At 62.4% G+C, this 54,037-nt stretch carries 58 protein-coding genes, 2 tRNA genes, 1 pseudogene and 2 riboswitches (2 of these 63 only partly in view); of the genes and pseudogenes, 37 read left to right on the top strand and 24 right to left on the bottom strand.

From position 1 onward, the window contains the following. Nucleotides 1-266 carry the final stretch of an asparaginase gene (locus tag N5D53_RS06535; protein ID WP_010953400.1) on the top strand. Its footprint begins 823 nt before the window's first position, so the window shows 266 of its 1,089 coding nt (coding positions 824-1,089); the start codon falls outside the window, past its left edge; its stop codon occupies nt 264-266. A 124-nt stretch (nt 267-390) separates the two neighbouring features. Here the strand turns inward: N5D53_RS06535 and N5D53_RS06530 are convergent, their stop codons facing one another. Continuing rightward, nucleotides 391-2,265, bottom strand: a complete 1,875-nt coding sequence (locus tag N5D53_RS06530) for a sigma 54-interacting transcriptional regulator (RefSeq protein WP_190869120.1) — start codon at nt 2,263-2,265, stop codon at nt 391-393. Nucleotides 2,266-2,466: 201 nt separating this feature from the next. Here N5D53_RS06530 and cynS point away from each other — a divergent pair, with 201 nt between their 5' ends. From cynS to N5D53_RS06510, 4 genes are all read left to right on the top strand, one after another. Then, entirely contained in the window at nt 2,467-2,907 is a 441-nt protein-coding gene (cynS, locus tag N5D53_RS06525) for a cyanase (RefSeq protein WP_104962069.1), read from the top strand. Between the two features lie 64 nt (nt 2,908-2,971). Continuing rightward, nucleotides 2,972-3,796 (top strand): formate/nitrite transporter family protein, encoded by an 825-nt coding sequence (locus N5D53_RS06520; RefSeq protein WP_104962070.1) that lies wholly within the window; start codon nt 2,972-2,974, stop codon nt 3,794-3,796. A gap of 219 nt (nt 3,797-4,015) precedes the next feature. After that, entirely contained in the window at nt 4,016-4,258 is a 243-nt protein-coding gene (locus N5D53_RS06515) for a DUF1654 domain-containing protein (protein ID WP_004574330.1), read from the top strand. A gap of 6 nt (nt 4,259-4,264) precedes the next feature. Continuing rightward, nucleotides 4,265-4,957 carry an endonuclease I family protein gene (locus N5D53_RS06510; RefSeq protein WP_104962071.1) on the top strand — a complete coding sequence of 231 codons (693 nt, stop codon included), beginning with the start codon at nt 4,265-4,267 and terminating at the stop codon, nt 4,955-4,957. Between the two features lie 3 nt (nt 4,958-4,960). On the opposite strand, the gene N5D53_RS06505 is transcribed toward N5D53_RS06510, so the two are convergent. From N5D53_RS06505 to N5D53_RS06490, 4 genes are all read right to left on the bottom strand, one after another. Continuing rightward, nucleotides 4,961-5,386, bottom strand: a complete 426-nt coding sequence (locus N5D53_RS06505) for a hypothetical protein (protein ID WP_010953397.1) — start codon at nt 5,384-5,386, stop codon at nt 4,961-4,963. A 98-nt stretch (nt 5,387-5,484) separates the two neighbouring features. Further along, nucleotides 5,485-6,054 (bottom strand): SPOR domain-containing protein, encoded by a 570-nt coding sequence (locus N5D53_RS06500; RefSeq protein ID WP_014591568.1) that lies wholly within the window; start codon nt 6,052-6,054, stop codon nt 5,485-5,487. 131 nt (nt 6,055-6,185) lie between these two features. After that, a tRNA-Val gene (locus N5D53_RS06495) sits at nt 6,186-6,262 on the bottom strand. A 171-nt stretch (nt 6,263-6,433) separates the two neighbouring features. Beyond that, a tRNA-Val gene (locus N5D53_RS06490) sits at nt 6,434-6,510 on the bottom strand. A gap of 203 nt (nt 6,511-6,713) precedes the next feature. On the opposite strand from N5D53_RS06490, the gene N5D53_RS06485 reads away from it, so the two are divergent. Next, entirely contained in the window at nt 6,714-7,997 is a 1,284-nt protein-coding gene (locus tag N5D53_RS06485) for an FAD-binding oxidoreductase (protein WP_003250557.1), read from the top strand. Between the two features lie 88 nt (nt 7,998-8,085). On the opposite strand, the gene N5D53_RS06480 is transcribed toward N5D53_RS06485, so the two are convergent. Then, nucleotides 8,086-8,820 carry a peptidase C39 family protein gene (locus N5D53_RS06480; RefSeq protein ID WP_104962072.1) on the bottom strand — a complete coding sequence of 245 codons (735 nt, stop codon included), beginning with the start codon at nt 8,818-8,820 and terminating at the stop codon, nt 8,086-8,088. A gap of 166 nt (nt 8,821-8,986) precedes the next feature. Here N5D53_RS06480 and N5D53_RS06475 point away from each other — a divergent pair, with 166 nt between their 5' ends. Then, nucleotides 8,987-9,166 (top strand): hypothetical protein, encoded by a 180-nt coding sequence (locus N5D53_RS06475; protein ID WP_104887384.1) that lies wholly within the window; start codon nt 8,987-8,989, stop codon nt 9,164-9,166. Nucleotides 9,167-9,295: 129 nt separating this feature from the next. Here the strand turns inward: N5D53_RS06475 and N5D53_RS06470 are convergent, their stop codons facing one another. Both N5D53_RS06470 and N5D53_RS06465 read right to left on the bottom strand, forming a co-directional pair. Beyond that, complete coding sequence (locus tag N5D53_RS06470; protein WP_003250551.1) at nt 9,296-10,048, bottom strand: TerC family protein; 753 nt, start codon at nt 10,046-10,048, stop codon at nt 9,296-9,298. Nucleotides 10,049-10,076: 28 nt separating this feature from the next. Then, the gene (locus tag N5D53_RS06465) at nt 10,077-10,316 is read right to left on the bottom strand and encodes a hypothetical protein (RefSeq protein ID WP_020191237.1); all 240 of its coding nucleotides are present in this window, start codon (nt 10,314-10,316) and stop codon (nt 10,077-10,079) included. 132 nt (nt 10,317-10,448) lie between these two features. Between N5D53_RS06465 and nhaR the strand changes: the two genes are divergently transcribed. From nhaR to N5D53_RS06450, 3 genes are all read left to right on the top strand, one after another. Next, nucleotides 10,449-11,342, top strand: a complete 894-nt coding sequence (gene nhaR / locus N5D53_RS06460; RefSeq protein WP_004573709.1) for a transcriptional activator NhaR — start codon at nt 10,449-10,451, stop codon at nt 11,340-11,342. A gap of 97 nt (nt 11,343-11,439) precedes the next feature. Then, nucleotides 11,440-12,651, top strand: coding sequence for a serine/threonine transporter SstT (gene sstT, locus N5D53_RS06455; RefSeq protein ID WP_190869119.1), 1,212 nt, complete (start codon nt 11,440-11,442; stop codon nt 12,649-12,651). Nucleotides 12,652-12,739: 88 nt separating this feature from the next. Beyond that, nucleotides 12,740-13,387, top strand: coding sequence for a DUF480 domain-containing protein (locus N5D53_RS06450; protein ID WP_104887383.1), 648 nt, complete (start codon nt 12,740-12,742; stop codon nt 13,385-13,387). A 4-nt stretch (nt 13,388-13,391) separates the two neighbouring features. On the opposite strand, the gene N5D53_RS06445 is transcribed toward N5D53_RS06450, so the two are convergent. The 3 genes from N5D53_RS06445 to ahpC all read right to left on the bottom strand — a co-directional run bounded on the left by N5D53_RS06445 (nt 13,392) and on the right by ahpC (nt 16,450). After that, a complete protein-coding gene (locus N5D53_RS06445; protein ID WP_003250541.1) occupies nt 13,392-13,580 on the bottom strand; it encodes a hypothetical protein in 189 nt (62 codons plus the stop codon). Between the two features lie 619 nt (nt 13,581-14,199). Continuing rightward, nucleotides 14,200-15,762 (bottom strand): alkyl hydroperoxide reductase subunit F, encoded by a 1,563-nt coding sequence (ahpF, locus tag N5D53_RS06440; protein ID WP_014591572.1) that lies wholly within the window; start codon nt 15,760-15,762, stop codon nt 14,200-14,202. A gap of 124 nt (nt 15,763-15,886) precedes the next feature. Further along, nucleotides 15,887-16,450 (bottom strand): alkyl hydroperoxide reductase subunit C, encoded by a 564-nt coding sequence (ahpC, locus tag N5D53_RS06435; protein ID WP_003250537.1) that lies wholly within the window; start codon nt 16,448-16,450, stop codon nt 15,887-15,889. A gap of 321 nt (nt 16,451-16,771) precedes the next feature. Between ahpC and N5D53_RS06430 the strand changes: the two genes are divergently transcribed. Further along, nucleotides 16,772-17,836, top strand: a complete 1,065-nt coding sequence (locus N5D53_RS06430) for a TerC family protein (protein WP_064492460.1) — start codon at nt 16,772-16,774, stop codon at nt 17,834-17,836. Between the two features lie 7 nt (nt 17,837-17,843). On the opposite strand, the gene N5D53_RS06425 is transcribed toward N5D53_RS06430, so the two are convergent. The 3 genes from N5D53_RS06425 to N5D53_RS06415 form a co-directional block, all read right to left on the bottom strand. Further along, on the bottom strand, nt 17,844-18,233 hold the full coding sequence (locus N5D53_RS06425) for a hypothetical protein (RefSeq protein WP_054888684.1): 390 nt from the start codon (nt 18,231-18,233) through the stop codon (nt 17,844-17,846). After that, entirely contained in the window at nt 18,226-19,623 is a 1,398-nt protein-coding gene (locus tag N5D53_RS06420; protein WP_190869118.1) for a PAAR domain-containing protein, read from the bottom strand. The genes N5D53_RS06425 and N5D53_RS06420 overlap by 8 nt, the downstream gene beginning before the upstream one ends. A gap of 163 nt (nt 19,624-19,786) precedes the next feature. Beyond that, nucleotides 19,787-21,016 (bottom strand): acyl-CoA dehydrogenase, encoded by a 1,230-nt coding sequence (locus N5D53_RS06415; protein WP_020192828.1) that lies wholly within the window; start codon nt 21,014-21,016, stop codon nt 19,787-19,789. Between the two features lie 140 nt (nt 21,017-21,156). On the opposite strand from N5D53_RS06415, the gene N5D53_RS06410 reads away from it, so the two are divergent. Both N5D53_RS06410 and N5D53_RS06405 read left to right on the top strand, forming a co-directional pair. Beyond that, nucleotides 21,157-22,083, top strand: a complete 927-nt coding sequence (locus tag N5D53_RS06410) for a LysR family transcriptional regulator (protein ID WP_104962078.1) — start codon at nt 21,157-21,159, stop codon at nt 22,081-22,083. A gap of 194 nt (nt 22,084-22,277) precedes the next feature. Then, complete coding sequence (locus tag N5D53_RS06405) at nt 22,278-23,432, top strand: aminotransferase class V-fold PLP-dependent enzyme (protein ID WP_129934025.1); 1,155 nt, start codon at nt 22,278-22,280, stop codon at nt 23,430-23,432. A 57-nt stretch (nt 23,433-23,489) separates the two neighbouring features. On the opposite strand, the gene N5D53_RS06400 is transcribed toward N5D53_RS06405, so the two are convergent. The 3 genes from N5D53_RS06400 to N5D53_RS06390 form a co-directional block, all read right to left on the bottom strand. Next, a complete protein-coding gene (locus N5D53_RS06400) occupies nt 23,490-23,927 on the bottom strand; it encodes an RES family NAD+ phosphorylase (RefSeq protein WP_003250527.1) in 438 nt (145 codons plus the stop codon). Continuing rightward, nucleotides 23,924-24,373: an antitoxin Xre/MbcA/ParS toxin-binding domain-containing protein gene (locus N5D53_RS06395; RefSeq protein WP_003250525.1), complete on the bottom strand. Its 450-nt coding sequence runs from the start codon at nt 24,371-24,373 to the stop codon at nt 23,924-23,926. Before N5D53_RS06395 ends, N5D53_RS06400 begins: the two co-directional genes overlap by 4 nt. 142 nt (nt 24,374-24,515) lie before the next feature. Next, the gene (locus tag N5D53_RS06390; protein WP_014591578.1) at nt 24,516-25,169 is read right to left on the bottom strand and encodes an oxygen-insensitive NAD(P)H-dependent nitroreductase NfsB; all 654 of its coding nucleotides are present in this window, start codon (nt 25,167-25,169) and stop codon (nt 24,516-24,518) included. 103 nt (nt 25,170-25,272) lie between these two features. On the opposite strand from N5D53_RS06390, the gene N5D53_RS06385 reads away from it, so the two are divergent. From N5D53_RS06385 to N5D53_RS06375, 3 genes are read left to right on the top strand one after another with little or no spacing between them, the layout of a single operon-like run. Then, nucleotides 25,273-26,196: a LysR family transcriptional regulator gene (locus tag N5D53_RS06385; protein WP_104962079.1), complete on the top strand. Its 924-nt coding sequence runs from the start codon at nt 25,273-25,275 to the stop codon at nt 26,194-26,196. Nucleotides 26,197-26,244: 48 nt separating this feature from the next. Further along, nucleotides 26,245-27,075 carry an AraC family transcriptional regulator gene (locus N5D53_RS06380; RefSeq protein WP_003250518.1) on the top strand — a complete coding sequence of 277 codons (831 nt, stop codon included), beginning with the start codon at nt 26,245-26,247 and terminating at the stop codon, nt 27,073-27,075. A 51-nt stretch (nt 27,076-27,126) separates the two neighbouring features. Beyond that, nucleotides 27,127-27,711 (top strand): LysE family transporter, encoded by a 585-nt coding sequence (locus N5D53_RS06375; protein WP_104962080.1) that lies wholly within the window; start codon nt 27,127-27,129, stop codon nt 27,709-27,711. Nucleotides 27,712-27,750: 39 nt separating this feature from the next. On the opposite strand, the gene N5D53_RS06370 is transcribed toward N5D53_RS06375, so the two are convergent. Next, nucleotides 27,751-28,950 (bottom strand): sugar transporter, encoded by a 1,200-nt coding sequence (locus N5D53_RS06370; RefSeq protein WP_104962081.1) that lies wholly within the window; start codon nt 28,948-28,950, stop codon nt 27,751-27,753. A gap of 205 nt (nt 28,951-29,155) precedes the next feature. On the opposite strand from N5D53_RS06370, the gene N5D53_RS06365 reads away from it, so the two are divergent. Further along, on the top strand, nt 29,156-30,472 hold the full coding sequence (locus N5D53_RS06365) for a hypothetical protein (RefSeq protein ID WP_266022915.1): 1,317 nt from the start codon (nt 29,156-29,158) through the stop codon (nt 30,470-30,472). Nucleotides 30,473-30,582: 110 nt separating this feature from the next. Here the strand turns inward: N5D53_RS06365 and calA are convergent, their stop codons facing one another. Next, the gene (calA, locus tag N5D53_RS06360; protein ID WP_010953379.1) at nt 30,583-31,635 is read right to left on the bottom strand and encodes a vanillin reductase; all 1,053 of its coding nucleotides are present in this window, start codon (nt 31,633-31,635) and stop codon (nt 30,583-30,585) included. A 181-nt stretch (nt 31,636-31,816) separates the two neighbouring features. Here calA and N5D53_RS06355 point away from each other — a divergent pair, with 181 nt between their 5' ends. Beyond that, nucleotides 31,817-32,722, top strand: coding sequence for an AraC family transcriptional regulator (locus tag N5D53_RS06355; RefSeq protein WP_020193187.1), 906 nt, complete (start codon nt 31,817-31,819; stop codon nt 32,720-32,722). A 44-nt stretch (nt 32,723-32,766) separates the two neighbouring features. Here N5D53_RS06355 and N5D53_RS06350 read toward each other — a convergent pair whose 3' ends face one another. After that, complete coding sequence (locus N5D53_RS06350) at nt 32,767-33,366, bottom strand: TetR/AcrR family transcriptional regulator (protein WP_076403271.1); 600 nt, start codon at nt 33,364-33,366, stop codon at nt 32,767-32,769. 91 nt (nt 33,367-33,457) lie between these two features. Here N5D53_RS06350 and N5D53_RS06345 point away from each other — a divergent pair, with 91 nt between their 5' ends. Together N5D53_RS06345 and N5D53_RS06340 are read left to right on the top strand one after the other, a co-directional pair. After that, entirely contained in the window at nt 33,458-34,054 is a 597-nt protein-coding gene (locus tag N5D53_RS06345) for an NAD(P)H-dependent oxidoreductase (protein WP_064492450.1), read from the top strand. Between the two features lie 7 nt (nt 34,055-34,061). Next, nucleotides 34,062-34,757, top strand: a pseudogene (locus N5D53_RS06340) (TonB-dependent receptor); the annotation flags it as partial. Between the two features lie 7 nt (nt 34,758-34,764). On the opposite strand, the gene thpR reads toward N5D53_RS06340, so the two are convergent. After that, nucleotides 34,765-35,310 carry an RNA 2',3'-cyclic phosphodiesterase gene (gene thpR / locus N5D53_RS06335; RefSeq protein ID WP_104962084.1) on the bottom strand — a complete coding sequence of 182 codons (546 nt, stop codon included), beginning with the start codon at nt 35,308-35,310 and terminating at the stop codon, nt 34,765-34,767. A gap of 158 nt (nt 35,311-35,468) precedes the next feature. Here thpR and lpxO point away from each other — a divergent pair, with 158 nt between their 5' ends. From lpxO to N5D53_RS06290, 9 genes are all read left to right on the top strand, one after another. Next, nucleotides 35,469-36,368 carry a lipid A hydroxylase LpxO gene (gene lpxO, locus N5D53_RS06330; protein ID WP_020193192.1) on the top strand — a complete coding sequence of 300 codons (900 nt, stop codon included), beginning with the start codon at nt 35,469-35,471 and terminating at the stop codon, nt 36,366-36,368. 119 nt (nt 36,369-36,487) lie between these two features. Beyond that, nucleotides 36,488-36,832 (top strand): carboxymuconolactone decarboxylase family protein, encoded by a 345-nt coding sequence (locus N5D53_RS06325; RefSeq protein WP_014591592.1) that lies wholly within the window; start codon nt 36,488-36,490, stop codon nt 36,830-36,832. 78 nt (nt 36,833-36,910) lie between these two features. Beyond that, nucleotides 36,911-37,480, top strand: a complete 570-nt coding sequence (locus tag N5D53_RS06320) for a GNAT family N-acetyltransferase (protein ID WP_049587612.1) — start codon at nt 36,911-36,913, stop codon at nt 37,478-37,480. Nucleotides 37,481-37,635: 155 nt separating this feature from the next. Then, a riboswitch (cobalamin riboswitch) is annotated at nt 37,636-37,844 on the top strand. 108 nt (nt 37,845-37,952) lie between these two features. Continuing rightward, nucleotides 37,953-40,079 (top strand): TonB-dependent receptor, encoded by a 2,127-nt coding sequence (locus N5D53_RS06315; RefSeq protein WP_064492464.1) that lies wholly within the window; start codon nt 37,953-37,955, stop codon nt 40,077-40,079. A 108-nt stretch (nt 40,080-40,187) separates the two neighbouring features. Then, nucleotides 40,188-41,354: a DUF1624 domain-containing protein gene (locus tag N5D53_RS06310; protein WP_064492445.1), complete on the top strand. Its 1,167-nt coding sequence runs from the start codon at nt 40,188-40,190 to the stop codon at nt 41,352-41,354. A gap of 28 nt (nt 41,355-41,382) precedes the next feature. After that, a riboswitch (cobalamin riboswitch) is annotated at nt 41,383-41,581 on the top strand. A 110-nt stretch (nt 41,582-41,691) separates the two neighbouring features. After that, nucleotides 41,692-42,702, top strand: a complete 1,011-nt coding sequence (locus N5D53_RS06305; RefSeq protein WP_064492444.1) for an ABC transporter substrate-binding protein — start codon at nt 41,692-41,694, stop codon at nt 42,700-42,702. Then, entirely contained in the window at nt 42,702-43,718 is a 1,017-nt protein-coding gene (locus N5D53_RS06300; protein WP_279840178.1) for an iron ABC transporter permease, read from the top strand. The genes N5D53_RS06305 and N5D53_RS06300 overlap by 1 nt, the downstream gene beginning before the upstream one ends. After that, nucleotides 43,715-44,503 carry an ABC transporter ATP-binding protein gene (locus N5D53_RS06295; protein WP_279840177.1) on the top strand — a complete coding sequence of 263 codons (789 nt, stop codon included), beginning with the start codon at nt 43,715-43,717 and terminating at the stop codon, nt 44,501-44,503. Before N5D53_RS06300 ends, N5D53_RS06295 begins: the two co-directional genes overlap by 4 nt. 17 nt (nt 44,504-44,520) lie before the next feature. After that, a complete protein-coding gene (locus N5D53_RS06290) occupies nt 44,521-44,955 on the top strand; it encodes a pseudoazurin (RefSeq protein ID WP_129932521.1) in 435 nt (144 codons plus the stop codon). A 156-nt stretch (nt 44,956-45,111) separates the two neighbouring features. Here the strand turns inward: N5D53_RS06290 and N5D53_RS06285 are convergent, their stop codons facing one another. Further along, nucleotides 45,112-45,609, bottom strand: a complete 498-nt coding sequence (locus tag N5D53_RS06285) for a GNAT family N-acetyltransferase (RefSeq protein WP_029615363.1) — start codon at nt 45,607-45,609, stop codon at nt 45,112-45,114. Nucleotides 45,610-45,742: 133 nt separating this feature from the next. On the opposite strand from N5D53_RS06285, the gene N5D53_RS06280 reads away from it, so the two are divergent. The 6 genes from N5D53_RS06280 to N5D53_RS06255 all read left to right on the top strand — a co-directional run bounded on the left by N5D53_RS06280 (nt 45,743) and on the right by N5D53_RS06255 (nt 51,785). Next, on the top strand, nt 45,743-46,222 hold the full coding sequence (locus N5D53_RS06280; protein WP_064492440.1) for a hypothetical protein: 480 nt from the start codon (nt 45,743-45,745) through the stop codon (nt 46,220-46,222). A gap of 59 nt (nt 46,223-46,281) precedes the next feature. After that, on the top strand, nt 46,282-47,853 hold the full coding sequence (locus tag N5D53_RS06275; RefSeq protein WP_064492439.1) for a sensor domain-containing diguanylate cyclase: 1,572 nt from the start codon (nt 46,282-46,284) through the stop codon (nt 47,851-47,853). A gap of 159 nt (nt 47,854-48,012) precedes the next feature. Then, a complete protein-coding gene (locus N5D53_RS06270; protein WP_104962090.1) occupies nt 48,013-48,789 on the top strand; it encodes a ParA family protein in 777 nt (258 codons plus the stop codon). A 180-nt stretch (nt 48,790-48,969) separates the two neighbouring features. Beyond that, entirely contained in the window at nt 48,970-50,307 is a 1,338-nt protein-coding gene (locus N5D53_RS06265) for an MFS transporter (RefSeq protein WP_064492437.1), read from the top strand. Between the two features lie 183 nt (nt 50,308-50,490). Continuing rightward, the gene (gene aroQ, locus N5D53_RS06260) at nt 50,491-50,940 is read left to right on the top strand and encodes a type II 3-dehydroquinate dehydratase (RefSeq protein WP_014591603.1); all 450 of its coding nucleotides are present in this window, start codon (nt 50,491-50,493) and stop codon (nt 50,938-50,940) included. After that, nucleotides 50,937-51,785 (top strand): shikimate dehydrogenase, encoded by an 849-nt coding sequence (locus N5D53_RS06255; protein ID WP_010953360.1) that lies wholly within the window; start codon nt 50,937-50,939, stop codon nt 51,783-51,785. Before aroQ ends, N5D53_RS06255 begins: the two co-directional genes overlap by 4 nt. Nucleotides 51,786-51,898: 113 nt before the next feature. On the opposite strand, the gene N5D53_RS06250 is transcribed toward N5D53_RS06255, so the two are convergent. Continuing rightward, nucleotides 51,899-52,414 (bottom strand): thioredoxin family protein, encoded by a 516-nt coding sequence (locus tag N5D53_RS06250; RefSeq protein WP_064492436.1) that lies wholly within the window; start codon nt 52,412-52,414, stop codon nt 51,899-51,901. Between the two features lie 10 nt (nt 52,415-52,424). Beyond that, entirely contained in the window at nt 52,425-52,700 is a 276-nt protein-coding gene (locus tag N5D53_RS06245) for a DUF2790 domain-containing protein (RefSeq protein ID WP_064492435.1), read from the bottom strand. A 220-nt stretch (nt 52,701-52,920) separates the two neighbouring features. Here N5D53_RS06245 and N5D53_RS06240 point away from each other — a divergent pair, with 220 nt between their 5' ends. Then, a complete protein-coding gene (locus tag N5D53_RS06240) occupies nt 52,921-53,661 on the top strand; it encodes a response regulator (protein WP_014591607.1) in 741 nt (246 codons plus the stop codon). Next, nucleotides 53,658-54,037 carry the 5' end (the start) of a HAMP domain-containing sensor histidine kinase gene (locus N5D53_RS06235; protein ID WP_010953357.1) on the top strand. Its footprint extends 907 nt past the window's final position, so 380 of the gene's 1,287 nt are visible here — the first part of the coding sequence; its start codon is at nt 53,658-53,660; its stop codon lies off the right edge, out of view. The genes N5D53_RS06240 and N5D53_RS06235 overlap by 4 nt, the downstream gene beginning before the upstream one ends.

Below are 54,037 nucleotides of genomic sequence, written 5' to 3'. Positions count from 1 at the left end.
TCCATGCCGGTACCGGCAACGGTTCGGTATCGTCGCGGGTAGTCCCGGCGCTGCAAGAACTGCGCAAGAACGGCGTGCAGATCATCCGCTCGTCGCATGTCAACCAGGGTGGTTTCGTACTGCGTAATGCCGAACAGCCGGATGACAAGAACGACTGGGTCGTGGCTCACGACCTGAATCCGCAAAAAGCGCGGATCCTGGCGATGGTGGCAATGACCAAGACCCAGGACAGCAAAGAGCTGCAGCGGATCTTCTGGGAGTACTGATTAACCACCCATGGCCGGTGCCCCACATCACCGGCCATTCTTCCTTTCCAGATCAACCCCGCCCCGCCGCCACTCAACTGGGGCTCGCATCAGTGGGTTTCTTCTCAGGCTTGCGCGAGCGGCTCTATTTGTAATCTCTCGGATCAACGCCCCACTTTTTGAGTCGAGACGCCAGGGTTGTGGGCTTCAACCCCAGCAATTGCGCAGCACCACCCTCGCCGGAGACTTTCCCTGCTGTTCGCTTGAGCACAGAGATCGCATTCAGTTTCATCTGCCGCTCCCAGTCTTTGTCGGCAGTCGGCTCGGGCTGGCATTGTGAAATTGAAGATACAGGGCCACTGGACGGGGCGCTTGGCACCAGAACCTCATGAAAGCTCACGCGACCATCTCGGGAGACTATGGTCTGTCGCTCAATCACATTTTGAAGCTCGCGAATGTTGCCTGGCCAGGCGTACTGCTGAAGCACCGCGACTTGGGTCAGCGACATGCGAATGCCCGGCTTGTTAAACGCCAGGCTAGCCCTTTCAAGAAAATGGCTGGCGAGCAACGGAATGTCCTCAAGTCGCTCCCGCAAGGGCACCGAGCGTATAGGGAACACATTCAAGCGGAAGTATAAATCTTCCCGGAACGCCCCTCGGGCGACCATATCGCGCAGGTCCCGATTCGTTGCGGCGATAACTCGAACATCAACGGCCCTGGTGCGATTGTCGCCTACAGGCTCAAACTGGCGGTCCTGTAGAACACGGAGCAACTTGCTTTGTAGCTCCAGCGGAATCTCTCCCACCTCATCGAGAAACAAGGTACCTCCGTCCGCCAACTCAAAGCGACCCACTCGGTTGCTGACCGCTCCGGTGAAGGCCCCTTTGAGGTGGCCGAAGAACTCGCTCTCGAACAATTCACGGGGCACCGCGGCGCAATTGACCCGAATCAGAGGGCGGTCGCGCCGGGGGCTGCTGGCATGAATAGCGCGAGCCACAAGCTCTTTACCCGTGCCTGACTCGCCGGTGACCAACACGTTGGCGTCGGTAGCTGCGACCAGGTCGATCTGCTGTAACAAATGCTTGACCGCTGGGCTTTCGCCGACGATCTCGTGGTGATTGCCGTGGGCGTTGATTTCCTCCTGCAGGTACTGGTTTTCCATCTCCAGCCGAGTCTTCAACTGCTCTACTTCACTTAGCGCATCGCGCAGGCGCGCTTCAGTGCGTTGTCGTTCGCGGATGTCCCGAAACAACACCACCGCCCCCACCAGCCTTCCCATCTCGAAGATTGGAGTGCTGGTGTACTCGACGGCGATTGGTTCGCCGCTCTTGTGCCAGAACACCTCGTGGTCCACGCGATGAACTTGTCCATCGCTGAACGAAGCATGAATGGGGCACTGATTGACCTCGAACGCACGTCCATCGCTATGGCTGTGGTGGAACAAGTGGTGGGCATCCTGGCCAATCATGTCGACGGCACTCCACCCCAAAATACGCTCGGCGGCGGGGTTGATGAACGTGGTCTGGCCCCGGGTATCGAGCCCATAGATGCCCTCGCCAACTGCGCCAAGAATCAGCCGGTTTTGCTGCTGGATGCGCTCGAACACCTGGCTGATCCGCTCCCACCCCACGTGGCCCAAACGGTGTTGCCGGCGCGCCTCAGCACGGTTACGGCGCTGCTCCAGAAGGTCGCGGCGCTGCACCGCCAGTACAATTTTCCCGCCCTCAACCGCGCTAGCCGAAACCTCCACCGCTATTTGCCGCAGTTGCAGATCCACCAGCAGCAGGTCGTCCGACCACGCTTCGCCTTGAGTCAGCACCTCATCCGTAAAGCTCACCCACAGTGCGATTCCCCCTCGCAGAAAATGGCTAAAGGCATGACCGGGCAGCTCATTCGCGGCGCAGCCCAGTAAATCAAGCGCGGCGTTGTTGGCTTGCAGTACCCGATCATCTACCGGGTGGATTAACAGCATGGCAACGGCGGAGTCGGCAGCGACTCCGAGGGCGACGGCGTCTGTCACTGATGGATATCCTCGAACTGATTTTCACGACATTTCGTGAACAATATTACGACCGTTCGTAATTTACGAAATTTCGTAAATAAACCTCGCCATCAAACAAAAAATAACTCAATAAAATCATGCAGTTACAAAAAGCAGGAGATTGGCACATCTCTCGCTATGGGTGTGTTCACCTTTAACCAGACTGCGGGAGCAGAAATAATGGACAAACTTGAAATGCATCACCTGATCATGGCCGCGAAAGCACGCAAGGGCCTGAGCTGGGATGATATTGCCAACGCAGTGGGCAAGGCCCCGGTATGGCTTGCATCAGTCTGCTACGGCATGAACAGCGCACCGCTGGAAGTGGCAACGCATCTTTGCGAGGTATTGGAGCTGGATGATCAAGTCGCCGCTACCTTAACCGCTTTCCCAGTCAAGGGTTGGGACAAGTCCATCCCTCAAGACCCGCTGATCTATCGACTGTACGAAGTCGTGGGCGTCTATGGCCCGACCCTGAAAGACGTTATCCAGGAAAAATTTGGCGACGGCATCATGAGTGCCATCGACTTTTCCATGCATGTCGAGCGAATCGAAGACCCCAAAGGCGACCGGGTTCTGTTGACCCTCAATGGCAAGTTCTTGCCATACCGTTCCTGGTAAATCCATCCAACCCTCGGCATCCCTCCGGGGGTGCCGCCTATTACCCGCAGTTGAGGGAGCCGCCATGTCTTATCTGCTACCCACCGATTTTGTCACCAAGATGCTCGATGCCGGCGCATCAAAGGTCCACATGTCCACTCGCGACACGCTGATCCGCAGCTATATGGCCGGGGCAATTCTGGCCCTGGCGGCCGTATTCGCAGTGACCATCGCAGTACAGACAGGCTCAGCCCTGCTAGGCGCAGTACTGTTTCCGGTTGGTTTTTCAATGCTCTACCTTATGGGCTTCGACCTGCTCACCGGGGTCTTCATGCTCACCCCACTGGCATTACTGGACAAACGTCCCGGGGTCACCGTTATGGGAATTCTGCGCAACTGGGGCCTGGTGTTCGCCGGCAACTTCGCCGGCGCCCTTACGGTCGCCTGCATGATGGCCTTCGTCTTTACCTATGGTTTCCATGCTTCCCCCGGTGCCGTGGGAGAGAAAATTGCCAGCATCGGTGAGGCCCGCACCCTGGGTTACGAGCAATACGGGCTGGCAGGCTGGTTGACGATCTTCCTGCGTGGCGTGCTGTGCAACTGGATGGTGTCGATGGGCGTGGTCGGCGCGATGATCTCCACCTCTGTGAGCGGCAAGGTGATCGCCATGTGGATGCCGATCATGCTGTTTTTCTTCATGGGCTTCGAGCACTCGGTCGTGAACATGTTCTTGTTCCCTTCCGCAATGATCATGGGCGGCGATTTCTCGCTCATGGACTACCTGGTGTGGAACGAAATCCCTACTGTACTGGGCAACTTGGTGGGCGGCCTGGCCTTCACAGGCCTGACGCTGTACGGCACCCACATCCGTACGGCCGCGAAGAAAGCCACCAGCGCAACAACCTGCTGAAGCGATAAAGAAGGCAGGCAGCCTCAGTCGCCGCCTGTCTCCTTCATATCCAGGACAAAAAAGAGGTTTTGCTTTGCACTGCTACTAACCCGAACATCGTTTACATTTCAGAACGGTGTCATGGCTTACAGACCAACGCTGGATTTCCCCTGACAAGCTGTTGCGAATTTACTTACAGTGAAATACTGTATGCACATACAGCAAAACAAGGAAACTCCTGTGTCCAGCACCGCCTCCGCCACCCCGAGCAGCTATGAACAGCTGGGTGTACGCATCCAGAAGATCATCAACAGCCCCACCGCCCAGCGCAGCCGTGCGGCGCTGATCTTCCGCCTGGAACAGGAAAGCCCGGATGACTGGGAGACCCTGCTTCAGGAGATCGCAGAAAACGACAACGTCACCCTCGCCCATCGCGACGATGGCGGTGTGCAGATTTTCTGGACCGTACCGAAGGAAGATTGACTGCGCATGAGAGTTTCGCTTTTCGCAGCAGCTTGCCTGTTACTGACCGCTCCGCTTGTTCAAGCCGACGCCCCGCGCACCTTCCAGGAGGCCAAGAAGGTCGCCTGGAAGCTCTATGCGCCGCAATCAACCGAGTTTTATTGCGGCTGTAAATACAAAGGCAACAAGGTCGACCTGGCATCTTGCGGCTATACCCCACGCAAGAATGCCCAGCGCGCGTCGCGCATCGAGTGGGAGCACATCGTACCCGCCTGGCAGATCGGCCATCAGCGCCAGTGCTGGCAGAGTGGCGGGCGCAAGCAGTGCTCGCAGCATGACGAAGTGTACCAACGCGCCGAAGCCGACCTGCACAACCTGGTGCCAAGCATCGGCGAGGTCAACGGCGACCGCAGCAACTTCAGCTTCGGCTGGCTACCAGAACAACGCGGCCAGTATGGCCGCTGCCTGACCCAGGTCGACTTCAAGGCCAAGAAGGTGATGCCGCGCCCGTCGATCCGCGGCATGATCGCCCGCACCTACTTCTACATGAGCAAGCAGTACAACCTCCGCCTGTCCAAACAGGACCGCCAGCTGTTCGAAGCCTGGAACAAGACCTACCCGCCGCAAGCCTGGGAGCGGCAACGCAACCAACAGGTCGCCTGCGTGATGGGGCGGGGAAACGCGTTCGTGGGGCCGGTCAACCTCAAGGCGTGCGGTTGATCCTCAGGCCAGCGTTTGTAAGTAGGCGCTGGCTTCCCGGTAACGGGCCAGCCGCGCCAGGTCGGCGGGGCCCGGACAGGGGATGCGCGAGAGATCACTGTTGTCGGCCAGATCGGCCAGCTTGACGGTGCGCGCCAGCGGGTCGTCGCCCAGGCGCATCACGAAATCCTGGTAAGGCTCGCCCTCGCGGCGGCTAAGCGCCAGCAACGCAGCCAGGATTTTCAGCGCGAAACCCTCACGCGCCAGGTCGGACAGGGTCAGCGGGGTGTCTTCGATCACATCGTGAAGCACCGCCACAATCCGCTGTTCAGGTGTGGAAACCCGCATCATCACGCGTAACGGGTGGAGGATATAAGCCGCCCCACCCTTATCGTATTGCCCTTCATGCGCCCTGGCGGCCACGGCAATGGCCCGCTCCAGTGTAGACATGAGGCCCTCCCCGTTTGGCAGCTACCACCCCAAGCATAGCCAAACTTGTGTGAACGGCGCCTGACACAAGCCTTGACTGCGGCGCCACTTTTACTGGCTTAGCGTGCTGCGCCGTGCTGGATGACCACCGAATCGGTACCCAGCTTGGCCATCACTTCGTCCCTGCGCGCCTGCGCTTCTTCACGGGTGGGGAACGGCCCCAGCAGCACCACCGGCTTGCCGTCGCGGTACTCCACCGAAGAGGGGATGCCCTTCTCGATCAGGCGCGCCGTCATGTCGCTGAGCGCACCCATATTGGCGCCCTGCACCACTTCCACGTCCCAACCCTGTGGCGCCGGCTGGTCTGCCAGCGCCTCGGCACGGCGCTGCAGGTCGGCTCCACCGCAGAGCTCACGGATACGCAGGTTGTTGCCGGTATCGTCGACGATGATGTCGTATTGGCCATCGCGCTTGATCGCCACGTAGCTGCGGTAGGCTTCGTACTGCCCGGCATCGTCCTTGCCGCGGACCTGACCGCAGATGGTGCCCTGGGTGTCGATCCGCACGTTGCCGAACTTGGCGGTCTTGGGGTTGTGCAGGTGTTCGGCCACCTGCTTGTGCACGCCTTCGACCTCGTTCTCACAGCCCGCCAGGGCGAGCACTGCCATTACCACAGCCAGTTTGCGCACGCGTGTACCTCCAGATTCGAAGGGGCGGATTCTAGCACGCCGGGGTATGCCCGGACCGCGACCAAACGTTACACGCTGCTTCGGGCGCAAATGCAAAAAGGGCGATCATTTCTGATCGCCCTTTTTCGATTTGGTAGGCACAATTGGACTCGAACCAACGACCCCCACCATGTCAAGGTGGTGCTCTAACCAACTGAGCTATGTGCCTGTCGTGTGGTGCGCATATTAGTGGCCCGATGCGTACCTGTAAAGCTTTTTTTTGAGAAAAATCAAAAACTTTCGAATGCAGGCGCTTCGCGTCCAGACCGCGGTTTTCCGGCACACGCGCAATGGACAATGAAAAAAGGGGTGACCCTTTCGGATCACCCCTTTTTCGATTTGGTAGGCACAATTGGACTCGAACCAACGACCCCCACCATGTCAAGGTGGTGCTCTAACCAACTGAGCTATGTGCCTGTCGTGTGGTGCGCATTCTACGCATTACAAAAACCCTGTCAACACTTTTTTTCGCGCTAACCTACTGAATCTTAAACTCTTTATAGAGAGGCTGGCTAAGGGGGGACCCGTAAAGGATTTTCACCAGACGACTAGCGGGTGTTTATTATTATTGATAGCATCGGTACATTCGTTAAAAATATAAAACACGAGGTTCCTGCAGCATGGCTAACACCCCCTACCCCCAGTCCTACTACGCCGCCTCGGCCAACCCGGTGCCGCCACGTCCGGCGCTGCAGGGTGAGGTGGAAACCGATGTGTGCATCATCGGTGCCGGCTACACCGGCCTGTCCAGCGCCCTGTTCCTTCTGGAGAACGGCTTCAAGGTGAGCATCGTCGAAGCGGCCAAGGTCGGCTTCGGCGCATCGGGCCGCAACGGCGGACAGATCGTCAACAGCTACAGCCGCGACATTGATGTCATCGAACGCACCGTCGGCCCCAAGCAGGCGCAACTGCTGGGCCACATGGCCTTCGAGGGCGGGCGCATCATTCGTGAACGCGTGGCCAAGTACAACATTCAGTGCGACCTGAAAGATGGTGGCGTATTCGCCGCCCTTACCAGCAAGCAGATGGGCCACCTGGAATCGCAAAAGCGCCTGTGGGAACGCTTTGGCCATAATCAGCTGGAGCTGATGGACCAGAAGCGCATCCGCGAAGTGGTTGCCTGTGACAGCTACATCGGCGGCATGCTCGACATGAGCGGCGGCCACATCCACCCGCTGAACCTGGCCTTGGGCGAAGCTGCCGCGGTCGAGTCGCTGGGTGGCATCATCTATGAGCAAACCCCGGCCGTGCGCATCGAACGCGGTGCCAACCCGGTCGTGCATACCCCGCAGGGCAAGGTCCGCGCCAAGTTCATCATCGTCGCCGGCAACGCCTACCTGGGCAACCTGGTACCCGAGCTGGCCGCCAAGTCCATGCCATGCGGCACGCAGGTGATCACCACCGAGCCACTGGGCGAAGAACTGGCACGCACTCTGCTGCCGCAGGACTACTGCGTCGAGGACTGCAACTACCTGCTCGACTACTACCGCCTGACCAGCGACAAGCGCCTGATTTTCGGTGGCGGCGTGGTGTACGGCGCACGTGACCCGGCCAACATCGAGGCGATCATCCGCCCGAAAATGCTCAAGGCCTTCCCGCAGCTGAAGAACGTGAAGATCGACTACGCCTGGACCGGTAACTTCCTGCTGACCCTGTCGCGACTGCCACAGGTTGGCCGGATCGGCGACAACATCTACTACTCGCAGGGTTGCTCGGGCCACGGCGTGACCTATACCCACCTGGCGGGCAAGGTGCTGGCCGAGGCCCTGCGTGGCCAGGCAGAGCGTTTCGACGCCTTTGCCGGCCTGCCGCACTACCCGTTCCCGGGTGGCCAGATGCTGCGCGTACCCTTCAGCGCCATCGGTGCCTGGTACTACAGCCTGCGCGATCGCCTGGGCTTCTGATTCAGGCGGCCCGCGCCCACAGGATTTGTGCTGCTTGCACAGTCCGTGTGGGCGCGGGCTTACCTGCGAAGGGCCGGCACTGGCAACGCTATTTGTTCAGGCTATTGACCGCCTGCTTCGCCGCACTCTCTTGCCCCGCCTTGGCCAGTTCATCCGCAGCGTGCAACCACCGCTGGCGATCAACCTGGGCCGGCAGTTGCCGAGGTGGCTGCACCAGCACCGCCCAACTCCCCTGCTTCTCCCACGCCGATGCAAAGTCATCGAATGCCATCACCTGCCGCCGGTGCATGCCCGAACGCAGCAGCACCCGCTGCTTGTACCGGTCATACCCCATCAACACCGCATAGCGCGGCTCGCTCCACCAGGCCGAACCTTCCTCGTAACGCAGCAGCACCGGGTTGCCCGCCGCCACCTGGGCCAGCAGCGCGTCCAGTTGCTTGTCCAGCGGGTACACCACCCTGCCGTAGTCCCGCGCCACACGGGGAATAGCGGTATCCAGCGTTTCGGCACCCTGAGGCAGGTTCAGCGGCTTATCCAGCAAGCCTGGCGTAATAGGTGCCCCCTGCTGCGACAGCACTGCCGCCAGCGCCATGGCCCCGCTGTGGTTGGCGTTGCCACGGTAGAACGGCACGCTGCTGATCTCGACCCGCTGCGGCAGGCCCTTGAGGTTGCCGGGCGGTGCGCTGGCGCAGCCGGCCAGGGTGGCAGCCAGCAGGCAGGCCGCCAGTAGCCGCCGGGGGGCAGCCTTGAAGGAATGTTGCTCCATGGACACTCGCTTGTTCCAACGCCAGGCAGGCAGCGCCCGGCTCTGGCCACCGATCATAGGTCCGACAGCGGCGCGGGTATAGTCCGACAGCGCCTTGGAGCGAATCGGCCCTAGAGATAGACCATTGTTCGATGGAACGTCACGGACGAAGGGCTAGACTAAAGCAGTGTCTGGAAGGTAAACGCGGGCCAATCAAGCGCTTGCCGCAGAGATGGAGGCACAGATGAGCCTGACCATGGCAATTCTCATGCTGGTAGGCATGTGGCTGAGCGTCGCAGCCGCCATGCTGTGGGGTGTACTGCGTATCGTGCGGCGTCACGCACACCATCACCACCTGCCCCCGCAGGCAACACCCAAGCCACAGCCAGCAAGGCGGGCGCGGCGGCATGTCGGGGTGAGCTAACCTCAGGATTTCCCGAAGCTTGATCACTGACAAGCCCGCTCCACAGGTATTTCGCGATGCCAGTATGGCTCGAGGTACCTGTGAAAGCGGGCTTGTTCACGAGGGGGCGCAGAACGCCCCTTTTTTACATCAGCCTTCAGCCGCCTCACGCTTCAAACGCGCTCGACGGGCCAGGATGTTGAGGACCTCGATAGCCGTCGAGAACGCCATGGCCGCATACACATAGCCCTTGGGTACATGGGCGCCAAAACCTTCGGCGATCAGCGTCATGCCGATCATGATGAGGAAGCCCAGCGCCAGCATGACCACGGTCGGGTTGTCGTTGATGAAGTTGGCCAGCGGATCGGCGGCCACCATCATCACGATCACAGCCGTGATAACGGCGATAATCATGATCGGCAGGTGCTCGGTCATGCCCACGGCGGTGATGATGCTGTCGACCGAGAAGACGATGTCCAGCAGCAGGATCTGGAAAATCGCCGCAGCAAAGCCCAGGGTAACCGTGGAGGAGACCTTGGCTTCCTCCTTGGCGCCATGCGGGTCGACGTTTTCGTGAATTTCCTTGGTCGCCTTCCACAGCAGGAACAGACCACCGGCAATCAGGATCACATCCTTCCACGAGAAGGCGTTGCCGAACACTTCGAACACTGGGTCGGTCAACTGGACGATCCAGGCCACGGTGCTGAGCAAGGCCAGTCGCATGACCAAGGCCATGCTGATACCGATACGCCGCGCCTTGGAGCGGTACTCCACCGGCAATTTGTTGGTCAGGATCGAGATGAAGATCAGGTTGTCGATGCCCAGTACAACTTCCATGGCCACCAGCGTAGCCAGGGCAACCCAGGCGGTAGGGCTAGCGGCGAGTTCCAGCAAATATTCCATTGTTCAAATCCTGCAGCAGCGGTTGGGGTCAGATTTCCTGGGTTTCTTCTTTCTTCTCGGCATCCTTGGGCTTCTGCCCTTCGCTGCCGATGGCTTCGCTCAGCGCCTGCTGGGCAGCCTTGTTGGTGTCGTCGATGGCCTGCTTGGCCGACTGCGCGGCCTGGTCGAGCATCTGCTGGGCGGATTTCTCGGCCTGGTCGCAGCCTGCCAGGGTGAACAGGGCCAAAGCCAGCACCAACGGGGTGCCAATGGATTTGAGTTGCAGCATGGTGTCCTCGCTTGAAATAACCCGGCGGCGCATGGCGCCTGATAGCCGTGCATTCTAGAGACGGCAATAGTTCAGGAAAATTCGTATTTTCATGGCATATACTTCGGTTTTTACGAATCGGAACGACCGACGGTGCTTAACTATCGCCAGTTGCATTACTTCTGGGCCGTGGCCAAGACGGGCAGCATTACCCGCGCCAGCCAACAGCTGAACCTCACACCACAAACCATTAGCGGGCAGATCACCCTGTTCGAGCAAACCTACGGCCTGGAACTGTTCCAGCGCGCCGGCCGGCAGCTGGAACTGACAGAAACCGGCCGTCAGGCCCTGGTGTATGCAGAGCAGATGTTTCAGATCGGCAGCGAGCTTGAAGCCATGCTGCGTGCCGGCCCTCAAGAGCAGATCCTGTTTCGTGTGGGGGTGGCTGACGTAGTGCCCAAATCCATTGTCTACCGCCTGCTGGCACCGACCATGGACCTGGAAGAGGTGCTGCGCATCAACTGCCGCGAGGACAAACTTGAGCGGTTACTGGCAGACCTGGCTATCCAGCGCCTGGACCTGGTGATTTCCGACAGCCCCATGCCTAACCACCTGGACATCAAGTGCTACAGCCAAAAGCTGGGCGAGTGCGGGCTGAGCTTCTTCGCCACCCCGGCGCTGGCACAACGGCTTGAAGGTCCTTTTCCAGCTTGCCTGCAGGATGCTCCGCTGCTGGTTCCCGGCCAGGAGACCGTGGTAAGCAGCCGCTTGCTGCGGTGGCTGGGCGAGCAGCAGGTGCAGCCACGGATCGTGGGGGAGTTCGATGACAGCGCCTTGATGCAAGCGTTCGGGCAGTCGGGCAGCGGCATTTTCGTTGCGCCCAGCGTAATCGCCGAGGAGGTGTGCCGTCAGTATGGCGTGCAACTGATCGGGCAAACCGAGGCCGTGCACGAATCGTTCTATGCCATTTCGGTGGAGCGCAAGGTCAAGCACCCAGGGATCGTGGCGATTACCGAGGGGGCGCGGCGGGAGTTGTTTCACTGGTAGCCGCAAAAGCCTGATTGACAAAGAACACGGCCCGACATGCGCTATAGGTGCTCTATGGTAAAGTCCGCCCTTTCCAGATTCCGAGATACCGCTGCACATGACCCCTTTCCTCCGCATCCTCAACCGCACCAGCCTGGTGACTCAGATCGTCATCGGCCTGCTCGCCGGCATCGCCCTCGCCCTGCTGGCACCTGCCATCGCCCGCGACCTGGCCTTTCTTGGCAAAGTGTTTGTCAGCGCCCTGAAGGCGGTTGCGCCCGTGCTGGTGTTCATCCTGGTCATGGCTTCGGTCGCCAACCATCGTCACGGCCAGGAAACCCACATTCGCCCGATCCTCTGGCTGTACCTGCTGGGCACCTTTGCCGCTGCAGTGGTGGCCGTGGTTGCCAGCATGCTGTTCCCCTCGCACCTGGCGCTAAGCACCAGCGAGGCCACGCTGAGCGCGCCAGGCGGCATCGCCGAAGTGCTGCAGAACCTATTGCTGAACGCGGTAGACAACCCGGTCAATGCCCTGCTCAACGCCAACTTCATCGGCGTGCTGACATGGGCCATCGGCTTGGGCGTGGCCCTGCGCCATGCCGGCGAAACGACCCGTACCGTGGTCGAAGACCTGTCCAATGGTGTAACCCTGATCGTGCGCGTGGTCATCCGCTTCGCCCCGCTGGGCATTTTTGGCCTGGTCAGCTCCACCCTGGCACAGTCTGGCCTGGACGCCCTGCTCGGCTACCTGCACCTGCTGGCGGTACTGATCGGCTGCATGCTGTTCGTGGCGCTGGTGATGAACCCGCTGATCGTGTTCTGGAAGATCCGCCGCAACCCCTACCCGCTGACGCTGCTGTGCCTGCGTGAAAGCGGCATTACCGCGTTCTTCACCCGCAGCTCGGCCGCCAACATCCCGGTGAACCTGGCGTTGTCGGAACGCCTTGGCCTGCATGAAGACACTTACTCGGTGTCGATCCCGCTGGGCGCAACCATCAACATGGCCGGTGCTGCAACCACCATTACCGTGCTGACCCTGGCCGCAGTGCATACCCTGGGTATCCAGGTGGACCTGCCAACTGCCGTGCTGCTCAGCGTAGTAGCGGCAGTGTGCGCCTGCGGCGCCTCGGGCGTGGCCGGGGGTTCGCTGCTGCTGATTCCGCTGGCGTGCAGCCTGTTTGGCATCCCAAGCGAAATTGCCATGCAGGTGGTTGCGGTGGGCTTCATCATCGGCGTGTTGCAGGACTCGGCCGAAACGGCGCTGAATTCTTCAACCGATGTGCTGTTCACTGCCGCGGCATGTCAGGCTCAAGAGCAGCGCCACGGCTAAGAGGGCCGGGGCCGCTTTGCGGCCCCAATTGCCTTACGCGATGGCATTACCTACCCTAGTGGCCTTTCCCCAGCCACGAGACAGGGCCATGTCAGAACACGAAACCGCAGGTGAAGGCCGCTTCAACAGCATCGAGATCCGCGTTCTCGGCTCGCTGATCGAAAAGCAGGCCACCAGCCCGGAAAGCTACCCGCTGACCCTCAATGCCCTGGTCCTGGCCTGCAACCAGAAGACCAGCCGCGAGCCGGTGATGAACCTCACCCAAGGCCAGGTCGGCCAAGCCTTGCGCGCCCTCGAAGGTCAGGGCATGACCCGCCTGCAGATGGGCAGCCGTGCCGACCGCTGGGAACATCGGGTAGACAAGGCACTGGAGCTGGTGCCAGCGCAGTTGGTGCTGATGGGCCTGATGTTCCTGCGGGGCCCGCAAACCCTCAACGAACTGCTGACCCGTAGCAACCGCCTGCACGACTTTGACGACACCGAGCAGATCCAGCATCAGCTGGAGCGCCTGATCTCGCGGGACCTGGCCTTGCACCTGCCACGCCAGGCCGGCCAGCGTGAAGACCGCTACACCCATGCTTTGGGCGACCCGGCGGAAATCGAGGCGATTCTTGCTGCACGGCAGCAGGAAGGCGGCGCGCGCACCACTGGCGGCAGTGTGTCAGAAGACCGCATCGAAGCCCTCGAAGCCCGCATTGCGGCGCTGGAAGCGCGCCTGGCTGAGCTGGAAGGCTGAGCCGTCACGGCTCGGGGTCGGGGAAATTGCGGCAGCTCTTGCGCTCGGCCAGCTCCCGGTCAGTGGGGCGCTGGTCGACGAACACAGCGCGACCGTCGGCGTAGATTTCCAGGTAGCCCCAGTGCAGGTCCTGCTCTTGCTGCCCGGGCTTTGGGGGGACTAGCCACCAGGGTTCGCGGCTGATCAGGGTCATGCGGGTGATTCCTGAGGGGTTTACGTGTAAGCATAGACACCCTCGGGTTGATGCTTTGCTTGTACCGGCCCTTTCGCGGCTAAAGCCGCTCCTACGACGGCCTGTGTCCAACCCCCGAGGTGTGTCCACCACCGATCTGCGTAGGAGCGGGTTTACCCGCGAATACGGTAGCGGCGGCAACGGTGAACGACGGGTGGAGACTGGCCAGCAGGGCCGGCCTCTTCGCGGGTGAACCCGCTCCTACGCGACGGCCTGCGTCCAACCCCCGAGGTGTGTCCACCACCAATCTGCGTAGGAGCGGGTTTACCCGCGAATACGGTAGCGACGGCAACGGTGAACGACGGGTGGAGACTGGCCAGCAGGGCCGGCCTCTTCGCGGGTGAACCCGCTCCTACACGACGGCCTGCGTCCAACCCCCGAGGTGTGTCCACCACCAATCTGCGTAGGAGCGGGTTTACCCGCGAATACGGTAGCGGCGGCAACGGTGAACGACGGGTGGAGACTGGCCAGCAGGGCCGGCCTCTTCGCGGGTAAACCCGCGCCTACGGGGATCTTCACAGTTTCAACAACTGCTCAGTCCTGTGAGGGCGGCTCTAACCGCGAAAGGGCCGGTACAGGCTTACGCCGGTGCCGAAGTCCGAATCAGGTGGTCAAAGGCCGCCAGCGATGCCTTGGCCCCCTCACCCACCGCAATGACGATCTGCTTGTACGGCACGGTAGTCACGTCACCTGCGGCAAACACACCCGGGATGCTGGTCTGGCCCTTGGCGTCGACAATGATTTCGCCACGCGGCGACAGCTCGACGGTGCCCTTCAGCCAGTCAGTGTTGGGCAGCAGGCCAATCTGCACGAAGATGCCTTCCAGTGCCACTTCGTGCTGTTCATCCGTGGTGCGGTCCTTGTAGCGCAGGCCGGTCACCTTCTCGCCATTGCCCAGCACCTCGGTGGTCAGCGCGCTGGTGATCACGTTGACGTTCGGCAGGCTGCGCAGCTTGCGTTGCAACACCGCATCGGCACGCAACTGGCTGTCGAACTCGATCAGCGTCACCTGGGCGACGATACCAGCCAGGTCGATGGCCGCTTCCACACCCGAGTTGCCGCCGCCAATCACTGCCACACGTTTGCCCTTGAACAGCGGGCCGTCACAGTGCGGGCAGTAGGCCACGCCGCGGCCGCGGTACTCCTGCTCACCCGGCACGTTCATTTCGCGCCAGCGGGCGCCGGTGGCCAGGATCACGGTCTTGGCCTTCAGCGAAGCGCCCCCCGCGAGGCGCACTTCGTGCAGACCACCCTCGGCAGCAGGAATCAGCGCTTCACCGCGCTGCAGGTTCATGATGTCGACGTCGTACTGTTTGACGTGCTCTTCCAGCGCCGTGGCCAGCTTCGGCCCTTCGGTTTCCTGTACCGAGATGAAGTTCTCGATGGCCAGAGTGTCCAGCACCTGGCCGCCGAAGCGCTCGGCGGCAACACCGGTGCGGATGCCCTTGCGGGCAGCGTAGATGGCAGCCGCGGCGCCAGCGGGGCCACCGCCGACGACCAGCACGTCAAAGGCTTCCTTGGCGTTGATCTTCTCGGCCTGGCGGGCGCCAGCGTTGGTGTCGATCTTGCCAATGATTTCTTCCAGGCCCATACGGCCCTGACCAAACACTTCACCGTTGAGGTAGATACTCGGTACCGCCATGATCTTGCGCGATTCCACTTCGTCCTGGAACAGCGCACCGTCGATGGCAACATGGCGCACGTTGGGGTTGAGTACCGCCATCAGGTTCAGTGCCTGGACGACGTCCGGGCAGTTCTGGCACGACAGCGAGAAGTAGGTTTCGAAGTTGAATTCACCTTCCAGGGCCTGGATCTGCTCGATCACTTCGGCACTGGCCTTTGACGGGTGGCCACCAACTTGCAGCAGTGCCAGCACCAGCGAGGTGAATTCGTGACCCATGGGGATGCCGGCGAAGCGCAGGCTGATATCGGCACCCGGGCGGTTCAGCGAGAACGAAGGGCGACGGGCATCAGTACCGTCCGCGCTGAAGGTAATGAGGTTCGACAGGCCGGCAATCTCCACCAGCAGGTCGTGCAATTCGCGGGACTTCGCGCCGTCGTCGAGGGAAGCAACGATCTCGATCGGCTGGGTGACCCGCTCCAGGTAGGTTTTCAGTTGCGATTTAAGCGTGGCGTCCAACATACGGGCGATTCCTTTTTCAAAACTCGGATACAAAAACGCCCAGGCGAGGTCGCCCGGGCGTTTGACGGGGCGGTAGGTACTTCAGCTTTGGCGGCTGCTTACCGCCCGCGTTATGGGCATGACCTTAGATCTTGCCTACGAGGTCCAGCGACGGCGCCAGAGTGGCTTCGCCTTCTTTCCACTTGGCCGGGCACACTTCGCCTGGGTGAGCGGCAACGTACTGAGCAGCCTTGACCTTACGCAGCAGTTCAGCAGCATCACGGCCTACACCACCGTCGTTCAGCTCGACAATCTTGATCTGGCCTTCCGGGTTGATCACGAAGGTACCGCGGTCGGCCAGGCCGGCTTCTTCGATCAGCACGTCGAAGTTGCGCGAAATGACGTGAGTCGGGTCACCGATCAGCGGGTATTCGATCTTGCCGATGGTGTCCGAAGTGTCGTGCCAGGCTTTGTGAGTGAAGTGGGTGTCGGTGGAAACACCGTAGATTTCCACGCCCAGTTTCTGGAACTCGGCGTAGTTGTCAGCAAGGTCACCCAGCTCGGTCGGGCAAACGAAGGTGAAGTCGGCCGGGTAGAAGAACACGACAGACCACTTGCCTTTCAGATCGGCTTCGCTGACCTGAACGAACTCGCCTTTGTGGTAGGCGGTGGCGTTGAAAGGTTTGACCTGGCTGTTGATGATTGGCATGAGAGACACTCCTTCATGGGGTTGGAATCAGTTGATGGATAGAATCCTAACTAATCATCCCGCTGAAGGCTCATTGGCAAAGCTCATGCTTTCGATTGGTTTTGGCTATAACCGGGGTTACTTAATAGAAGGGAACGGGCTGAGCAAAGGATTGCGGTCCTGAGCGCTGCACTGGCAAAGAAATGTAACAGCTCCCCATTCGGCATCACGGGCAAACGGGTCTAGGCTCAAGCCCATGTGATACCGGGCCCCTCTGACGGCTGCCAAGCCGCCATGTCGGATCACTGTTGCCTTGCAACGTCGACATTCAAGGAGGGGCTCATGACAGCTCTGCAAGCATTCCTCACAACACCTGTCCTCGGTACCAGCGCCTGGTTGTGGCTGGTGTTCATGGCCATCGTCATCGGTTTGTTGGTGCTCGACCTGGGCGTGCTGCACCGCCACGACCGGGAAATTGAAATGCGCGAGAGCCTGCTGCTGTATTCAGGCTATTTCAGTGTCGGTGTGCTGTTCGGCGCGGGGGTCTGGTACCAGTTGGGTGCGCAGTCGGCACTGGAGTTCTACACCGGTTTCCTGGTCGAACAGTCGCTGTCGATGGACAACGTGTTCGTCATGGCGATGATCTTCAGCTACTTCGCCATCCCCCGCCGCTACCAGCACCGCGTGCTGTTCTGGGGCATCCTGGGCGTGGTGTTCCTGCGGGCCATCATGATCGGCGTGGGCGCGGCGCTGGTACAGAACTTTGCCTGGGTTCTGTACATCTTCGGTGCCTTCCTGCTGTTTACCGGGGTGAAAATGGCGCTGTCGAAGGAAGACAGCCGCCCAGACCTGGCCAACAACCCGATCCTCAAGTTCGTGCGGCGGCACATGCGGGTTACCGACCAGATCCATGGCTCGCACTTCTTTGTACGCCACACCCCGGCCGGGCACAGCAAGGCGCTGCGTTATGCCACCCCGCTGTTTCTGGCACTGGTACTGATCGAACTGGCCGACCTGGTGTTTGCCGTCGACAGCGTGCCGGCGATCTTCGCCATCACCCAGGACCCGTTCATCGTCTACACCTCCAACATCTTCGCCATCCTCGGCTTACGCTCGCTGTATTTCGCGCTGGCGGCGCTGATGCACCGGTTCGTTTACCTCAAGTACGCACTGGCGCTGGTGTTGATCTTCATTGGCTGCAAGATTTTCTACCACGGCATGGTGGGCAAGGTGCCGGCGCTGCTGTCGTTGGGCGTGACATTCGGGTTGTTGCTGGGTGGGGTGGTGATTTCGTTGATCAAGACGCGGGGGCAGACGTTGAATAAAGACGACAAGACGATAGAAAAAGCAGCTAACGATAAGAAAACAACGGGACAAAAAAAGAATGACCCACAGTTACGGGTCTGAGTTGCAATCATTGCTTGATGATGAAGTAACCAACCGCTCCCCAAAGTGAGGCAATCAAGATCAACCAAAGGGCTGCTCCCATATCTCGCCTCAACTTTGGGGGAAAATTGTCAAGCTCCGCTTCGTTCAACCATCCGAGGCGTAAATGTAACCTTGGGAATGTGACCAAAGCGCTTACTGTACTCATCAGTAGGCATCGATGCCTTAGGTTTCGCCCGCCCCATACGGGTTTCATCTGCTCAAGATAGGGGTTGCTCGTGATCGCTGAAAGGGCGACATCAAAATCACTCGACAAAGCAATTTTCACATTGATAGCGATCCCCGCAAGGCCTAGGACGAAAGGCGCAATCAGGAATCCTATTTGCAACAATGGGGACCAATTGTCAAAGTCAATCATCAGTCACCTCATGAAGGAGTTCACCGGTCCGCTCTCCGAGGGCGCCAATACCAATAGCGCCTGCAGAAGAGGCTGCGCCAACGATCGCAATCCCGCACACTGCACCAAACCCACCGGTACCCACCGCAAAAATACCGCATAACGCAGCTGCTGCAGCACCTCCACCAGAGGCACCTACCAACCCTCCCGTTAGACCCCCTACAAAATTTCCCGCTTCAGTAAACCGAACCTTTCGACAAGCACGAGTCTCCCCGGCCCGACAGACTTCTTTTACTTTCAGATAAGACGAGGTCCCGCCCGGCCCAATCGCTGCATACCCTCCGTATTGCAGGTACTTACTTAACCGCGCCACCTTCTCAAGATGTGTCGCATACCCCGGAATCTGCCCCGGTCCGCCCGCTTTCGACCAATGGTGCACCAGGCTCTTGGTAGAGATATTCAAGCTCTTCTTCAGCCGCTCATAGCTCCCCAGATTCAGTTGCTTATTAAGCAACGCCGCTTTCAACTGGCCATCCAGTTGCTGCAACAACCGCCTGCGCTCGGCGAAGAAACCCGGACTATTCAAATGGCCATGGTGCATGAACTCACGCTGGTGCAATTGCTCGATGCTGGTCAAGGTATCGCTTACTTGTTTCAAGCCTTGATCCAGCATGTCCTTGCCCACGCCCATGGACAGACTGGCGTTGCTGAGCAAGCCGGCGATTTCGGCCTGGTGCTGCATCATGAAATCCGCTTCGACGTAGTCGAGTGCCTCCAGCGCACGCCGCGCATGCTGCGCAGCCGCCATAAGCTCTCCCTCTTCGCGCGTGCAGGCATTTCCATTGTCAGGATCACCGATAACGAAGATTTCCCCAGCTTTGAACCCTTGCGCATACGTGGGATTGAGCCGCTGTAACCGTGAGACCGGCAACGTGGAATCGTGACCGGCCAGTTGAAGCAGTATCTGGGGAAACGACATGCGTCGTGGAACCACGTAGAAGCCAGGCTCCAGCGAACCAGGCAGTGCACCTATTACCGGTTGGGAGAAGCGCTCGGGGTTGAAGGTGGGTGACAGCTCGGCAGCGTGGGTATTGGCACGCCCTGCAATGGAGTGCATGGAGGGCGGAGCCTCATACAAGGGCGCGACTACCCGGTTGGTGCCCGGCGAACAGCCACAGACAACCAACGCACCATCCATAGCCACCCGCTGGCCATCTGAAATAAAGTGATCCACACCTTCGGCGACAGTTCCCGCCTGCCCACAAAGAGGGCATGGCGTGGTGTGGTCGCCTTCACGGAGCACCATTCGGCCTTCGTCTAGATAGCCGGCCCCCGTCGCAATACAGACAGCACCCGTTGTGGTGACATCGCCATCTACCGCCTGACCTTTCCCCTCTAGATTGACGCGCATATATGAACTCCCTGTACTTGATTCAGGTTGGAAACCTATCACCAGCAAGGGAGATTCAAGTGGCCTCAGCCAAAATTCAGATACGTCCTACAAGTTGCAGGACTTTGCGCAATCACTGCAGGCGCGGGTTTGATCGCGAATGGGCCGGCGCAGGCTGACGCGTTCACCGCCCGCTACGCAACATCTCCACCGGCACATACTTGCCAATCTCGTATTTGCCAATCGCGGCCCGGTGCACTTCATCCGGCCCGTCAGCCAGACGAAGGGTGCGCTGCATGGCATACATGTAGGCCAGCGGGAAATCGCCGCTTACCCCTGCCCCACCATGTATCTGGATAGCCCGGTCGATCACGTTCAAGGCCACGTTCGGCGCCACCACCTTGATCTGGGCGATCTCGCTACGGGCCACCTTGTTGCCGACGGTGTCCATCATGTAGGCCGCTTTGAGCGTCAGCAGCCGGGCCATGTCGATTTCCATGCGCGAGTCGGCGATCTTGTCGACGTTGCCGCCCAAGCGTGCCAGTGGCCGACCAAAAGCAGTACGCTCCACCGAGCGCTTGCACATCAACTCCAGTGCGCGCTCGGCCATGCCGATCGAGCGCATGCAGTGGTGAATACGGCCTGGGCCCAGGCGGCCCTGGGCAATTTCGAAGCCGCGTCCTTCGCCAAGGATCACGTTTTCGTACGGCACCCGCACATTCTCGAAAAGGACTTCGGCATGACCATGGGGCGCATCGTCATAACCGAACACCGGCAGCGGGCGGACGATCTTCACGCCTGGCGTGTCGGTCGGCACCAGCACCATGGAATGCTGCTGGTGGCGTGGCCCTTCAGGGTCAGACAGGCCCATGAAGATCATGACCTTGCAGCGCGGGTCGCAGGCGCCGGAAGTCCACCACTTGCGGCCGTTGATCACCCACTCGTCACCGTCCCGTATGGCGGTAGCAGCCATGTTGGTGGCGTCCGAGGAGGCCACGTCCGGTTCGGTCATGGCAAACGCCGAGCGGATCTCGCCACGCAGCAGCGGCTCCAGCCACTGGCGTTTCTGCGCCTCGCTGCCATAGCGCACCAGTACTTCCATGTTGCCGGTGTCCGGCGCGGAGCAGTTGAACGGTTCCGGCCCGAGCAACGAGCGGCCCATGATTTCTGCCAGCGGTGCGTACTCCAGGTTGCTCAGGCCAGCGCCGTATTCCGACTCTGGCAGGAACAGGTTCCACAACCCTTCGGCCCGGGCCTTGGCCTTGAGCTCCTCCATGATTGCAGTGGGCTGCCAGCGGTCACCCTCGGCGACCTGGCGCTCGAACACGGCTTCGGCGGGGTAGACATGAGCGTCCATGAACGCAGTGACACGCTCGCGCAGTGCCTGGACCTTGGGCGAATAGGCGAAATCCATCTGGGCTACCTTCACAGTTCGGAGTACGTGGGGCAGAGCCTAGAGCAGCATTGCTCCATCCACCTAGTCTATTTTCCGCGTGTATAAACATTCATAACCGATATATGATCGGCCGATAATTCCAACAAAGAGCGGCGCCCATGAACCTTAGCAAGGTCGACCTCAACCTGTTCATCGTGTTCGATGCGATCTACACCGAAGCCAACCTGACCCGCGCCGGGCAGATCGTCGGCATTACCCAGCCGGCAGTGTCCAATGCCCTGTCGCGCCTGCGCGAAACCTTCAATGACCCGCTGTTCGTGCGTACTGCGCAAGGCATGGTGCCCACCCCCATGGCGCAGAACATCATCGGCCCGGTGCGCAACGCCCTGGCGCTGCTGCGGACCTCGGTGCAGGAAAGCCGCACGTTCAACCCGCAGCAGGCCAACAAGACCTTCCGCATCAGCATGACCGACCTGACCGAGGCGGTCATCCTACCGCCGCTGTTCCAGCGCCTGCGCCGCCTGGCGCCGGCCGTAATGATCGAGAGTTTCCTGTGCAAGCGCCGCGAGACCACCAAGGAACTCGCGGCCGGCCGCCTGGACTTTGCCATCGACGCGCCACTGAACACCGACCCGCAGGTGCGCCACATCAAACTGATGCAGGACCGCTATGTCTGCGCCCTGCGCCAGGGCCACCCGCTGGCCGACAGCAAGCTGAGCCTCGACAGCTACCTGGGCATGACCCACATCCATATCTCCAGCCGCCGCAACGGCCTGGGTTACGTCGACCTGGCGCTGGGCAAGATGGGTGTGCAACGCAAGGTCGCCCTGCGTTCGCAACACTACCTGATGGCGTCGCAGGTGTTGCAGCAGACCGACATGGCGATGACGGTTCCCGAGCGCTTCGCCCGTCGCCATCAGTTGCGTTATCAGGCGCTGCCGGTGGAGGTCCCTGCACTGGAAACTCACCTGTACTGGCATGAAAGCACCGACCAGGACCCGGCCAACCGCTGGATGCGCGAACAGATCACCGAATTGTGCGAGCGCGTGGTGGCAGAGGAAGAAAAGGCTCTGGAGCACGCCTGAAGGTGCCGGTGAGGTGCCATTAATGGCCCCTCACCAGGCAAAGTAGAAAATTCCATGAAAGATCTTCGATAGAGAATTTTTTTCTAAAACAATCGCGAATCGACCTGAGGGAAACGAAAAAAACACCGCTGCTGGCAGGTACGCTTACGTCAATGATCGCCGACTTCACGGCCACTGACACGGACCCGCCCTCAATGCCTAGCGCCCCACTCTACTTCGATTACGCCGCCACAACCCCAGTCGACGACCGGGTTATCGAAACCATGCTCGCCTGCCTGGGTAACCAGGCCAACTTCGGCAACCCGGCGTCCAGCGGCCACGCCTTCGGCCAGGCTGCACGGCACGCCGTGGAGCAGGCGCGCCAGCAAGTCGCCGAGTGCGTCGGCGCGCACGCCGAGCAGCTGGTATGGACCTCGGGCGCGACCGAGTCCAACAACCTGGCGCTCAAGGGTATTGCCCAAGGCATCGGCCAGCCCGGGCACCTGATCACCAGCCAGCTGGAACACAAGGCCGTGCTCGACACCGTGGCCGAGCTGGAACGCCAGGGCTGGGCCGTTACGCGCCTGGCAGCGGATGCCGAAGGCCTGATCCAGCCTGCAAGCGTGCAGGCAGCGTTGCGCGCTGACACCCGCCTGGTATCGCTGATGGCGGTCAACAACGAACTGGGCACGGTCACCGATTTTGCCGCGATCGGCGAGCAGGTGCGTGCCCACGGTGCGCTGCTGCACGTGGATGCCGCGCAGGCCGTGGGCAAGCTGGCTATCGACCTGCATACGATGGCCGTGGACCTGATGTCTTTTTCGGCGCACAAGGTCTACGGGCCAAAAGGCATCGGCGCGCTGTATGTCGGGCCGCGCGCCCGCGTGCTGATGCGTGCGCAGATGCACGGCGGCGGCCATGAGCAGGGCCTGCGTTCCGGCACCCTGGCGACCCATCAGATAGCGGGCATGGGCAGTGCCTTTGCCTTGGCCGGCCAACCTGGCGACAGCGAGCACCAGCGCCTTGAGCAACTGGCAAGACGCCTGCGCACAGGCCTGCTGGCCATGCCCGGCGTTACCCTGAACGGCTGCGCCAAGCAACGCATTCCCCATACCTTGAACCTGTGCATCGACAGCAAGGGCTTCAACAGCACGGCGCTGGCCGGCGAGCTGGCCTTGTCGACCACCTCGGCCTGCAACTCGGCGAGCAACGCTGCCTCGCATGTGCTGCTGGCACTGGGGCTGGATGAGCGTCAGGCTCGCAACAGTGTGCGTTTGAGCATCGGCCGTTTCAGCACCGAGGCTGACGTGGACAAGGCGCTCGAAGTGTTTGGCCGGGTGCTGGCGTCAGCATCGGCAGCACTGTGGTGACCACCTCGGCTGTTTTCGCCTTGCCTGACCTGCGTCTCAAGACTATTCGTACAGAGCCTAGAACAGGCGGCTGTCCGGCGTGAAATCCTCAACCTGGATTTTCGCGCTCTGCGCCTGCGGGTGCCGTGGGTTGAACAGGTAATTGGTGGTGCTGGGCATGATCGCGCTTGGCACCGGCAGCAGCAATGCCGAACAGTCATCCAGAAAGCGATTGCCCAGCGTACGGGTCAACTCAGGCTGAGCAGACCAGCCGGGCTGCAAAGCGGGCAACTGCGCCTGGGAAACCGTGTCGGGCAGTTCGATGCGCAGCAAGCGCATGGTGGTAGGGAAATCCTCGGGGTCGATCTCCAGGTGCACCAACACTTCCAGCATCGCCCCGGGAGGGCTGGTGGCGGCATACACCACCGGTCGACCCGCCTGATGCCAGCGGCCACTTACACGCAAGCCCCCCGTACCGCTCAAGTCTGCATAGGCGCTGATTCGCCACAAAATCACAGGCCATAGCCCTCGGCAATCTGCAGCAGCATTTCTTCGACCTGAGTGGTGCCTTGCTGGGTGGTGAGCATCTGCATCGGCGTCAGCCCCGAGAAGCGTTCCTTGGGCTTGGAAAGCCAGCGTTTGGCCTTGCCCGCTTCACCGAACACGGCCTCGGCCATGGCGGTGATGTGGGCCGAGCGGAACAGCCGATCGCTCTCATCCACGGTCAGCGGTTGGTCACGCTCGATACGGGATTTGAGGGTGCGCAGCGGAATGATCTGGTCGCGCTCCACCGGGGTGAGCACACCGCGTTCAGTCAGCTTTACCAACCAGGTGGCGGCAAAACCATCGGTGATGCGGGTGTGAATTTCGAAGTCGCTGGCAAGCTCGGGAATGTCCAGCAGCGCCTGCAGGCGCGCCCGGTACTCGTGGTAACCGTTGTCGCGAAGCACTTCGGCAAGCATGGCATGCTCCTTTTCGGCATTTGCCGACAAGTATGCGGTATATGCCGGGTCATTGCCAGTTTGCCTGGTCGGGCGGTCGACGTCAGGGCTTTGCCAGATTGACCGCCAGCATTGCCAGGGCCGCACAGCGGCCCCGGAAACCTCACAGAAAGGTGAACACCTGCGATGCCGGCAACCGCGACTTGTTCAGCCCGGCGTTGAAATCCGCCTCGCTGCGGTAACCCAGGCTCAGGATCACCACACTGGTGAACCCACGCTCACGCAAACCCAGTTCGGCATCGAGGACCTTACTGTCGAAGCCCTCGATCGGCGTGGCATCCAGCCCATGCGCCGCCGCACCCAGCAAGGCAGTACCCAGCGCCAGGTAGGTCTGCTTTTCCATCCAGTGCTGCACATCCTTCTGGTCGAAGCGGTGCAGGTTGACGTAGTGGCGGCGGCTCTGGTTTTGCCCGGCGCGCGCTTGCTCATCACGGAAACGGCCATCGGCGGCCTCTTGATCGAGCACGGCGTTCAGGTGTTCTTCAGTCATCTCGGTACGGGTGCAGAACACAATCACGTGCGAGGCATCGAGAAGCTTCTGCGTGTTGTAGGCATAACCCTCAGCAGTGCTCTTGGCCAGGCGGGCCTTGCCTTCGGCCGTGTCGGCGACGATGAAATGCCAGGGCTGGGAATTGACCGACGACGGGCTGTGGCGCAGTTGTTCGAGCAGGGCATCGACAGTGGCCTGGGGAATGCGGCGTGAGGCATCGTAAGCTTTGGTGGTGTAACGGCGCTTGGCCAGCGATACGGTATCCATGCGACAACTCCGGAGTGAACAGTGGGTTTGCCGGGCATCTTATCTTTCCAGCAAAAAAGAAAAAGCGGCACAATGTAACAACACTTTCATCCCTGGAATGAAAATGCTGCGCATCACCGACCTCGAACTGTTTGCCCGCAGCAGCGTGCTGGGTAGCTTCACTGCCGCTGCCCACGAAGCAGGCCTGCTGCCAGGCCAGGTGGCGGCCGCGATCAAACGCCTGGAGCGCGACCTGGATGTACGCCTGTTCGCCCGCACTACCCGCAGCCTGCGCCTGACCGCCGAGGGCGAGCGCTACCTGCCAACCGCGCTGAATGTGCTGGAAAGCCTGCGCCAGGGCCATGAAGATCTGCATGGCAACCCCAACAGCTTGCGCGGCACCCTGCAGGTATCGGCCCCTTCCGACATGGGCCGCAACATGCTGCTGCCCTGGCTCAGCGCCTTCCGCCGCGACCACCCGGCATTGCAACTGCGCTTCTTCCTCTCCGACCAGATGGCCGACCTCAACCGCGACCCTGTGGATGTGGCCATCCGCTATGGCCTCAACCAGGATGCCAACTACATCGCCCTGCCACTGGCCGAATGGAACCGCCGCGTGCTGGTGGCCTCGCCCGACTACCTGGCCCGCCACGGCCGCCCGCTCACCCCCGACGCGCTGCAACAGCATGCCTGTCTGCTGTACATGCAGCACAGCCGGGTGTACGACAAGTGGCAGTTGGGTAACCGCATCGTGCAGGTGCGTGGGCCGCTGGTCAGTGACGATGCCGACGTCATCCGCCGCCTGGCCATCCAGGGGGAAGGTATCGTCTACAAGTCGTGGCTGGATGTCAGCGCCAACATCGCGGCCGGTGAACTGGAAATCGTCCTGCCCGAATTGATCGGCGAGCCTACCCCGCTGGCCTTGGTCTGCCCTCATCGCAAGCAGCTCACGCCTGCCGTGACGCAATTGCACCTGTGGCTACGCGAACGCTTCGAGGCCCTGCGCGCCCGGGCCCTGACCAACGGCTGCACAATCGTTCCAGACTGAGCCGGGGGCGTTGCGCTAAGGTAGCCATTTACCCCACGGTACTCGTCCATGAGCAACTGGATCGACTTCAAACAAGACGCCGACACCGGCATCGAGTCGGTCCGTGCGCATTTTGTCGGCCATGCCTATGACCCCCACTGGCACGACAGCTTCCTGGTCGGCGTGACCGAGCAGGGCGTGCAGCAGTTCAACTGCCGCCGGGTGCGCCACCGCAGCACGCCGGGGCAGGTATTTTTACTTGAGCCTGGCGACATCCACGATGGCCTGGCGCCCACCGAAGAAGGCTTCACCTATTCGACGCTGTACCTGGAGCCCGCCTGGCTCGACCAACAGCTGCGCGCGCTGTACGAGCACGCGCCGGGCGACAGCCTGCCCAGCTTTGCCGACACCCTGTGCCACGACGAACGCCTGGCGCGGGCCACCGCCCTGGCCTTCCGGGCCGTGCATGACCAGGACTTGCGCATCGTCAGGCAAACGGCCATGGACGATCTGCTGGCCTGCCTGACCCGCCACCTGCACTGGCGCCGCCGCATCAACCCCGACCCGCGCCTGCCGCTGACCGCACAGCGCGCCCGGGACTTCCTGCATGCCAACCTGGAACGCGACATCGGCCTGGAGGACCTGGCCCAGGCCTGCGGCATCGACCGCTTTCGCCTGACGCGTGCGTTCAAGGCGGCGTTCGGCATTGCACCCCATGCCTACCTGATCCAGCTGCGCCTGGCCCGCGCGCGGCGCCTGCTTGCCCAAGGCCAGACACCTGCCGAAGTGGCCGTGGCGTTGGGCTTTGCCGACCAGAGTCACCTGGGGCGCTGGTTCCGCCGCGCCTACCAGTTGACCCCGGCCGACTACCGCAGGCGCTGCTCAAACCTTCCAGACTGAGTGCCGGCGGGCAGCGAGCATGGTGCTTCGATGTTACGGAGCCCATGAACCATGTCTGAGTCGTTGTTGCCCTTCATTCTGTTTGCCCTGGTATCCAGTATCAGCCCGGGGCCGACCAACCTGTTGATCCTGGCCCATGGCGCCCACCGGGGCCTGCGCGCAAGCCTGGCGCCGATCGTGGCGGCGTGTGGCGCGGCTGCAGCCATTGTGCTGCTCGTCGGGCTGGGGCTGGGCGAACTGCTGCTGCGCTACCCCCTGGCGCAACAGCTGATGAGCTGGGCCGGGGTGCTGTGGCTGAGCAGCCTGGCGTGGAAGATGCTGCGCAGTGCCGCCGCCCCGCTCCACGCGGCCACGGCACAAGGCTTCAGTGCGCTCAGTGCGGCCTCGTTGCAGGTGGTGAACCCCAAGGTGTGGTTGATGGCCGTGGCGGTGGTCGGGGTATTTGCCGCGCCGTCGTTGCCAGTGTGGCAGTTGGCGCTGGTGTTTTGGCTGATCGCTCTGCCGAGCATGGCCGCGTGGGCGGTGTTGGGGGTGGGGAGCGCCCGGTGGCTGCAGGCACCGGGGCGGTTGCGGGTGTTCAACCAGGTATTGGCGGGGGTTTTGTTGATATCGGCATGGGCTGCCGTATTGGCCTGAGCCTCTACTTGACCGACAAGGGGCCTGAGCGGCCTCGGCTCAACGTGTCAACGCCTCGCGAAAACGCCGGGTACTGGCAACGGCCAGTACCAGCCCGACCACTGCCACGCTGCCGCCCACCAGGCCGATATCCGCCACGTTCATCTGGCTGCTGACGATACTGCCCAGCAGCGCACCACCGCCAATGCCGATGTTGTAGATACCCGAGAACAGCGCCATGGCCACATCGGTGGCGTCGGACGCCAGCTTCAGGGTCTTGGACTGCAACGCCAGGCTGAAACTGAGAATGGCCACGCCCCAGAACATGCTCAGCACTGCGAACACATAGAAGTTGCCCGACAGCGGCAACATCAGCAACAGGCACGCGGCGAGTACCCCGATCGAACCCACCAGGAAGCCATGCGGGAAGCGGTCGCTGTAACGGCTGAACAACAACGAACCAAAAACCCCGGCACCGCCGAACAACAGCAGCAACAGTGTGGTGCGGTCGCCGCCGATCTGCGCTACGTGCAGGGCGAACGGCTCGATATAGCTGTAGGCCGTGAACTGCGCGGTAATGACCAGTGTCACCAACAAGTAGGTAATGACCAGTGCCGGGCGCTTGAACAGGACCGGCAGGCTGCGCAACGAACCGGAGTTCTGGCTGGGCAGCAGCGGCAGCGATTTCATCAGGCACAGCATGGTGGCTAGCGCTACCCCGCCAATGCTCAGGAACGTGATGCGCCAGCCCAGTGCCTCGCCCACCACACGGCCCAGCGGGATGCCCAGGACCATGGCCAGGGTAGTACCGGTGGCCAGCAGGCCCAGCGCCTTGGCCTGCTGGCCCGGCGGCGCCACACGCACCGCCAGCGAAGCGGTGATGGACCAGAACACCGCATGCGCCAGGGCAATGCCGATGCGGCTGACCAGCAGCATGGCGAAGCTTTGCGAAAGCCAGGACAGCAAGTGGCTGACAATGAACACCAGGAACACGAACAGCAGCAGACGCCGCCGTTCGATGTTGCGGGTCAGCAACATCATGGGCAACGAGGCCAGCGCCACGATCCAGGCATAGATGGTCAGCATCAGGCCGACCTGGGCAGTGCTCATGTCGAAGCTGCGGCCAATGTCACTGAGCAGCGCCACCGGGACGAACTCGGTGGTGTTGAAAATGAAGGCCGCCAAGGCCAGGGCGATGACGCTCAGCCAGCTGCCGCTGCCCGTTGTGGGCGGCAGGTGTGTGGGTATGGGTCCGTTCATGGGTGGAAACCGCTTCTCCGCAGACAAAGCAACAGGTCGCACGCCAGCCACCCGCTTGCAGGGGGGCCAACGTACGTTTTGTTATGGATAGGAATGCCCGGCATGGTACGCGTCAAGCTGGGGCCTCACAACCGCAGGGCAGGCAGAAGGAGTACCATGCGCGCTTTGTGTGAAACGCGCGTGCAACAAGGAGCCCGATCCGCTCATGGACAAGCAGCACCCCCAGCAGCAGTGGCAGCAGGCAGTCATCGCCTATGCCCAGGCCGTCAACGACTACGTCGCGCAGGGCCGTGCGCACGGCTGGGACAACCTCGAAGAGCCGCAGGCACCCGCCACCGAACACCTGCTCGACGCCTGGCTGGCAGCCCTGCAGGCAGCCAACCGCCCTGGCATGGACGAACCGCAGCGTCAGGCATTTCGCGAGGCCTGGCCACCCGCACACCACCCCTTGATACCTATGCTCGAAGACCACGGCCAAGGCATCAGCCATGTCCTGCTGCTGGAAGATGGCAGCCTGCTGGCCCGCATCGGTATGCCTTACGACAAGGGCCAGGTGGTGCGTATCGACCACCATGGGGTAACCCCGGTCATCGGCATCGAACACTTTGGCCGCTGCCCCGCGCGGCGCTACTTCGCCCTGGCCAATGCCGAGGGCGTGCGTGTGACCGATGGCTGGGGCGGCCCGCAAGTGCAACGCCTGGCCTGGCCCACGGGGCTGGAGGGGTTGCCGCCAGGTTACCCGTTCGAGCCGTTCGACCTGCCGCCCACACCGACCGCGTTGATCCCCTTCCCCGATGGCCAGCGAGTACTGCTGGTGAGCGCCGAAGGTATCTTCGTGCTGGCCACTCAAGGTGCGACTCGCCTGCTGCCACAGCAGGCACGCGTGCTCGAAGAGCTGGCCGAGGGCACCGACCCGGACGACATCAGCCTGGGGCTGAGCATGGAGCATGGTGCGGTGTCGGCGGATGGCCGGCTGATCGTCGTGGGTGAGCAAGGCAGCCGACATCTTGTTCTGGACGAACGACTCAAGCCGCTGGCGCACATCGGCCCGGGCAGTGAATACCCGCACTTTGCCTTGTTCAACCGCGCGGGTGACCAGTTGATCGTCAATGCCTGCCATTTCTACAGCGGTGCCACGCTGGCCGTGAGGGTGGCAGACCTGCACGGGCTGGATACCGATTACTACAGCCAGGACCCGCGTACCCCGCTGGTGCAGGATGGCGCAAGGGTGTATGCGGGGGTTGCGCGCGATGGCGAGTACATCGTAGGGGATGCCTATGGCTACCTGCGGGCGTTTGGCGAAGAGGGTACCGAGCATTGGCAGCATTACCTGGGCTCGACCATCAGTGCGATGGATATCAGCGCCGACGGGCAAACGCTGGTGGCGGCGAGCCATGCGGGGGTTATTTCGGTGATTGCGCTGGATAGCGGGCGGCCCGAGTGGCAGATCGGTACCGGGGCGCACGGCGAGGTGCGGCGATGGTTGTTCTGGAAGGGCTGGGACAAGCCGATGGCCTGGTAAAACGGCTGCATCGGTGCTGCCTGTGCGGGCCCCACCGCGCGCAAGCCCTACATCACCCCTGTGTAGGAGCGGGCTTGCCCGCGAAGAGGCCCGTACAGGCAACCGATCCATCAGCCCTGTAACGTGGCCATGTCGATCACGAACCGGTACTTCACATCCCCGGCAATCATCCGCTCATAGGCCTGGTTGATGTTGCGGATATCCAGCATCTCGATATCGCAACGGATGTCGTGCTCGGCGCAGAAGTCCAGCACTTCCTGAGTCTCGGCAATCCCCCCGATCAACGACCCCGCCAGCACTCGGCGCTTCATCACCAGATTGGCCGCATGCAATGCCGGGTCGATCGGTTCGATCAGGCCGACCAGGATGTGCACACCGTCGAACTTCAGCGTTTCCAGGTACGGGTTGAGGTCGTGCTGCACCGGAATGGTGTCGAGCAGGAAATCGAAACGACCGGCAGCGGCGCGCATCTGCTCGGCATCGGTGGAGACGATCACATGGTCGGCCCCCTGGCGACGCGCTTCCTCGGCCTTGGCTTGGGAGCGCGTAAACAGGGTCACTTCCGCACCCAGGGCCTTGGCCAGTTTGATGCCCATGTGACCCAGGCCGCCCATGCCGAGGATGCCGATCTTGTGGCCCGGGCCAACGCCGTGGTGCTTGAGCGGCGAATAGGTGGTGATGCCGGCACACAGAATAGGTGCAGCGCTGGGCAGGTCCATGCCGGCCGGTATGCGCACCACGAAGTGCTCGCTGACCACGATGCTGCTGGAGTACCCGCCCATGGTGTTGCTGCCGTCGACCCGGTCCGGGGTGGCGTAGGTCATGGTCGGGCCTTCGAGGCAATATTGCTCCAGGTCCTTGGCGCAGGCTTCACAGGTACGGCACGAGTCGACCATGCAGCCGACGCCCACCAGGTCACCGACCTTGTGCGCGGTGACCTTGTCGCCCACCGCCGTGACCCGGCCGATGATCTCGTGGCCCGGCATCAGCGGGTACACGGCAATGCCCCATTCGTTGCGCGCCTGGTGGATGTCGGAGTGGCACACGCCGCAGTACAGGATGTCGATGGCGACATCATCCGGGCGCGGGCTGCGGCGTTGGAACGTCATGGGGGCCAGGGGGCTGGTGGGGGTTTGAGCGGCATAACCGATGGCGGTATACATGCAGGGCCTCGCAGTGAAGTGAAACGATTCAGGCGACGCATTTTGCGCGTCGTTCGCCGCCTCGCCCACGGCTGATTCTCCGGCATGCATGCCTGATTCTACGAAGATACCAAGCCATAGCTGGCGCCACGCCCTCAATCTGCGATGATCAAGCTGTCTGATTCTCTGCCCTTGGTCCACCATGCAACTGACCCGTCACGTCGATGCCAATGCGCCGCTCTGCTCACTGATCCGCAGCCTCACCACGCGCCCGGGCTTCGTGCCCACCCTCCTGCCCCAGGTGCAGGTGTTGAGCTGGGACCACTATGTGGCCAGCAGCCCACAGATTTACGAACCCAGCCTCATGATCGTGGCCCAGGGCAGCAAGCTGGCACGCCTGGGGCCGCGTACCCTGGAGTACGGTGCAGGGCATTACCTGGTGCAGGCGTTGTCGGTGCCGTTCATGTGTGAAACCTTTGCCACCCGCGAGGCGCCGCTGTTGGGCGTGGCGGTGGGCATCGACCGTGGCGTGCTGGGCGAGTTGGTGCAGAGCATGGGCCTGGCACCGGACGCTGAAGTGCAGGCGCAAACCCCGCAATCGATGACCTCGGCGGCACTGGATGCACCCATGCGCGAAAGTGTGGAACGGCTGCTGCACTGCCTGCACGACCCGCTTGACGCCAAGGTACTGGGCCCGGCGCGCGTACGCGAGGTGCTGTATACCGCGCTGCGCGGCCCGCAGGCCGGTGTGTTGCGAGCACTGGTGGAGCAACAGGGGCACTTCGCCCGCATCGGCGCCGCCCTCGCCCACCTGCGCGAGCACTACGCCGAGCCGCTGAGCGTGGAGGCATTGGCCGCGCGGGCCAACATGAGCGTTTCGACCTTCCATGAACACTTCAAGCGCTGCACCGACATGGCGCCGATGCAGTACCTGAAGCGCTTGCGGCTACTCAAGGCGCAGCAGATGCTGATTGGCGAAGGCCTGGGCGTGGCACAGGCTGCGCACCGGGTGGGCTATCAGAGCACCTCGCAGTTCAGCCGCGAGTACAAGCGCCAGTTCGAACGCAGCCCGGGGGATGAACAGCCCTATCAGAGCTTGCCTGTGTAGCGAAGCCAGTTTATCAAGCCTGCCCACACACAGTGGTCGGCGCTTCATGTTTGCCGTTCGACCATGGCGATAATTGCGGCCTTGAGCTCAGCCTTGGCCTGCCCGGCCTCCAGTTCCCCTGCTGCAGCCGCCTGGGACAGTGCATCCGCTGCCCCCACCAGCAGGCGCATGCCGGCAACCCCTACATTGCCGCTGGGCGAAAACCCGGCCAAGGCTTCGCGGCACTTGTCCAGGAACGGCTGCTCGTACGCCCGCTTCAGCGCCTCCATTTCCGGCGACCCGGCCAGCGCTGCCGACACCCCAGGTATCTCCCGGCCCTGGCTCATTACGCAGTCCACGTAGGCCTCGGCGATCACCCGGGCGCGGCTGGCCAGGCTGGCTTCACAGCTGGCCAAGGCTCGCGCCAGCATCTGCGACTGACGCGCATCGTATTCCTGGTACAGCGCTACCAGCAGCCCGTTGCGGGTCTCGAAATGGTCGTAGACCACCGGCTTGGTCACCCCCGCCTGTTCGGCCAGGCGGCCCAGGCTCAAGGCATCGGTACCCTCCTCCCGCACCAATTGCCAGGCCATATCCAGCAACTGTCTGCGTCGGTCGTCGCGGCTCAGGCGCTTGCGGGAACGTGCTTGATCATCGCTTGACATCGATTACCTACCAAAAGTAACTTACTAAGCGTAACTTACCTGGAGTATATAACGCTTCAGGCTACCCTGCATCCTTGAATGGAGAGCCACCATGCACGCTCTGATCGTCGTCGGTCACCATGACCCGCAATCCCTCACCCACGCGCTGGCCCGGCAGGTTGCCGACGGCCTGGCCAGCGTCGGCCACAGCAGCGAAATCGCCGACCTGGCCAGCGAAGGCTTCGACCCCCGCTTCAGCCTGGCAGACCATGCCGTGCACCGCCGGCTGGCAGCACCGCCGGCCGATGTACTCAACGAGCAGGCACGCATCGAGCGCGCCGATGCCTTGGTGCTGGTCTATCCGATCTACTGGTGGTCGCTGCCGGCCTTGCTCAAGGGCTGGGTCGAGCGGGTATTCAGCAACGGCTGGGCGTTCGACTATGAAGGGGGCACCACGGTCAAGAAATTGCGCGGCATGAAGGTTCACCTGGTCGGCATTGCAGGTGCCGATACAGGCACCTTCGAGCGGCATGGCTATGGCGAGGCGATGCGCGTGCAGATCGAGCACGGCATCTTCGACTATTGCGGCGCAGAAGTACTCAGTTCCACATTGCTGGATGACAGCGAAGGGGCTGACCAACTTCCCCACTTGCACCACGCACACGCTTTGGGCAAAAAACTGTTTGCAGATTGCCAGGCCGCAGCCTGAACCGGCACAGTACCCCTGGTACGCTAGCTACACCGACGTGTTCGTACCGCAAACCGAACGCGCCGTGGGCAATGCGCCGCTCAAACCGGTGATCGGCAGCAACTACGAAACGGGCCTGAAGGGCGAACTGCTCGACGGCCGGGTCAACGCCTCGATCGCATTGTTCCGATACGACCAGGAAAACCGCGCCGTCACCGACGTAGCCTCGAGCTTCGCCTGCGATGGCTGGTACTGCTCCACCGCAGCGGGCAAGGTGCGCAGCCAAGGCGTTGAAGCCGAAATCAGCGGCGAAGTGCTGAGTGGCCTGCAGCTGTTCGCAGGCTACACCTACAACACCACCAAGTACCTCGATGACCCTGACGAGAAAGGCCGCACCTTCAGCCAGTGGACACCCAAGCACATGCTGCGTGCATGGGCCGATTACACCCTGCCACTGGACGGCCAGCGCTGGAGCACCGGCCTGGGCTTCACCACCCAGAGCCACACCCTGGGCTACGAGCGTACCTACACCGTGCCTGGCTATACCGTGTGGAGCGCACGCCTGGCGTACCAGCTAACCCCCGAAGTGAACCTTGCCGTCAACGCCAACAACCTGTTCGACAAGAAGTACTGGGTTGCAGGCTTCAACCAGCTCAATGGCAGCAACAACTATGGCGAGCCACGCAACTTCATGCTGACAGTGAAATACACCCCGCAGCTCTGACCCCGGGTCAGCCTGCCAGCGGCCACTGCGCCAAGGGCCAGTAAGCGCCCTTGCGTGACTCGTAAAGCGTGAAGTGGCGCGCGCTGAGGTAGAACTCCGGCGCGCTGCTGGCCTCGGGTGGTTGCCCGCGGTAATCCCTGGACAGGGTCAAGTGTGGCCGATACTCACGGTTGGCCGCCTCCACCCCCAACGGCAGCAGGGCCTGCTGCAAGCCGTACACCAGTTGCAACAGGGCTGGCGGTGTCTGCTGTGGCTCCAGCACCAGCGCGCCGGCCCGCTGCCACACCTGCAAGCGGTCAAGCAGAAGCCGCGGTGCCCTGGCCGGCAGCGCCAGTTGATCGACTGCCGCACAGATCGCAGGCACCTGGGCGGTATCTACATCACCGAGGAACAGCAGCGTGACGTGGAAGTTGGCCGCCGGCACCGGCTTGCCGCTGCGCAGGTTCAGCCCGCGCCGCCACTGGGCCAGGTCACGGCGCTGGGCGTCGCTGACCGGCAAGGCGAAGAACAGCCGCTTGAACGGGCTACCGCTGGGACGTATATCCTGAACCATACAAACTCCCTGACATGAAACGTTTGCGCAAGACGGTAGGGTATTACACCAATGTCGCCCCGCAGTTTCATAACAATAAGTACAAACTGCCCCCATGATTGTTTATGCTGGCGGGCTCATGCCATGGCGCATGACCATTTTTCGACAAGTAAACGTCCATGAAAATTGCACTCGTACTTATCTTCGCCCTCTCGATCGCCTATGTTCACCTGCGCGGTCGGGTTCGCCACAAGCTGACTCGCCAGCTGGGCGACCACTCCAGCTTCCTGGCCCCGATCAACAGCTTCCTGTACCTGTTCTCCAAACACCCGGCCAAGCCCTACCTGCCGGTCGAGGCCTTTCCAGAACTGAAACCGCTGCAGGACCACTGGCAGGAGATCCGTGAGGAAGGCCGCCAGTTGCTGCACGTAGGCGAAATCAAGAAATCCGACAATTACGATGACGTCGGTTTCAACTCGTTCTTCAAGACCGGCTGGAAGCGCTTTTACCTGAAGTGGTATGGCGAAAGCCACCCGTCGGCAATGGCTCTTTGCCCACGCACGACCGAGCTGCTGCAAGGCATCGGCACGGTCAAGGCCGCCATGTTCGCCACCCTGCCCCCGGGAGCCAAGCTGGTGCGCCACCGTGACCCGTATGCCGGTTCGTACCGCTACCACCTAGGCCTGGACACGCCGAATGACGACGGCTGCTACATCGACGTGGACGGCGAGAAATACGCCTGGCGCGATGGCGAGGGGGTGATCTTCGACGAAACCTACATCCACTATGCAGCCAACACCACCGAGCACAACCGCATCATCCTGTTCTGCGACGTCGAGCGCCCGCTCAAGTACCGCTGGGCAACCGCGTTCAACCGCTGGTTCAGCCGCAACGTGATGGCAGCTGCCGCTGCGCCCAACGACGCCAGCGACAAGACCGGTGGCATCAACCGCCTGTTCACCCGCATCTACAAGATCCGCGAGCGTGGCAAGGCGCTGAAGAAGCGCAACCGCATGCGCTACTACCTGGAAAAATGGGCAGTGGTCGCGGCGTTGGTGCTGGTGTTCATCTACATCTGAAGGCTGAAAGCAGGCCCCTGTACGAGTGGCCTGCGTTTACCCACCAAAGTACCGCCTCGCACGTGCCACGTTTCGACTAGCCTGAAAGCTCCACTCGCAACCACCCCAAGGTGAAGACGATGAGCATGATGGACTGGGACGCCTACCGTAAGCAGTTGATGGCCGGCATCGGCGATCTCAAGCAACTCTCCCCCGACACCGTAGCCGGCTACATGACCGCCAGCGGTGCAGGTGCCAAGACCAACCACCTGGATGCCAAGACCCGCGAGCTGATTTCCTTGGCCGTGGCTGTGACCACCCGCTGCGACGGCTGTATCGCCGTGCATTCGCAGCAGGCCGTCAAAGCGGGTGCCAGCCGCGAGGAAATTGCCGAGGCCCTCGGCGTGGCCGTGGCCATGAACGCCGGTGCCGCGCTGGTGTACTCCGCCCGTGCAATGGACGCGGTGGGCAAGGCCAACGGTTGAGCACAAACGGCGTCGCCGCCCTTGCGCGACGGCGCCGCGCCACCCAGACTGGGCGGCTCACCCCGCGCAGGAACCCGCATGATCCACATTCGCCCCATGACGCCGGACGATTTCGATCGTTTCTGGCCCACCTTCCAGGCCATTGTCCAAGCCCGTGAAACCTACGCTTTCGATCCGGCCCTGAGCTTCGAACAGGCGCGCCAGCTGTGGCTGGAGCTGCCCTTGCACACGCTGCTGGCCGAAGAAGATGGCGAGCTACTGGGTTCGTATTACCTCAAGCCCAATGCTGCCGGGCCTGGTGCGCATGTGGGCAATTGCGGCTACATGGTCTGCGAACAGGCGCGCGGCCGGGGCGTAGCGCGCTTGATGTGCGAACACTCGCAAAAGCTGGCGCGCCAGGAAGGCTTTCTGGCATTGCAGTTCAACTCGGTGGTAGCTAGCAACGAAGTGGCCGTGGCGCTATGGCACAAGCTGGGCTTTGAAACAGTCGGCCGTTTGCCCAAGGCCTACCGTCATGCCCGCCTGGGGCTGGTGGACTGCCTGGTGATGTACAAGTGGCTGGCGGATGAGCCGGTGGTGGAAAAGCCACCCCTGCTGATCGGGCGCAAGAACATCGAGGCACGGGTATCGCGGCGCCGCGGGCGCTAGCCATCTCAGGCAAGCCTGCCTTCCCGGCAAGCTCATCACGCTGGGGCCTGATGTTCTTGCCAAAGGGGTATCGGCACCCCAAGAACGCACAACCTGTTGTTTTTTCTCAGCATTCACAGCACGCCAACATTTGACGCCCCAGCATTTCAGTGGTCAGATGCGCGCCAGTTTCAGGTGCCCTGCGCCGCCGCGCGCAGGGTGAAACGGGAAACCGGTGCGTCGTGTTGCCCACGACAAGTCCGGTGCTGCCCCCGCAACGGTAAGCGAGCGAACCCTTCGAGATACCACTGTGCTCAAGCATGGGAAGGTGAAGGTTTCATGCCCCTCGCAAGCCCGGAGACCGGCCTGGAGCTTCACTTGGCAACCCGCGGTGGGCGGGCGCAGGCCGGAATCCGTGCGCGCGCCTGCCTGCATGGTTCGCCTTTGCGTGTTTTCCACCGGGATCCATTCATTCCTGCAGCAGTGGAACGACATGTCCCGTATGTTCAAGCTTCACCCCCTGGCGGCCTGCCTGGCCGTCGCCCTGCCGGCGCTGGCTGATGACCGCGACCCGCAACCTCTGGCCCTGCCTTCCACGGCCATCACCGACACCCAGGACAGCCGCGCCATCGACCTGGCCACGCCGACCCAGGCCGGCTCGCGCCTTGGCCTCAGCGCCCTGGAAACACCGGCTAGCACCAGCAGCATCAGCGAACGGCAGATTCAGCAGCGCAACAACATCACGGTGCAGGATGCAGTGACCCGCTCGCCGGGCATCACCTTCGTCGGCTCCCCGGGGGACGGCGGTACTGGCCTGTCTGCCCGCGGCTTTGCCGGCCACAGCTCGGTGATGACCCTGTTCGACGGCGCGCGCCTGTACACCGGTGCCGGCACCCAGACCTTCCCGGTCGACCCGTGGATGGTCGAACGCATCGAAGTGATTCGCGGCCCGGCCTCGGTACTGCATGGCGAAGGCGCCACCGGCGCAGTGATCAACGTGATCCCGAAAAAACCTTTTGCCGGCGAGGTGCGCAACCACCTGCGCCTGGGTTACGGCTCGTGGGACCGACAGCAGCTCGGCCTGGACAGCGGCGGCAGCCTCAGCGAGCGCCTGAGCTACCGCCTGACGCTGAACCAACAGGCCGGCAATGGCTGGGTCGACCGCACCACTTCACGTAGCCTGGCCCTGAGCGCCGCGCTGCGTTTCGATGCCAGTGATGACCTCAGCTTCACGCTGGCCCATGACCGCGGCGATGCACAACCTGCCAACTACTACGGTACCCCGCTGATCGACGGCCACTACCGCAGCAGCCTGCGCAAGAAGAACTACAACGTGCAGAACGACGTGCAGCAGTACGTTGATGAATGGACCCGGCTCACGACCGACTGGGCGCTGAACGACCAGCTCAGCGCCAGCAACCAGCTGTACTACATCAAAAGCCGCCGCCACTGGCGCAACGCCGAGGACTACAGCTGGGACACCGGGCGTGAGCAGCTGCTGCGCGGCAGCTACCTGGAGATCAAGCACAACCAGGAACAGTTCGGTGACCGCCAGACCTTCACCTTCGACCACAGCCTGTTCGGCCTGGCCAGCAAGACCGTACTCGGTGCCGAGTACAACAAGGTGCGATTCAACGTCGACAGCAATTCACCCTACAACGATGTGGGCGGCGACTACATCGACCCGTGGCAGCCACAGCCAGGCTGGTTTCATAGCGCCTCGCCGTTGCGGCCGCAAACGCTCTCGACCACCCATACCTTTGCCCTGTTTGCCGAAAACCGCCTGCAATTGAGCGACCGCCTGTCTTTGGTTACCGGTGTGCGTCGCGACCAGAACCACATCGACCGCGACAACCTGACCAACGACAGCCGCAGCGATCGCAGCCTGCAAGGGGGCAACTGGCGCGTCGGGCTGGTGTACGCACTCAACGACGACCTGTCGTTGTACGGCCAGTACTCGACCAGCGAGGACGGGGTCAACAACCTCATCAGCCTCAGCCCCGCGCAGATGAACTATGACCTGACCGAGGCGAAGCAGACCGAGGCAGGCCTCAAGCAGCGCTTTTGGCAGGGACGTGGCGAATGGACGCTTGCCGCCTACCACATCGTCAAGAAAAAGCTGCTGGTGGACGACCCGATCACGCACGAGAAGCAACAAGCCGGGCAGCAGACCTCCGATGGCCTGGAAGCGACGCTGGAGCTGGCCCTGGCCCATCAGTGGCAGGTATCGGCCAACGCATCGCTGGTACGCGCCAAGTACGACGACTTCGACGAAATGGTCGGCGGCATGCCGCAGGACCGGGCAGGCAACCGGCCGGCCAACGTGCCACGGCGTACCGCCAACCTTTGGTTGAGCAAAGGCTTCGGCCAGCAGGTGGAGGCCGGCATTGGGGCGCGCTATGTGGATGAGCGCTATGCCGATACCGCCAATACCCAGAGCGCCCCCGGGTACACCGTGGTCGATGCCAACATCGCCTGGCAGGTGTTGCCGGATGTGAAGTTGGGGTTGCAGTTGAACAACCTGTTCGATCGCGAGTATGTGCAGTCGGCGTTCAGCGGCCAGCAGTGGTTGATGGGGATGCCGCGGTCGTACTTCGCGACGGTGGATTACAGCTTCTGACCTGAATACCCCTTCACAGCACCGATGCACAAAAACCGCTACCAACCCTTCATCTGCTGGTTATAAGATAACGTTCTATATGAAATTCATTACTATTAGCGTCCACCCATGACAAGCGCCATCGCCACGCCCACTCTGATCACCCAGCGCCTGCAGAGCATCGATGCCCTGCGCGGCCTGGTGATCCTGTTCATGCTCCTGGACCATGTCCGCGAGACTTTCCTCCTGCACCGCCAGGTCGGCGACCCCATGGCCATCGACACCACGGAACCGGCGCTTTTCTTCAGCCGCACCCTCGCCCACCTGTGTGCGCCTGTGTTCGTCCTGCTGACCGGCCTGTCGGCCTGGCTGTATGGCGAGAAGCATCAGGGCCGTGGCGACGTCTCGGCGTTCCTGTTCAAACGGGGGCTGTTCCTGGTGGTGCTGGAGTTCACCCTGGTCAACTTCGCCTGGACCTTCCAGTTGCCCCCCAGCGTGATCTACCTGCAAGTGATCTGGGCCATCGGCGTCAGCATGATCGCCCTGTCGCTGCTGGTGTGGCTGCCGCGCGCCGCACTGCTCGCCCTGGGCGCCAGCATCGTCGCCGGCCACAACCTGCTCGACGGCCTGCACTTTGGCGTGGATTCAGCCCTGCATGTGCCGTGGGCAATCCTGCATGATCGCGGCTGGCTGGCGTTTTCCGAAAACCTGCACCTGCGCACGTCTTACCCGGTGCTGCCGTGGATCGGCGTCATCGCCCTGGGCTACGGCCTTGGCCCCTGGTTCGCCCGCGGCAGCGATGCCGGCCAACGCCAGCAACACCTGCTGGTGGCGGGTTTGCTCGCGCTGCTTGGCTTTGTCCTGCTGCGCATGTTCAACGGTTACGGTGAGGCACCGTGGAGCGGTTACCCAACCTTCATGCAAACCCTGATGAGCTTCTTCAACATCACCAAATACCCACCGTCGCTGCTGTTCCTGACCCTGACCCTGGGCTGCGGCCTGTTGTTGTTGCGCGCGTTCGAACGGGCCGGCCAGGCGCGCTGGATCACTGCCCTGGCGGTGTTCGGTGCGGCACCGATGTTCTTCTATCTGCTGCACCTGTATGTGCTGAAGCTGCTGTACCTGGCCTGCGTGGCGCTGTTCGGGCTCAACCATGGCGACTACTTCGGTTTCGACGGTATTGCAGCGGTGTGGCTGGGCGCGGTGCTGCTGGCGGTTGCGCTGTACCTGCCGGTGCGCGGGTTCGCCCGCCTGAAGCAGCGTCGCCGCGACATCCGTTGGCTGAAGTACTTCTGAAAAGCGTTTTCACCTGGCGGCGCGATGGTCTACCATGCGGGCCGCCGGTTTCCACCACGGAACTAACAGGGAATCCCAGGCCTGCCAATACAGGCCAATCGGAACTGCCCCCGCAACTGTAGGTGCCGAGCCTGCTCCATCGATGCCACTGGGCCTGCCGCCCGGGAAGGCCGGAGCCGGGCCGTGACGCACCAGTCAGGAGACCTGCCGGCCTACATTCACCAACCGGCGGGGTGTCCGGGATTGGCCATCCGTGTTGCCCCAGCCACCCGCTGGGGCTCGGCGATGCCTGTCCGTGCGTTCCTCACCAGAACTGTCCGATAGGAGATCGCCCAGCATGCTGCCCCGTTTCGCCACCCTGCTCGCGGGCCTAAGCCTCACTGGCCTGGCCCAGGCCGCTGCCACCCACTATCCGCTGACGGTCGACAACTGCGGCAAGCCGCAGGTTTTTGCCCAGGCGCCGCAGCGCGCCGTCACCATCGGCCAGGCCGGTACCGAGCTGCTCTATGCCCTGGGGCTGGGTGACAAGCTGGCGGGCACCTCGCTGTGGTTCAACAACGTATTGCCGGAATACCAGGCGGTGAACGCCAAGGTGCCGCGCCTGGCCGACAACGACCCCAGCTTCGAGGCGGTGGTCGGCAAGCGCCCGCAGCTGGTCGCGGCGCAGTTCGAATGGATGGTCGGTGCCCAGGGCGTGGTCGCCACCCGCGAGCAGTTCGATGAGCTGAAGATCCCCACCTACGTGCTGCCATCGGACTGCGAGGGCAAGGACAACCTGGTCGGTGCAGACGGCACCCGCCTGCAAGCGTTCCAGGTAGACAGCATCTACAAGAGCGTCAGCGAACTGGCCGAGATCTTCGACGTTCAGGACCGCGGCGCGGCCCTGAACGCCGAGTTGCAAGGGCGCCTCGACAGCGCCAGGGCACAACTGGCCGGCAAGGACCTGTCGGCAACTTCGGCGCTGTTCTGGTTCTCCAGCGCCGACCTGGACATCGACCCCTATGTGGCCGGCCGCCAGGGTGTCGCCGACTTCATGCTGCGCACCCTCGGTGTGCGCAACGTGGTCGAGTCCAGCGAAGAATGGCCAAGCGTAGGCTGGGAAACCCTGGCCAAGGCCAATCCGACCTGGCTGATCATCGCGCGCATGGACCGCCGCCGTTTCCCCGCCGACGACTACCAGAAAAAGCTCGAATTCCTGCGCAGTGACCCGGTAACCCGCAACATGGACGCGGTAAAGCACGACCGCATCATTATCCTCGACGCCGACGCCATGCAGGCCGGCATTCGCCTGTTCCGCGGCGTGCAGACGCTGTCCACGGCCTTCGCCAGCGGTAAAGCAGCCCCGTGATGATCCGCCTGTTACCCAGCATCGCGGTTGCCCTGGCCGCCCTGTTGGCCGCCCTGCTGGCCGGGACCGCCATCGGCGAAACCAACCTGTCGCCCAGCGTGGTCGGTCAGGTGCTGGCCAACCACCTGTGGCAAGCCGCCTACCCGGTGGACCCGATCGACGCCGGCATCGTCTGGAACTACCGCCTGACCCGCACCCTGGTCGCGGCCGCTTGCGGCGCTGGGCTGGCCACCTGCGGTGTCATCCTGCAGGCGATGTTGCGCAACCCACTGGCCGAGCCCTACCTGCTGGGGCTGTCTGCCGGCGCCTCGACCGGCGCGGTACTCGTCGGCCTGTTGGGCCTGGGTAGCCTGGCATTAAGCATGTCCGCAGGGGCTTTCATCGGTGCCGGGGCCGCATTCGCCCTGGTGCTGGTGCTGGCCCGCGCGGCCGGCCCGAGCAGCAACAATGCACCAGTCATCCTTGCCGGTATCGCCGGCTCGCAGCTGTTCAATGCACTGACCGCCTTCCTGATCACCAAGTCGGCCACCGCCGAACAGGCGCGCGGCATCCTGTTCTGGCTGCTGGGCAACCTGAGCGGCGTGCGCTGGCCTTCGGTGTGGCTGGCCGTACCGGTGGCGGTTTTCGGCTTGCTGGTGTGCCTGTGGCATGGCCGTGCGCTGGATGCCTTCACCTTCGGTGCCGATTCGGCCGCCTCGCTGGGCATCCCGGTGCGGCGCACCCAGTTGCTGCTGATCAGTTGCGCAGCGTTGGTGACGGCTGTGATGGTGTCCATTGTCGGCGCCATCGGTTTTGTCGGGCTGGTTATCCCCCATGCCCTGCGCCTTCTGCTCGGCCCCGGGCACAGCCGTCTGTTGCCCGCCAGCGCACTGGGCGGTGCGCTGTTCCTGATTGCGGCAGACATTCTTTCGCGCACGCTGATCACCGGCCAGGTGATCCCGGTGGGCGTGGTTACGGCGCTGATCGGTGCCCCCGTATTCGCGCTGATTCTGGTCAGCCGTCGGGGGCGCCCATGACCGCCATGGCAGCTGTTCGCATCCCTCCGCTGGCCTGCCATGGGCTGGGGCTGCAACTGGCCGGAAATACCGTGCTCAGCGATATCGACCTTCGCGTTGTCGCCGGTGAAACCCTGGGCATCGTCGGCCCCAACGGCTCGGGTAAGTCCTCGCTGTTGAAGTTGCTGGCAGGGCTGCGCAAACCCGCCTGCGGCAGCGTGCAGCTCCTGGGTGAGCCACTGGCACAGATGCCCCGCCGCCGTGTTGCCCAGGCGCTGGCGCTGGTCGAGCAACAGGCCGACACACTCGATGCGATCAGCGTGTTCGACGCGGTTGCCTTGGGCCGCACGCCGTGGCTCTCGGCCCTGGCACCGTTCTCCCGGCAAGACTGCGCCATCGTCGAGCAAGCCTTGGCCGACCTCGACGCCCAGCACCTGCGCACGCGCCTGTGGGGGTCGCTGTCCGGTGGCGAGCGCCAGCGTGTGCACATCGCCCGCGCGCTGGCCCAACGGCCGCAGGTGCTGCTGCTGGACGAACCGACCAACCACCTGGACATCCAGCATCAGCTGAGCCTGCTGCAACAAGTGCAGGCGCTGCCGGTTACCACCCTGGTGGCGCTGCATGACCTCAACCAGGCGCTGACCTGCGACCGTGTCGCGGTTCTCGACAAGGGCCGTCTCGTCGCCCTCGGCACCCCCTTCGAAGTGCTTACCCCAGAGCGCCTGCTAAGCACCTTCGGCGTCCACGCCCACTACCTCACCGACCCTTTCGACGGCGTGCGCATCCTGCGCTTTCGCGCCCCCTGAACCTGGTAGCCCTGCCCATGCTGTTGCGCCCTGTCGCCCTGCTGCTCGCCAGCACCCTGCTAGCCCCGACCGCACTGGCCGAAGTGCATGAAGTGAAAATGCTCAACCGTGGCAGCGACGGCGCCATGGTCTACGAGCCTGACCACTTGCGCATTGCCCCCGGCGACAGCGTGCGCTTCCTGCCGAGCCACAGCGGGCATAATGCCGCCAGCGTGGCGGGCCTGCTACCCACCGGTGCCGAACCGTTCAAGAGCAAGCTGAACCAGCCGTTCGAGCACACCTTCAGCGTGCCGGGCGTTTACGGTATCCAGTGCATTCCACACATGGCCATGGGCATGGTCATGGTGATCCAGGTCGGTGACGCGCCTGCAGCCGAATTGCCGGCCAGCTTGCCGGCGCGGGCCAAAGCCCGCTTTGCCGCACAGTTGCAAAAGCTCGAGGCCGGGCAGTGAGGCGGCTATTCGGGCCGCTCACTCCCTGGCCGGCTCCGCCCCGTTGCGAAGCATGGGCTTTACCGAGGATGGCAACTGGAACCTCCTCAACCGCAGTGCGTTCGACCCAGTGACCCAGGGCGCGATCTTCATCGCCAATAGGCACGTTCCCACAGGTCAGCGTAATCGCAACTGCATGTGCGTGGTCTGCCACACCGGGTCCTGCTCCACATCCACCACCGTGAAGCCTTGCCGCTCCCAGAACGCAATGGCACCTGGCAGAAACGGATGAGTATGCAAGTAAAGGCAGTCGAAGCCGGCTTGCATCGCCCGTTCGCGCAAGGCACCAAACAAGGCAGCAGCCAGGCCATGCCTGCGGTAGGCCGGCAACACGAACAGCCGCACCACCTCGACTACCCGCTCTGCGCGGTAATCAAGCTGGGCAAAGCGATGGTCATAGGGCAAGTAACCGATCACCGCAACCAGCCGCCCACCCTCACGGGCTTCCAGAAAGCAGCCGGCGCCGTCCAGGTAAGTGTCGGCGAAATGCGCCAGGTCACGCGGCAAGGGTGCGTTGGCGAGCATCGGAAAAAGCGCGCGGCGAGCGCTGTCGACAAACGCCAGCACTTCGGCAATGGCGTCACGCGCCACAGGTTGCAGGGTCCAGTTCGGCATCGGGCTGTTGCCAGTGTGGTTGGGAGCGTAGGGTTCTACCGCAGCGTGCCGCTCAAGGCAAATCACGGGGCTCGTCGCGGCAAGGCGGACATCGGTATAATCAGCAGTCTTCACTGCCCGACCAGGCCACACCATGCCTCGCCTCCCGAAGTTGCTGTTACCCCTGTTGCTGGCTGCTGCACTCACCGCCTGCGACCAGAAACCCTCCCGTGAAGATCAGATCCTCAGCCAGCTGCCGCTGCAGGACGCCTACACGCACAACATCGAGCGCATGTCCGCGCTGCTGGGCCGCAGTCATCCGCAGTTGTCGCAAGCGACCATCCAGGACGTACTGCGCAAGCACCTCACCGTCGAGGACCAGCGCCGGGACCTGTTCCGCCTGTACAGCGAAAAGAACTTCAGCGACGCCGAATTCGCCACCATCGTCGCCGCCACCCAGGACCCAGCCAAAGCTCGCGCCCTGGAAGACACCGAAGCCGGCAAACGCTTGAGCGAAAAACTCACCGCCCTGATGCGCGAAACCGCCCGCGATGTGAACGTGCAGGCCTTGGTCGAGCAGCGCATGCAACGGGTGGAAGACGAACTTGAGGCGCTGGACAATGCAGGCTCTTGAGCGCTGCTGGCCAAGGTAACTTCCGTTCAGCCGCCCTTTACGATCACCCGAGGTCAGGATTGACACACACCAAGCATGGATTGCGCCTGGATCTACGTACACTCATTCTGGTGCTCTGCGCCCTCACCGCAGTGGTCATGCTGTGCGCCAGCTATTTCGCCAGCTACCGGGTGCAGCGCCAGCTATTGATCGACAATGCCCTGGAAGCCAACCGGGTGTATGCGACAAAGCTGGCCAGCATCACCGAAACCTTCATAGGCAATGCCTTGCAGCAACTGATGTTCAGCGCCAGCGTACAAAGCCGGCAGTTGAGCGATGCCGCTGCGCTGCAGGTGGAAAGCGACCGCGTACTGGGCCAGAGCATGGCCTTCAACTCCACCTTCGTGATCGATGCCAACGGTGTACTGCTGGCAGTATCCCCCGCCCCGCTACGCCACCTGGTCGGCACCCACGTGCAGTCACCCGGCGCCCTCGAAGCCCTGCACGAACGCCGTCCACTGGTTTCCACGCCCTACCTGTCGGCGGCCGACAACCTGGTGGTCGCGCTGTCGCAACCCATTTTCGATCGCAACGGCCGCTACCTGGGGTATGTCGGTGGCAGCCTGTACCTGCGTGAACGCAACATCCTCAACAGCCTGCTGGGCGAGCATTTCTACAAGGACGGTTCGTACCTGTATGTGGTCGACCGCAACCGACGCCTGCTGTACCACCCCCATAGCGAGCGGGTAGGCACGGTGGTGGAGGGCAATGCGCTGATCGACCAGATGGCGAAACTGGACAGTGGTACCCGGCAGCTGACCAATAGCCTGGGCGTGGAAATGCTCGCTGGCTTCGCCACTGTGCCCAGCGCCGGCTGGGGCGTGGTAGCGCAGCAGCCCTTGGTGCAGACGGTGGCGCCGTTGCACCACCTGGTGCTGAACGTGATCGCCAGTTCGGCGCCCTTGGCGCTGGTTGGCAGCCTGCTGCTGTGGTGGCTGGCCCGTACCATCGCCCGCCCGCTGTGGAAACTCGCCGCCGGTGCCCGCACGATGGACCGCGCCGGTACCGCCGAGCATTTGCATCAGGTGCGGGCCTGGTACTTCGAGGCGGCCGAGCTCAAGCGCGCGTTGCTGTTCAGCCTGAACTTGCTGCAAGAGCGTATCGGCCGGCTCAATCGGGACGCCCAGACCGATCCGCTGACCGGCCTGGGCAACCGCCGCAGCCTGGAAATCAGCCTGTCGTTACTGGAGGCTGAAAACCGGGAGTTTGCAGCCATTGCGCTGGATATCGACCACTTCAAGCGGATAAATGACAGCCATGGACACGACGTGGGCGACCAGGTGCTGCGCCAGCTGGCGGAGCTCATGCGCCGTTGTTGCCGCGAGGGCGACCTGTTGTGTCGCACCGGTGGCGAGGAGTTCCTGATTTTGCTGCCTGGGGCCACCCTGAACGTGGCGGCCGCGGTGGCCGAACGGTTGCGTGTGACCGTACAGGAGATGCCAGTGGAATCGGTGGGCGCCGTGACGATTTCGCTGGGAGTGACGCACTGGGATGGCGAGACTCACGGTGAGCCCATGAACGCACTGGGCGAGGCTGACCGGGCGCTTTACCGGGCCAAGCAAGAGGGGCGCAACCGGGTCGCTTTTGCCTGAACGTCTTGTGTTGTCCCCATTGGGCGGGCTTGCCCGTGAAAATGCCGGTACAGGCTACGATGATTCGGTGGCTTGTAACAATTCCTGTCATAAAACTGCAGCGTTTCAGTCATAGGATTGACCCCGACCTGACATTTTTTCTTCATGGATGAGCGTCTCATGCGTCGTGTGGTTTTCAATCAGAAAGGTGGCGTCGGCAAATCCAGCATCGCCTGCAACCTCGCCGCTGCCAGCGCCGCCGAGGGCTACCGAACCTTGCTGGTCGACCTCGACCCGCAGGCCAATGCCACCTTCTACCTCACCGGGCTGGTCAACGACACCATTCCACCCGGCATCGCCGACTTCTTCCGCCAGACCTTGTCGCCAGTTACCGCCGCCGGCAAGAAGCACCGCGTGGCAATCACCGAAACCCGCTACAACAACCTGCACCTGGTCACCGCCAGCCCAGACCTCAGCGACCTGCAAAGCAAGCTGGAGAGCAAGTTCAAGATCAACAAGCTGCGCAAGTTGCTGGTGGCACTGGAGGAGGACTATGAGCGGATCTACATCGACACCCCACCCGCGCTGAATTTCTACACCTTCAGCGCGCTGGTGGCGGCCGAGCGTCTGTTGATTCCGTTCGACTGCGACAGTTTCTCGCGCCAGGCCCTGCACAGTGTCATGGCCGAGGTCGAAGAACTGCGCCAGGACCACAACCCCGCGCTGCAGGTGGAAGGTGTGGTGGTCAATCAGTTCGCCGGCCGCACCGCGCTGCACCAGACCCTGGTTGAGCAGCTGCGCAACGAAGGCATGCCGGTGCTGCCGGTGTACCTGAGCAGTTCGATCAAGATGCGTGAATCGCACCATGCCTCGGTGCCATTGGTGCATTTGGCGCCGCGGCATAAACTTGCCCTGGAGTTCATCGATTTGCTGGATGTGCTTGAGCGTGCGGCCTGACAGGCCATTGGGGGCACTCCGGCTGTAACCTGCTGCACCGGTCGAATCAGGTATACCGAGGTCGCCCTCGACAAAGCGCCTTGCAGCGCTCGGCTATCTACTGGCAAGCACAATAACGATGGCGCGGCCCGACTGCGCCACTTTCAACATGGCTGCCAAAGGAAACCGGAGAGCACCCGCATGTCCGCACATCATGAGGTATCCCCCGCCACCCTGCGCAGGGTAATTGCCGCTTCGGCCATCGGCAATTTCGTCGAATGGTTCGACTTCGCCGTGTACGGCTTTCTCGCCACGCTGATCGCCAGCCAGTTCTTCGCCAGCGAAGACGCCAGCGTGGCCTTGCTCAAAACCTTCGCGGTATTCGCCGTGGCCTTTGCGCTGCGCCCTTTGGGCGGCATCGTCTTCGGCGCCTTGGGCGACCGCCTGGGACGCAAGCGCATCCTGTCGCTGACCATCTTGCTGATGGCCGGCTCCACCACGTTGATCGGCCTGCTGCCGACCTACGCCAGTATCGGCCTGGCAGCCCCGGCGCTGCTGACCCTGGCCCGCTGCCTGCAGGGTTTTTCTGCCGGCGGCGAATATGCCGGGGCCTGCGCCTACCTGATGGAGCACGCGCCTGACGACAAGCGTGCCTTTTATGGCAGCTTCGTGCCTGTGTCGACCTTTTCCGCCTTTGCCTGTGCGGCAGTGATCGCTTATGGCCTGGAAGCCAGCCTGTCGACCGAGGCGATGAATGCCTGGGGTTGGCGCATTCCGTTCCTGATTGCCGCACCGCTGGGACTGGTCGGCCTGTACCTGCGCTGGCGCATGGAAGAAACCCCGGCGTTCCGCGAAGCCGTCGCCCAGGGCAAGGAGCACGAGCATTCACCGCTGAAGGAAACCCTGCGCCACCATGGCCGGGTCATTCGCAACCTGGGGGCGTTCATTTCGCTGACCGCGTTGTCGTTCTACATGTTCACCACCTACTTCGCCACCTACCTGCAACTGGTCGGCAACCTGACCCGTGCGCAGTCACTGCTGGTGACCACCGTGGCCCTGCTGTTCGCTGCCGTGGGCTGCCCGCTGGCCGGGGCATTTTCGGACCGGGTGGGGCGGCGCAAGACCATCGGTTTTACCTGCCTGTGGGTGATGCTTTGCGTGTTCCCGGCGTACTGGCTGGCCAGCTCTGGCTCGATGTCGGGTGCGCTGCTGGGGGTGATCCTGCTCGCGGTGGGGGCGTTGTGCAGCGGCGTGGTTACCGCAGCATTGCTGTCGGAAAGCTTCCCTACCCGTACCCGCTACACCGCTTCGGCGATTACCTACAACGTGGCCTACACGCTGTTTGGCGGCACAGCACCGCTGGTGGCAACCTGGCTCATCGGACAGACCGGCAGCAGCCTGGCACCGGCGTTCTACCTGGTGGTGATTGCGCTGGTGGCGTTGGTGGGCGGGTTGGCGTTGCCGGAAACGTCGCGGATTTCTTTACATGAGGACGTAGGCGTGGACGGTGTGCGGGCTGGAGCCCGAAGGACCGTTTAAGCGTTCTGGGGCTGCCTTGCAGCCCCACATTCACAAATGTCTTCCTGCTGCCTTTCACGCCAATCCCCTTGAAGAAGTTCGATAATCGCCCACTTTCCCGGTGCGACGACCTTGTCCAATTGACGGAACTAACCAGTCAGTACAAAACTACGGGCATTCAACAACAACAAAGCGATGCCCGTCATGAAGCCCCTTATTCTCGTGCTCAACGGCCCCAACCTGAACATGCTGGGCACCCGCGAGCCTGCCCAGTACGGCCACGAAACCCTCGCTGACCTGGCTCAGGGATGCGCCGATACTGCCCAGGCCCACGGCCTGGAAATCGAATTCCGCCAGACCAACCACGAAGGCGAACTGATCGACTGGATCCACGCCGCCCGTGGCCGCTGCGCGGGCATCGTGATCAACCCTGGCGCCTGGACGCACACCTCGGTCGCCATCCGCGATGCCCTGGTGGCCAGCGAACTGCCGGTAATCGAGGTGCACCTGTCCAACGTGCACAAACGCGAGCCGTTCCGTCACTTGTCGTTCGTATCGTCCATCGCCGTCGGTGTCATTTGCGGCCTGGGCAGCCACGGCTACCGCATGGCGCTGAGCCACTTCGCCGAGCTGTTGCAGGAGCGTGCGGCATGAGCCAGCAAGCCATCCTTGCCGGCCTGATCGGCCGCGGCATCCAACTGTCACGTACCCCGGCCCTGCACGAACACGAAGGCGACGCCCAGGCCCTGCGCTACCTGTACCGGCTGATCGACGCCGACCAGCTGCAACTGGACGACAGCGCCCTGCCTGGCCTGCTCGAAGCCGCGCAACATACCGGTTTCACCGGGCTGAACATTACCTACCCGTTCAAGCAGGCAATCCTGCCGTTGCTCGACGAGCTGTCCGACGAGGCCCGTGGTATCGGCGCGGTAAACACCGTGGTGCTCAAGGACGGCAAGCGCGTCGGCCACAACACCGATTGCCTGGGCTTTGCCGAAGGCTTGCGCCGTGGCCTGCCCGACGTTGCACGGCGCCAGGTGGTGCAGATGGGTGCCGGTGGCGCTGGCTCGGCCGTGGCCCATGCCCTGCTGGGTGAAGGGGTAGAACGGCTGGTGCTGTTCGAAGTGGATGCGACCCGTGCGCAGGCGTTGGTGGACAACCTGAACACCCATTTCGGCGCGGAGCGCGCCGTGCTTGGCACCGACCTGGCCACAGCCTTGGCCGAAGCGGACGGGCTGGTCAACACCACGCCGGTGGGCATGGCCAAGCTACCGGGCACGCCACTGCCGGTGGAGTTGCTGCATCCCCGCCTGTGGGTGGCAGAGATCATCTACTTCCCGCTGGAGACCGAACTGCTGCGCGCGGCCCGGGCACTGGGCTGCCGCACGCTGGATGGCAGCAACATGGCGGTGTTCCAGGCGGTGAAGGCATTCGAGCTGTTCAGCGGGCGGCAGGCGGATGCGGCGCGGATGCAGGCGCACTTTGCCAGTTTCACCTGATAGAAAAGTGTTGGCTTCTTCGCGGGCACGCCCGCTCCCACAGGTACTGCGCAAACGTTACTGATTGCACTCTCCCTGTGGGGCATGCCCGCGAAGAGGCCGGTACAGGAGAATCACCCTTTTTCATCCAGCAAAGCCTGTATCACCTGTTCCTGCCCACCATAATCCCCCTCGCCAAAGTGCACATGGCGTACCTGCCCCTTGCGGTCGACAAAGTAATGCGCCGGCCAGAACTGGTTGCCCCAGGCATTCCACACCTTGTAGTCATTATCTACCGCCACCGGATACCCGATACCCAACCGGGCTACCTTGTCCTGCAAAGTCGCCACATCATGCTCGTAGTCGAACTCGGGCGTGTGCACCCCCACCACCACCAGCCCTTGATCGGCATAGCGCCGCGCCCAATCATTCACATGCGGCAGGCTGCGCCGGCAGTTGATGCAGTCCCAGGTCCAGAAGTCCACCAGCACCACCTTGCCCTTGAGCCCCGGGGCATCCAGGGGCGGCGAATTCAACCACTGGCTGGCGCCCGCCAGCGATGGCATGGCGCCGTAGCTGTCGCGTGCCTTCAGGTGCCCCGCCAATCCAAGCCCCGTCAGCGCCAGCGCAAAACCACCTGCCTTGAGCATCCGGCGCCGATCAGTTTTCATGGCAACCGTCCGTGGCATAGGTGAGGTACTGCACGCTTTGCCGCTGGCCATGGGAGTCAAGGTAGTCCATTCGGGTATTCACCAGGCCACAGGCATTGCGCTGATCATCCTGCACCGACAGCACTCTCTTCACATCCAGAGGCTCATCGTAGCGGTACTGCATGACCCCACCATCCTGCATCGGGGCAGTGGCGGCCTGGGCAGCGATGGCGCCGAAGCTGAGCACGGCGAACAGGCTGGCGCTGGCGATAGTCTTGACGTTCATGGCTTCTCTCCTGGGTAACACTTAGGGGTGGGGAGTGTTGCTCCCCGGTCGAGAGCCATTTCACGTCAGCCAGGTATCCCGCATGTGTCGCCCAACGTTGTGATGTGCCTCCTGCTGTATCCCTACCCGTGCCAGATACACTGCAATACAAACTCCCGCAGGCAAGGGCGAACGCGCTCGGTACACTGCGCCCAACCCACTTTGCACAGGAACCCAGCGCATGGAACACGTCGATCACATCCTGATCGTCGACGACGACCGCGAGATCCGCGAACTGGTCGGCAATTACCTGAAGAAGAACGGCCTGCGCACCAGCATCGTTGCCGACGGCCGGCAGATGCGCGCCTTTCTCGAAGCCAACAGCGTCGACCTGATCGTGCTCGACATCATGATGCCTGGCGACGACGGCCTGCTGTTGTGCCGCGAGCTGCGCGCCGGCAAGCACCGCAATACGCCGGTGCTGATGCTGACCGCCCGCAATGACGAAACCGACCGCATCATCGGCCTGGAAATGGGCGCCGACGATTACCTGACCAAACCGTTCTCGGCCCGCGAACTGCTCGCCCGCATCAACGCCGTGCTGCGCCGCACACGCATGCTGCCCCCCAACCTGACCATCAGTGAAAGCAGCCGCCTGCTGGGTTTCGGTCAATGGCGCCTGGACACCACCGCGCGCCACCTGCTCGACAGCGAAGGAACCCTGGTGGCCCTGAGCGGCGCCGAATACCGCCTGCTGCGGGTGTTCCTCGACCACCCGCAGCGGGTGCTCAGCCGCGAACAGCTGCTTAACCTGACCCAGGGCCGCGAAGCCGACATCTTCGACCGCTCCATCGACTTGCTGGTCAGCCGCCTGCGCCAGCGCCTGGGTGACGATGCCCGCGAGCCCAGCTGCATCAAGACCGTGCGCAGCGAGGGCTACGTGTTTTCGCTGCCGGTGCAATTGCTCGAGACCCCCTCATGAAATGGCCGCGCACCCTGGCCTCGCGTCTGGCGCTGATCTTCTTCACCGGCCTGGTATTGGCTTATGGTCTGTCGTTCGGCCTGCAGGCCTACGAGCGCTATATCAGCAGCCGCTCGATGATGCTCAGTAACCTCGAACAGGACGTGGCGACTTCGGTTGCCATCCTTGACCGCCTGCCCGCAGCCGAGCGTGCCGCCTGGCTGCCACGCCTGGAACGGCGCACCTACCGCTATCGCCTCGACCAGGGCCTGGCAGGCGAAGCGATGCCCAGCAGTGACCCACCGATGGCCGCCGCGTCGATCGTCAAGGCCATTGGCAGCGACTACCGCCTGACCTTCCTGGAAATCCCGGGGCCCAATGCGCACTTCCAGGCGCA

It is taken from the genome of Pseudomonas sp. GD03862, from assembly GCF_029840855.1.
Lineage (GTDB): Bacteria > Pseudomonadota > Gammaproteobacteria > Pseudomonadales > Pseudomonadaceae > Aquipseudomonas > Aquipseudomonas alloputida.
Note: the sequence above shows the minus strand (reverse complement) of the source record. Positions and strands in the feature narration are given on the sequence as shown.

What these genes read in the sequence shown, in the direction of transcription:
- N5D53_RS06465 (WP_020191237.1), bottom strand. Translation starts at nt 10,316, where the DNA reads ATGCTGCAACTCAAATCCATTGGCACCCCGTTGGTGCTGGCTTTGGCC.
- N5D53_RS06315 (WP_064492464.1), top strand. Translation starts at nt 37,953, where the DNA reads ATGTCCCGTATGTTCAAGCTTCACCCCCTGGCGGCCTGCCTGGCCGTC.
- N5D53_RS06475 (WP_104887384.1), top strand. Translation starts at nt 8,987, where the DNA reads ATGAGCCTGACCATGGCAATTCTCATGCTGGTAGGCATGTGGCTGAGC.
- N5D53_RS06245 (WP_064492435.1), bottom strand. Translation starts at nt 52,700, where the DNA reads ATGAACGTCAAGACTATCGCCAGCGCCAGCCTGTTCGCCGTGCTCAGC.
- ahpF (WP_014591572.1), bottom strand. Translation starts at nt 15,762, where the DNA reads ATGTTGGACGCCACGCTTAAATCGCAACTGAAAACCTACCTGGAGCGG.
- N5D53_RS06255 (WP_010953360.1), top strand. Translation starts at nt 50,937, where the DNA reads ATGAGCCAGCAAGCCATCCTTGCCGGCCTGATCGGCCGCGGCATCCAA.
- N5D53_RS06320 (WP_049587612.1), top strand. Translation starts at nt 36,911, where the DNA reads ATGATCCACATTCGCCCCATGACGCCGGACGATTTCGATCGTTTCTGG.
- N5D53_RS06265 (WP_064492437.1), top strand. Translation starts at nt 48,970, where the DNA reads ATGTCCGCACATCATGAGGTATCCCCCGCCACCCTGCGCAGGGTAATT.
- N5D53_RS06305 (WP_064492444.1), top strand. Translation starts at nt 41,692, where the DNA reads ATGCTGCCCCGTTTCGCCACCCTGCTCGCGGGCCTAAGCCTCACTGGC.
- N5D53_RS06385 (WP_104962079.1), top strand. Translation starts at nt 25,273, where the DNA reads ATGCTGCGCATCACCGACCTCGAACTGTTTGCCCGCAGCAGCGTGCTG.
- N5D53_RS06405 (WP_129934025.1), top strand. Translation starts at nt 22,278, where the DNA reads ATGCCTAGCGCCCCACTCTACTTCGATTACGCCGCCACAACCCCAGTC.
- N5D53_RS06270 (WP_104962090.1), top strand. Translation starts at nt 48,013, where the DNA reads ATGCGTCGTGTGGTTTTCAATCAGAAAGGTGGCGTCGGCAAATCCAGC.
- N5D53_RS06510 (WP_104962071.1), top strand. Translation starts at nt 4,265, where the DNA reads ATGAGAGTTTCGCTTTTCGCAGCAGCTTGCCTGTTACTGACCGCTCCG.
- N5D53_RS06470 (WP_003250551.1), bottom strand. Translation starts at nt 10,048, where the DNA reads ATGGAATATTTGCTGGAACTCGCCGCTAGCCCTACCGCCTGGGTTGCC.
- N5D53_RS06505 (WP_010953397.1), bottom strand. Translation starts at nt 5,386, where the DNA reads ATGTCTACACTGGAGCGGGCCATTGCCGTGGCCGCCAGGGCGCATGAA.
- N5D53_RS06410 (WP_104962078.1), top strand. Translation starts at nt 21,157, where the DNA reads ATGAACCTTAGCAAGGTCGACCTCAACCTGTTCATCGTGTTCGATGCG.
- N5D53_RS06375 (WP_104962080.1), top strand. Translation starts at nt 27,127, where the DNA reads ATGTCTGAGTCGTTGTTGCCCTTCATTCTGTTTGCCCTGGTATCCAGT.
- N5D53_RS06380 (WP_003250518.1), top strand. Translation starts at nt 26,245, where the DNA reads ATGAGCAACTGGATCGACTTCAAACAAGACGCCGACACCGGCATCGAG.
- N5D53_RS06445 (WP_003250541.1), bottom strand. Translation starts at nt 13,580, where the DNA reads ATGACCCTGATCAGCCGCGAACCCTGGTGGCTAGTCCCCCCAAAGCCC.
- N5D53_RS06355 (WP_020193187.1), top strand. Translation starts at nt 31,817, where the DNA reads ATGCAACTGACCCGTCACGTCGATGCCAATGCGCCGCTCTGCTCACTG.
- N5D53_RS06390 (WP_014591578.1), bottom strand. Translation starts at nt 25,169, where the DNA reads ATGGATACCGTATCGCTGGCCAAGCGCCGTTACACCACCAAAGCTTAC.
- ahpC (WP_003250537.1), bottom strand. Translation starts at nt 16,450, where the DNA reads ATGCCAATCATCAACAGCCAGGTCAAACCTTTCAACGCCACCGCCTAC.
- N5D53_RS06350 (WP_076403271.1), bottom strand. Translation starts at nt 33,366, where the DNA reads ATGTCAAGCGATGATCAAGCACGTTCCCGCAAGCGCCTGAGCCGCGAC.
- N5D53_RS06295 (WP_279840177.1), top strand. Translation starts at nt 43,715, where the DNA reads ATGACCGCCATGGCAGCTGTTCGCATCCCTCCGCTGGCCTGCCATGGG.
- N5D53_RS06485 (WP_003250557.1), top strand. Translation starts at nt 6,714, where the DNA reads ATGGCTAACACCCCCTACCCCCAGTCCTACTACGCCGCCTCGGCCAAC.
- N5D53_RS06290 (WP_129932521.1), top strand. Translation starts at nt 44,521, where the DNA reads ATGCTGTTGCGCCCTGTCGCCCTGCTGCTCGCCAGCACCCTGCTAGCC.
- cynS (WP_104962069.1), top strand. Translation starts at nt 2,467, where the DNA reads ATGGACAAACTTGAAATGCATCACCTGATCATGGCCGCGAAAGCACGC.
- N5D53_RS06480 (WP_104962072.1), bottom strand. Translation starts at nt 8,820, where the DNA reads ATGATCGGTGGCCAGAGCCGGGCGCTGCCTGCCTGGCGTTGGAACAAG.
- N5D53_RS06285 (WP_029615363.1), bottom strand. Translation starts at nt 45,609, where the DNA reads ATGCCGAACTGGACCCTGCAACCTGTGGCGCGTGACGCCATTGCCGAA.
- N5D53_RS06280 (WP_064492440.1), top strand. Translation starts at nt 45,743, where the DNA reads ATGCCTCGCCTCCCGAAGTTGCTGTTACCCCTGTTGCTGGCTGCTGCA.
- N5D53_RS06395 (WP_003250525.1), bottom strand. Translation starts at nt 24,373, where the DNA reads ATGCTTGCCGAAGTGCTTCGCGACAACGGTTACCACGAGTACCGGGCG.
- N5D53_RS06430 (WP_064492460.1), top strand. Translation starts at nt 16,772, where the DNA reads ATGACAGCTCTGCAAGCATTCCTCACAACACCTGTCCTCGGTACCAGC.
- N5D53_RS06420 (WP_190869118.1), bottom strand. Translation starts at nt 19,623, where the DNA reads ATGCGCGTCAATCTAGAGGGGAAAGGTCAGGCGGTAGATGGCGATGTC.
- N5D53_RS06300 (WP_279840178.1), top strand. Translation starts at nt 42,702, where the DNA reads ATGATCCGCCTGTTACCCAGCATCGCGGTTGCCCTGGCCGCCCTGTTG.
- aroQ (WP_014591603.1), top strand. Translation starts at nt 50,491, where the DNA reads ATGAAGCCCCTTATTCTCGTGCTCAACGGCCCCAACCTGAACATGCTG.
- N5D53_RS06415 (WP_020192828.1), bottom strand. Translation starts at nt 21,016, where the DNA reads ATGGATTTCGCCTATTCGCCCAAGGTCCAGGCACTGCGCGAGCGTGTC.
- N5D53_RS06365 (WP_266022915.1), top strand. Translation starts at nt 29,156, where the DNA reads ATGGACAAGCAGCACCCCCAGCAGCAGTGGCAGCAGGCAGTCATCGCC.
- N5D53_RS06370 (WP_104962081.1), bottom strand. Translation starts at nt 28,950, where the DNA reads ATGAACGGACCCATACCCACACACCTGCCGCCCACAACGGGCAGCGGC.
- lpxO (WP_020193192.1), top strand. Translation starts at nt 35,469, where the DNA reads ATGAAAATTGCACTCGTACTTATCTTCGCCCTCTCGATCGCCTATGTT.
- N5D53_RS06310 (WP_064492445.1), top strand. Translation starts at nt 40,188, where the DNA reads ATGACAAGCGCCATCGCCACGCCCACTCTGATCACCCAGCGCCTGCAG.
- N5D53_RS06345 (WP_064492450.1), top strand. Translation starts at nt 33,458, where the DNA reads ATGCACGCTCTGATCGTCGTCGGTCACCATGACCCGCAATCCCTCACC.
- N5D53_RS06250 (WP_064492436.1), bottom strand. Translation starts at nt 52,414, where the DNA reads ATGCTCAAGGCAGGTGGTTTTGCGCTGGCGCTGACGGGGCTTGGATTG.
- N5D53_RS06520 (WP_104962070.1), top strand. Translation starts at nt 2,972, where the DNA reads ATGTCTTATCTGCTACCCACCGATTTTGTCACCAAGATGCTCGATGCC.
- N5D53_RS06425 (WP_054888684.1), bottom strand. Translation starts at nt 18,233, where the DNA reads ATGATTGACTTTGACAATTGGTCCCCATTGTTGCAAATAGGATTCCTG.
- N5D53_RS06450 (WP_104887383.1), top strand. Translation starts at nt 12,740, where the DNA reads ATGTCAGAACACGAAACCGCAGGTGAAGGCCGCTTCAACAGCATCGAG.
- sstT (WP_190869119.1), top strand. Translation starts at nt 11,440, where the DNA reads ATGACCCCTTTCCTCCGCATCCTCAACCGCACCAGCCTGGTGACTCAG.
- calA (WP_010953379.1), bottom strand. Translation starts at nt 31,635, where the DNA reads ATGTATACCGCCATCGGTTATGCCGCTCAAACCCCCACCAGCCCCCTG.
- thpR (WP_104962084.1), bottom strand. Translation starts at nt 35,310, where the DNA reads ATGGTTCAGGATATACGTCCCAGCGGTAGCCCGTTCAAGCGGCTGTTC.
- N5D53_RS06325 (WP_014591592.1), top strand. Translation starts at nt 36,488, where the DNA reads ATGAGCATGATGGACTGGGACGCCTACCGTAAGCAGTTGATGGCCGGC.
- N5D53_RS06240 (WP_014591607.1), top strand. Translation starts at nt 52,921, where the DNA reads ATGGAACACGTCGATCACATCCTGATCGTCGACGACGACCGCGAGATC.